Genomic DNA, 49,222 nt, shown 5'->3' with positions numbered 1-49,222 from the left:
TCAATACTCAATACTCAATACTCAATACTCAATACTCAATACTCAATACTCAATACTCAATACTCAATACTCAATACTCAATACTCAATACTCAATACTCAATACTCAATACTCAATACTCAATACTCAATACTCACCCATGATCAAAAACCTCTGCTTTTCAATTTTACTAATGACTGCGATGTACAGCAAGTTATCAGCTCAGGATAAGCCCTCTGTTTATTTAAGTAATCATACATTTTCAAGTATAGATAATACGATCGGGACAGTCAGTTTGAAGGGACCTGAGTCTAAATCCAAACTTAAAGGCGAGAATGCCAAACGATTTACGCTAAAGGGGAATAAACTTTCAATCCGTAAAAAATACATTGAGACTGGCACAAAATGGTATGACCTAACAATTGAGGCACAATCGGTTTCGGGCCCTGTTCAGGAAACATTCAGATTAGTGAAAGACGATTTTCATAGAAACAGGGTCATTGCTCACCGAGGAGCCTGGAAAAATACAGGGGCATCCGAAAATTCAATCTCCGCATTGCAGCATGCAGTTCGTTTGGGTTGTCAGGGATCAGAGTTTGATGTGCATATGACATTAGATTCGGGTCTGATTGTTAACCATGATCCCTCTTTTAAAGGGAAAATTATTCATAATACGAGCTTTGCTGAATTGAAGCAGTTAAAGCTTTCGAATGGAGAAAATATGCCCGGTTTGGAAGAGTACCTTGCAGAAGGTATGAAACAAAATTCAACCAAACTCATACTCGAATTAAAGCCAACAATTAATAAGGAACGTGCCATTCAAAGTGCAGGTAAGGTTTATGAAATGGTCAGATCAATGAAGGCTGAGGCATGGATTGATTATATCAGCTTTGATTATAACATTTGTCTGGAGCTGATGCGCCTCGATCCACATGCAAGAGTGGCGTACCTGAATGGAGATAAAGCACCGGATTTGCTTGCCGCCGATAAATTATGGGGTCTCGATTATAACCAAAGTATTTTTCAAAAAAATCCGGAATGGATTGAACAAGCTAATGCTAAAGGATTAACAATCAATACCTGGACAGTAAATGACCCAAAACTGCTGCAATGGTTTCTGGATCAGAAAATCGATTTTATTACGACCAATGAGCCTGAGTTGCTGTTGAAGATGGTTGGGAAGTAGTATTGAGACTTACGAATTTACATAGGCGTCAAGCAAGATAAATTCGTCAGTCTCCATAGTTTACATGCGACTGACGAAATCGACTTTCCGCTCGCCAAGGTGATTTCGCAAGTCGAGTGATTTCGTAAGTCTTTTCCGTACTTTTACAGCTTGGCAAAGAAAATTCAAAAAGATCAGAGTTTACCTGAAAAGGTATCGGCACTATTCTCCCAGATGAAAAGTTCAATCAGCCTTCTCAGATTGAATGATCCACTTCGTATGGCTGCGGCAACAGCCTTCTTTACCACTTTTGCTCTGCCACCCATACTCATCATTTTTACACAATTTTTCAGGTTCTGGGTTGATCCGGGTGAACTAAGTTCAGAACTGATCAGCAGACTGGGCCATATTCTGGGCAGAAGCAGTGCGCGCCAGGTAGAGGGAGTTTTGGAGGCTGTTAGCGGTTTGAATCAAAGCTGGTATGTCACGGTGTTTGGCTTTATATTTTTGATGTTTGTTGCTACCACACTTTTTGATGTGATTAAGAATTCTCTGGAACAGATCTGGGATATTCGTAAACGGCCTAAGTCGGGCATTCTTTTTAGTATCCGGTATCGTATGCGTTCACTTATTATCATTTTTCTTGCCGGCTTTTTGTTTTTGGCCGCATTGTTTATGGAAGGATCACAGGTGATTTTGGGAAATTATCTTGGAGGAATCCTGGGCGTCGGCAAAAGATTTTTTTACTATCTTATCAATGACCTGATTTTTGTGATAGTTGTAAGTATTTGGTTTACAGTATTGTTCAGATTTCTTACGATTGGAAGACCCAGGTGGAATATTGCCTTTGGCGGAGCACTTTTTACCGCAATCCTTTTTAATCTTGGTAAATGGATTTTGGGTTATCTGCTAGTCCAAAGTAATATCGGGATCATCTACGGTGCATCCGGTTCAATGGTTCTTATCCTGCTCTTTGTATTTTACTCCTCTATTATCTTATACTACGGAGCATGTTTTGTCAAGATATTGAGTGATGCTCAGGGAAAACCCATCCGCACGGTAAAGGAGGCCTTTTCAGTTGAATTACTCGAGATAAAAGATAATTAATTAGAAATTACGAATTATCAATTACGAATTACCATGATTACTTCTGCCCATAAACCCGAAACTATTGACGAATATATTTCCCTTCATCCCCCAAAGGTTCAGGAGCTTTTGCAAAAGGTCAGGATGGTAATAAAGAAGGCAGCACCTGAGGCGATGGAGGCGATAAAATATCAGCTCCCAACATTTGTTCTGAATGGCAACCTGGTTCATTTTGGGGCATTTAAAAATCATATTGGATTTTATCCGGCACCATCTGGAATATCAGTCTTTAAACAGGAACTCTCGGTTTATGAAAGCGGAAAGGGCTCAATTCAGTTTCCAATGGACAAAGAAATCCCCTTTGATCTGATCAGCAGGATTGTACAATTCAGGCTGCAGGAAAATCTTGAGAAAGTAAAGACGAAGACAAAGAAGATCTCTACAAGCATTGATGGATTTCCCGATTCCCTCGGAGCACCTGCTAAAAGAGCATTGGAGAGTAATGGGATAAAAACTCTGAAACAGCTTTCTGAATATCGCGAAGCAGAAATTTTAAAATTTCACGGAATGGGTCCGTCTTCCCTACCCAAATTAAGGGAGGCGCTGTTGGCCGTAAACTTATCTTTCAAACCCTGATTTTAGCCATTTCAATGGTTCAGCATCGTATTTAGCCGTTTAAATTGTTGATACTCTTAATGATTTTGCTTTTACTACATAGCGTCCTCTAAGAAAAAAATTAACCGCTATAATCCCATTTTAATATTTCATTATTATCTTTCGCGGTTAAATAGAATTATAAAATGATTTTCACATTCAAATATTCATCAGCATTGTTTAAAACTCTGGGAATAATCCTCTGTATTGGTTTTTCAAAAATGCTTCACGGACAGTCAGTAATTCAGCCAGGTCTGAATGATCTGACATTCTTTAAAAAATCTTCCAAAACCTGGCAGATTGTAGGTAGTGTTCAGGCAGATCTGAATAAAGTAAATACGCTTTACTTTACAAAAGGAACCGGGGTTCTAATTAATCTCCCGGATCATCAGCAAAAAGGGGAAGATTTATACAGCCTTGCAGATTACGGAGATATAGATCTGGAGCTGGAGTATCTGATGGCTTCAGAATCAAATTCAGGCATTTACCTTCAGGGCAGGTATGAGATTCAATTGATTGATACCTGGGGTGCAACTGCAATCAGATCAGGTAGTAATGGAGGGATCTATGAGCGCTGGGATGAATCAAAACCCAATGGACAAAAAGGTTATATGGGTTATGCACCGAGACAAAATGCAAGTCGTGCACCAGGCATTTGGCAGAAACTAAAGATTTCTTTTCAGGCACCGCGTTTTGATTCAAATGGAAAAAAGACAGCCAATGCAGTGATGCTGAAGGTTGAGCTGAATGGAGTGCTCATTCATGATCATGTGGAATTATCAGGCCCAACACGCGGAGCAATCGGGGATGGCGAGACGGCATCCGGCCCATTGCGTATTCAGGGCGATCATGGTGCAGTAGCATTTCGCAATATTAAGGTCAGCAGATTTGATAATGGAAGACCGGCTGAGGCAGTCCAGGCAAATGGAAATTCTGTAGACCCGATCCTTATCGATCCTTCAGAGAATTATATTTTAAGAAGTTTTATGGACCTGCCGGGATCTCCCAGAGTGGTTCATGCCGTTTCTGTTGGAAGTCCTGAGAAAGTTCATTATACCTACGATATGGATAATGCGGCAATCATTCAGGTCTGGAGAGGCGGATTTCTGAATGCCACACCAATGTGGCATGATCGTGGCGACGGATCTTCAAGACCATTGGGTATGGTGCAGCGCTTCGGTAAACCCGCACAAACACTATCAAAACTTTCAAACGGGCAGTCTGCATGGATTAGCGATACCATTGGAACAGGATATCGTCCCAAGGGCTATGTGCTTGATGCAGATGGCAGGCCAACATTCAAGTACATTACTTATGGTATTACAGTGAATGATGGGGTTAAATTGCTCGAAAAGGGACAGGGAATCACCAGGCAGATTAGTCTTTCAGACAATCCTGCTGGTCTGTATTTCCGCCTGGCTGAAGCAGCAAATATTACTGAAGTATCAGAAGGCCTTTATCTGGTAGATGATCAGTCCTACTTCCTGCGTCTGGATGAAACTGCTGGGGCAAAAGCCCTGATCCGTGACCAAAATGGCCGAAAGGAATTAATCATTTCAGCAGTTAAGAGTTTAAGCTATTCAATTTTATTCTGATCCCGACATGAGACATCTAAAATATATATATCATTCAATTCTCTTCATTTCTATGCTTGGCTGCAGTATTTCAGCTCATGCACAGGAAACTCCTAAGGAGGAAGATTTCTTTAAAATTATGAAGGTTGCTACCCCAGAAGGGATTATTTTGGAGGTTGGCGGACTCGTTAGCCTGCCAAATGGTGATCTGGGTATTTCAACCCGCCGTGGAGATATTTTCATTGTTGAGAATCCGACAAGCAGCAGACCATATTTTAGAAAATTTGCTTCCGGTATGCATGAGGTTCTGGGCCTGGCTTATAAAGATGGTGCATTATATTGTGCCCAAAGGGGCGAACTGACTAAATTGCTGGATACCAATCTGGATGGCAAAGCTGATGTGTATGAAACCGTTTATTCCTGGCCGCTATCCGGTCATTATCATGAATATAGTTTCGGTCCGAAGATTGCTCCCGATGGTTCATTTTTTGTCACAGGCAACGTAGCATTTGGGAGTGAGGAATGGTGGAGAGGCGAAAGCCGGGTGCCATGGAGAGGCTGGGCAATGCGCATAACTGAAGATGGTAAAATGCAGCCATGGGCTACCGGAATGCGCTCACCTGCAGGACTTGGGTTTTTGAACATGGAACTCTTTTATACAGATAATCAGGGTGATTGGATGGGATCTGGTGCTTTATGGAAAATGGGAAAGGGTGATTTTATGGGACATCCGGCAGGTTTAGCCTGGACCGGCAGACCTGAATCACCGGTTAAGTTGACAGAAGCACAGTTCAATTCAAAGATTGATCCCCGTAAAACGAAGAATGACAAGGGCCGCTATATAAAGCCTGAAAATGTTGTCAATGAGAGTTTTAAGACTCTTTTCGATATGAAAAAGGAGTTTTCTGAACTGCGTTTACCTGCTGTATGGCTGCCTTACGGGATTCTGGGAATTTCAACTTCCGAGCCAATAACTATTCCTAAAGGGCATTTCGGACCTTTTGAAGGTCAGATTTTGGTTGGCGATCAGGGAATGAGCATGCTCTCTAGAGTGTTTATGGAAAAGGTGAACGGCGAATATCAGGGCGCATCATTTGTATTTAAAACCGGTTTCAGATCCGGGGTAATGCGGATGTCATGGGCAAGGGATGGTTCTTTGTTTATTGGTGAAACAAACCGGGGCTGGGGTTCCGCCGGCGAAGCAAATGAAGGTTTGGAAAGACTGGTATGGAATAATAAAATGCCCTTTGAAATGAAAGCGGTAAGGGCTATGCCTGATGGATTTGAGATCGAATTTACCCAGCCGGTTGATCCTGTTTCAGCCAAAGATCTGGCCTCCTACTCAGTAGAAAGTTATATCTATAAATATCATCCGGTTTATGGAAGTCCGCCGGTAAACACTCAAACCCTGAATATTAAAGGAGTGAAACTTTCTGCAGACGGATTGAAAGCAAGAATTGTGGTGGACAATCTTCGCAGGTTTTATATTCATACAATTAAGCTCGATGGAGTACGTGAAAAGGATAATTATTATTCACTTGTACATCCGACAGCTTACTATACCCTGAATAACATTCCGGAAGGGCTAAAATTGTCAATTTCTGAATTAAGTACAAAAAATTCAGCTTTAATCCCCGAAAGGACTCAACAAAGCAGCGTTGTTCCTCAAAAATCGGCGGTTTCTAATGCAACATCAGCTGCAAAGCTTGCACAAGGCGAAAAGGTGCCCACGTTTAATGATGTTAAGGCAATGATGGCTTCCTATACCTGTTTATCATGCCATAATCCCGATAGAAAACTGGTTGGACCTTCCTTTAAGGATATTGCTAAGCGTAAATACAATGCTGAAAAGATTCTTCAGCTTATTCATAATCCACAGCCAGAGAACTGGCCGGAGTACCCAACACCGATGCCTCCGATGCCACAGGTAAAAAAGGAGGATGGTTTGAAAATAGCAGCCTATATTAACTCACTGAGATAGAATTTAAATTAATTCGAAAAATTCATCTAGTCTTCATCTAGTCTTCCAATCTTTAAGTATTATTTAAAATCATGCTTAAAATTGGAAGACATGAAAACTTATATTTTATTTTTTATCGTATTTCTATTATCCTTTACTGCGTATTCGCAAACAGGTGGAGGTATGCGCAGAGGCGGGGGAAGAGGAACCGGAACTCAAACAATGGGTACTGAGGGTCAAAGAACAGGGCAAAGGCCTGCAGAAGGAGTAAAGGGTAAAAAGCGCAGGCAGGGAGGTGATTGTAATCCCGGAGGCAGGGGCACCGGAATCGATGCCGGTGGTACATCAGGAACGGGGGTTAGAACAAGAACAGGAATTGGTACAAGAACTGGTGCAGGAACGAAAATCAGCCAGCCAAATATCCGAACTAATACAGGAGTTCGGAGTTTTTAAGGCTTCCATCATATATATTGCCTTTATTTTGAGTGATTGTTTGCCTCTTTTTGAGGCAAACTTTCGTTATTTTTACACGGAATGAAATTAATAGCTGTTTATCTTACAATTTTCCTGTTTGCCACTTTTGGCATTCTACCGGCTAATCTATATGCTGTGGAGAAGGAAATTGATGGTAAACCAGTCAGAATATTATCTATAGAAGCCGTTCCCGTTATTTTTCAGGATTCGATTCCAATAAGAAGAGGAGGCGAAAAAAAAGAACAGGATCGTCCGGCTGCAGATACCAGGCAAGGTGGAAATAGATCGGGTGATAACGGACCCGGAGAAAACAGACCGGAGGATATCAGGCGAATAGAGGAGATAAATGCTGAAAATCAAAGGATTCGTCAGAAATCAGGGATCAAGCAAGTACCCCGTTCCATACCAAAATTAAAGCCCAAGGCAGTTACCGACCGTATACCAATAAGAAGACCACCGATGAGGATACCGAAGAAAGGATTTGGAGGTATTCATTATTAAAGGTTCTATTTATTTGATATGAAGAGTTGGATCATTTTATTGGTAGCTGCATTACTTTTTGCCGAAAATACGTTTGCCCAGCGTGATTCTACGCAAGAAGATGCTAAGCGGACTACCCTTACCCTTGCCGGCATTTATGGTAATAATGCCAATTATTACGGACAAACCGCAGAACAAAAATTGCCCTACGTTCTTACCAATGCATCTTTACGCTTAAAGAGTGGTTTTTATTTTTCAGCTGGCTCGTATAAATTAATCAATGCAGGTGGTTCGGCCATATCTGAGCTGGATCTTTCTGCCGGATTTGAAGCCGATATCTCAAAAAATTTCAATGCTGCGGTTGGATACAGCCGTTCCATATTTGCTCAAAACTCTCCTCTTTTGGGCGCTGCAAATGAAAATACATTGAGTGCTTCTTTGGCTTACGACCTGAATATTTTTAAAACAGGTTTGAATACCTATTATGCCTTTGGTACCCAGCGTGATTTATTCATGTCGTTCAGTGCTTCTAAAGCATTAAATCTCGGAAGTTTATTCAGTAAAAATGATTTTATTTCCTTTGAGCCGGGTGTAGAAGTGGTAGGAGGCACGCTTCATTACCTTGAGGAATATATTGTGAGGCGCGACAGACCGCTTAATCCGATGCCAATTGATCCCTATCCAACAAGCCGGGAGTTAAGCTATAGAATTACCCGGGATGCGAGCAGCTTCGATATGATTTCATACAATATGAATTTTTTGCTGGGCTATAACCGGAGTAATTATCTGATTGAGACCGGCTGGCAGATTTCAGCTTTAGGCAAGAATGTTTCGGAGTCGAAACAAAAAGCACGTTCATTTTTTAATTTAAGTCTCTACTACCAATTCTGATTTGAAAGTACTCCTGATCGAAGACGAAAAGACGCTGGCTTATGAAGTTGAAGCGTTCCTTAAAAAGGCATTTTATATCTGTGACCTTGCCCATACTGCACGCAAGGGCCTGGAGATGCTTGGAGTGAATCCCTATGACTTTGTTTTGCTGGATCTTGGACTACCCGATCTTGACGGACTAAAGGTTTTACAGGAAGCAAAAAAATTAAATCCTGATGCGGCATACATCATTCTTACAGCCAGGGGAAATATCGAAGACCGCATTGTTGGTCTGGATCTGGGTGCCGATGATTACCTCCCGAAACCATTTTCCCTTCTCGAATTACAATCCAGAATGCAGGCAATATCCCGGAGAAAGTTTAATGTCAACACCCATGAACTTGATCTGGGCGAATTTAAAATCGATCTTCAGAAGAGGATAGTCAGCCATTCAGGAAAGGAGATCGATCTGACCAGAAAGGAATTTGACCTGCTCAGCTACCTGCTCCTGCATAAAAACAGGGTACTTACCAGGATGCAGCTAAGTGAACATATCTGGGGCACCTTTGCAGATGATGATTACGATTCTAATTACATTGATGTCCATATCAAGAATATCCGCAAAAAACTGAGTGCTTTTGGACCGGTTGAATGGCTCGAAACGGTTAGGGGTGTAGGTTATAAAATCAGGAAGTAGTGAAATTAATCAGCAAGCTTACCCTATTTATTACGCTGTCGAAGCTTGCCATCGTATTGCTTTTCGTACTTACCCTACCCTATCTGATTGGAGGAATTGCCAGAACCTATACCGATTATTACCTCAGGCAGCAGCAAGAAAAGGTTCTTGATGTGGTATCTAAAAATGGGGTTGAGTCCTATCTGCAGGGCGAAGAAAGCTATGGTAGTTATACCATGCTGAAAGAAGAATATATATCGCTCGAACCCGTCGCCAAAGGTTTTAAAATGGATACAATTTATACTGATGAGCGGATCATTGAGCAGGATACCCTGAATTACAGGGTCTTAACCCATTCTTTTCCGGCTGACAGCGGCACTTACCTGATGGAAGTCGGCAAGACCATTGATACGATTGATCAGTATAACCGGCCCTTGCAGCGGATTGCAACTTATGTGCTTCTCGCACTGATTCTGATCACTCTGGTTGTAGATCTGTTTTATACCCGCTACCTTCTTCGCCCATTGGGTGAAATCATCAATACTAAAATCAGGAACAGGAAATTCCCATTTAATGAGAATTCAATCCCGGTTAAAACCTCAACCACTGATTTTCAATACCTGGATACTTCCCTGATCAGTCTGATGCAGCAGATTCATGAAGCTTTTGAGAAGGAAAGGGAATTTACGGCAAATGCATCGCACGAGCTAATGACTCCGATAGGCATACTTCAGAACAAAATTGAAAACCTGATGGTGGAGCAGGAAGTAACAGAACTGGTGCAGTTACGCTTGATCGGAATGCAAAGAACCCTGAACCGGCTCAAACGCATTGTACATTCACTGCTCCTGATCTCGAGAATTGAAAATGAACAGTTCAGCAAAAAGGAATCGGTAACTGTGGCCGAATTGTTTGATGATGTCCTGGATGAGATCAATCACAGACTTAGTGAAAAGGAGATCAGTCTGGAGACAAAACTTTCAGACCATCTCCTGCTCGTTAATATTAACCGCGATCTGTTATTCCAGTTGGTTTACAATCTGGTGAACAATGCGATCAGGTACAATAAGAGCAATGGAAGTATCCGCATCTGGGATCAGTTAAATCCCGATGGTTCTTATGGGATTAATATCACTGATACCGGTATCGGTATTTCCGAAGATGAACTTGGGACCATTTTCAACCGTTTCAAGAAAGCAAATCAGTCGGAGGAATCTGCCGGTTATGGCCTCGGACTATCGATTGTAAAAAGTATTGCTGATTATCATCAGATAAAAATTGGAATCATTTCTGAGATTTCTAAGGGAACGACCTTTACGATTGCTTTTCCGGAGGAACTGGTGGGTAGTGGAGAGTTGAGAATGGAGAGTTGAGAATTGCGAAAAGTAAACAAAATCTATATCTTTTTATTTCATTTGGAGTAGGATGTTATCCCAGCCTGCAGTAGGAGAAGGAACTTAGTAATAAGAACTGAAAATAGATTATTGAGCTTAGAAAGGGGACAATCAATTTTATAATTGAGGTCCTTGCATCCGCCAGGATGACAAATCAGTATTTATTGAGTCAGATTCCGGCCTCCGCGCCGTATTCCTTATTAAACCACCAATGCGTTGTCATGGCGGGCTTGACCCGCCACCTCCCCATGCCACCTCACCGGGCAAATCACAGCCCCTCCTGTGGAGGACGGCGTGGCATCTAAAATAAACTATAAACAGATTATCCTCTAGCGCTGTGCATTAGCGGTAGTGTCCCCCGCCGGCGGGGGAATTAAAGGGGGTGGTGTGTAAGATTATCAGTAATTATAAGAATATATTCCCTTTGCCAACCCAATAAGCCAAAGCCCCCCGATATGCGAAAATCCCTTTTTCACATTTTTACTGTAACCTATTCTTTTCCCTGCCGTCTTATTAACAAATACATTTAAACCAATACCAGCAATCAGATTTCCTGTTTTGTAGCAAGAATCATCGAAAAGATTCTCAGGAGTCTTTTGTGCGAAATTTTAAAAATAGAAATGAATAAACTATACTTTGCTTCTTTACTTACTGTACTTTTTTTCCTTTGCGCTGCAGGATCCGGCTTTGCCCAAAGCAAAATTTCGGGATCAAAAATTAGCGGAACTGTATTGGATGAAGAAAAAAAGCCCCTTGACTTTGCGACTATCAGCCTTTTGAAAAGCCTTGATTCTTCACTCGTACGTACAGCTGTAAGCGATCTGGAAGGAAAGTTTTTACTTTCTGATTTACCCACAGGAGACTATTTTCTGACCGCCAGCATGATAGGATTTAAGAAAATAAGTACTAAATCATTCAGTATCAATCAGGCTAATCCTGTTATGAATTTCCCTGAGATTATCGTAGCAAAGGATAGTAAAATGCTTGGAGAAGTAACTGTGAGAGCCATTAAGCCATTTGTAGAGTGGAAAATGGACAGGCTGGTTGTAAATGTTGAAAACAGCAGTGTATCAGCAGGTTCAACAGCACTGGAGGTACTTCAGAGGGCCCCGGGGGTTACCGTCGACCAGAATGATAACATAGCCATGCAGGGCAAACAGGGTGTTTTGGTTATGATTGATGGCAAGCAGACCTATATGAGTAATGCAGATGTAGCGAACCTGCTGAAAAGTATGCCCAGTTCACAGATCGAAACCATCGAACTCATCACCAACCCTTCAGCCAAATATGATGCAGCCGGAAATTCAGGGATTATCAATATTAAAACCAAAAAGAGCAATAATGTCGGTACAAACGGTACCCTTACAGCGGGTACTGGCTATGGGGATAATTATCGTTCAAATGCCGGACTTTCATTGAATCACAGAAACAAGGATATTAATCTTTTTGGAAACTATAATTTCTCAAGTGTTGATCGGGGTCAGGATATGAGCATCAACAGGGAGGTTTCAAATTCAAATGTGATGACCTATTTCGGGCAGCAGGTAAATTCATTAAGGAAGAGCGATAGCAATAATTTTAAAGCAGGGCTTGACTTTTTTCTGAATAAGAATAATACACTGGGATTTCTATTGAATGGTTACAGCAATTCAGGTTCAGATTTGAACAATAATATAACTGCTATTGGGCGATCATTCAGCCAGGCCGATTCGTCGGTGATTGCTATCAACAATGAAAAAAATAAGTACAGTAATATGGCTTATAATTTGAATTATAAATCTGTCCTGGATACTTCGGGAATGGAGCTTTCGGTTGACCTTGACTATTCACGTTTTAATGGCGATAACAGAACTCTTTATGATAACCGTTTTGTGAATTATAATGGACCTAATAAAGCCCCTTCTTTAATCAGGAACAGTACCCCCTCGCTGATCAATATTAAGGCACTTAAAGCAGATTATACCCTGCCTTTGAATAAGACCATGAAATTTGAAGCCGGCATAAAGAGCAGTATTGTTAAAACCGACAATGATTTCAGGTTTGAGGAACTGAAAAGCAGCAATTGGGAAAATGATAGCCGAAGAAGCAATCAGTTTGTATATGATGAAAATGTAAATGCTGCCTATACAAATCTGAACAAGCAGTTTAAGAAAACAAGTGTTCAGTTTGGATTGAGGGCAGAGCAAACAAATTCGAAGGGAAATTCCATCACTACTTCCAAACTGGTTGAACGTAGCTATCTGGATGTTTTTCCAAGCCTTTTTATCAATCAGACCTTATCAAAAAATCTTGATATGTCCTTCTCATACAGTCGCCGTATCGACCGCCCGAGCTATGATGCCCTAAACCCATTCATTTATTTTCTGGATCAGTACACCTATAACCAGGGAAATCCATTCCTGAATCCGCAGTACACCAATAATTATGAAGTATCTTACAACTATAAAAAGACCTATAATCTATCATTAAATTATAGCCTAACCAGGGATGTTATTACCGAGGTTTTGCTTCCTGATACTGCAAAAAAGGCATTATTCCAGACCAATGAGAATCTGGATAAACAGATCAATTATGGGTTAAACCTGAATGCCCCGCTCACTTTAAGCAAATGGTGGAGCAGCAGTAATAATGTGCTTGCATATTATCTGGGATTTCGTTCTTCCGACCTCCGAGGGCAGGATCTGAACAGCGGAAAAGTAGCATTTCAAGTTAACTCCCAGCATAAATTCAGTATCAGCAAGACCTTAAGTGCTGAGCTTATGGCTGATTACAGATCCCCGATTGAGTATGGGACTTTGAAAATAAGTTCACAATATGGTATTGATCTGGGTATCAGTAAAACTTTACTTAACAAGCGGGTAAACATAAAATTTGCGCTAAGCGATGTATTTGATACCCGCCGCCAAACAATAACCAGTGCTTATACCGGACTTAACTACAACCTGGAGCAGAAAAATGAAACCCGGGTTGGCCGTTTAAGTCTGAGCTATCGTTTCGGGAAGACTGAAATTAAACCCGAACGCCGCCGCTCAACCGGACTGGAAGATGAGCAAAGACGAATTAAGAATTAGTTTAATGTTGATTGGTTGAAATGGCCCCGGGAGCGGGGCCTTTCGTTTCATTAGAGGAGCTCTTTCAATACTACCCATACATTTTCGGCTAATATTTTATGGCCTTCAGGAATAGGATGGATGCCGTCGCTCTGATTCAGTGCAGGAACACCACCAACCTTATCGAGCAGGAATGGAACCAATGCCATATTGTTTTTCTTAGCCAGCTCCGGAAAGATCACCCTGAATTCAGAAGCATATTTGCTACCCATATTGGGTGGTACTTCCATGCCGGTCATTATCAGTTTCGCTTCAGGATATTTAGCTTTTACCTGGTCAATGATACTCTGCAGGTTCTTCCGGGTTTCAGTAAGCGGAATCCCTCTTAAACCATCATTTGCACCCAGTTCGAGCACGAACACATCGACTTTTTGTTTTAATAACCAATTGATTCGTTCTTTTCCGGCGGCAGTAGTTTCACCACTTAATCCGGCATTGATCACTTCATAAGGAAGATTTAAGGAATCAATTTTATTTCCGATAAGTGCCGGAAAGGCTTCATCAGGCTCAACCCCGAGTCCGGCAGTAAGACTATTTCCAAAAACAAGAATATTTTTCTTTTCAGTTACTTTTTGGACACTTAAACTATCAGCAGTTTCACTTTCGGCTTTTTTATTTTCACCGTTTCCACATGCGCTGAGAATGGCAAAGAGGAAAAGTATGCCGTACAATTTTATTTTGAACATATCATTTGAATAAGGGAATCCGAAAATACAGATTTAGGGTTTTGTTTCCTAAAAGGATTATTGACTTACGAATTTACTTAGGCGTTATACATTTAAATTCGTCAGTCACCATATCTAAAAGTGACTGACGAAATCGACTTTCCGCTCTGTCAGGTGATTTCGCAAGTCGGGTAGTTCAGACTTACGAATTTACTTAGGCGCTATACATTTAAATCCGTCACCCGATAACTATCTGGTCGCCGCGCTAAATGGATAGAATAATTATTGCATGATAATTTGTAAATTTGAGTTAATATGAGCGTATAAGTAAAGAACTTAAAAAAAGCTGCCAGGTAATATTAAAAGATAGTCTGAGGCAATCTCTTCATTAGAAAGATATTAACGAATTTGTATTATGGAAACTTAAGTATAACATTAGAAGAGTTTAAGGATAAGATAGCTATTAGCAAATGAGTTTGCCGGTTATTATTTCCGAAACCGGCGTTAAAACTTTTGAGGCAATTTGAGATCAAATATCATCTGTTTTTTATGATTTAAACCAGATAAGATCGAGATGCTCTTTTTTTGGGATAACAGACAGGAACCAATGAAATTTGAAATTAGATAAAATTTCCGCCCGCTCAGGTGATTTTGTAAGTAGGATCGTTGACTTACGAATTTACCTGGGCGTCATATATTTAAATTCGTCAGTCGCCACGCTGGATGTGACTGACGAAATCGACTTTCCGCTCTGTCAGGTGATTTTGCAAGTCGGGTAGTTCAGACTTACGAATTTACTTAGGCGTTATGCATTTAAATTCGTCAGTCACCATATCTTAATGCGACTGACGAAATCTACTTTCCGCTCTGTCAGGTGATTTCGTAAGTCGAATCGTAGACGAGCTAATACACAGCTTTCACCGTGAGGCCACTCCCGAACATTCCGAAAAATCGCGTTTTAAGGTAAAACCATTTGCTTTTTTCTAAACATTCTCGAACGGTCAAAATAGGTATCAAGAAGTTCGATATCGAATTCCTTAACCATCTGTTTGGCAGTCACGGCTTGATCCTCACTGGTAATCATTATCGACCCAACTTTTCCGGGATCATGAATGCTAACTGCATCCCCATATTTCGCCTTTAGCTTTTTAAGTTTATCCCAGTTATAATCCAGATGTGCTAATTCATAATCCAGGTTAATGGTGGCCAGCGTATAATTGAAGTAATTGGTACTGCTTGCGACGATCTCTCCGAGCGGATTAAGAACTTCCGATGGCAATTGTACAACTCCAATGGCACTTACAAAATAAGAGCGGCAGGAATAAGCCCATACGCTTTGCATCAATCCCCCGTGGTAAACCGAGGAAAAGAGGATGATATCAGGCTGTTGTTGTGCATATTTTAAACGCAATTCATCATAATTCAAATCAAAACAAATGGCCATTCCAACCGTACCGAAATCACATTGAAAAATCTGGGCCTGATCACCCGGAATAACTCCCTGTTCCATTTCAGGAATAGTTGGAAAGTTCTTGTGATAAGTCCCGGCTATTTTACCGGCCCTGTCCAGTAAAATCAGGGAATTGCGAAGGCCTTTATCAGCATTATGTAATGATCCAAACGCGATATAACAATTATTTTCCTTTGCTACCGAAGCAAAAAAATCTGAAAGCCTGTCTTTTCTTACATCGACATACAGTTTTTGCTCTGCAGTACTCAAACCTACCGGCACATCACAAATTTCGGGCAAGACAATCAAATCCAGTTTAGATTTAAGAACCTGATTGAGCTGGCCCTGCCAAAAACTAATCATTTGTTCCACTAAAACCTCTGGCGACTGATTTTTATTGATGGTAGGGGAAGCCCCAATTGTTGCTATTCTGACCTTATTTGTTGCCTGAGCCATTGGTATCAAAAATAAAAACAGCAGCAGGCTGGCGATGGTAAACTTTGAATGGTTTTTCATGAGATTGGTTTCATTGTAAAGTTAATTACTCCTTATATCCACATCCTTTTCTTCAGCTTTCATGAAGTTTCATCAGGATTTGTAAAAACAATATACAGCTTTAGGGGGAGAATTGGAATTGAAAAATGGGTAGCTTATAGCTCTGATATGTAGAATGATACGCATCAACTTAAGATCAGAAGAATTCGTAAAGCTTTGCACTAATTCTATAGCTAATTTATGCAACAAAATGGCAGAGGAATTTTCCCCAACCATTTTATTGCATCAGCTTACTCTTTCAATTTTTAGCAGGAGTAACAATGGGTGGTGGCGGAATCAATACTAAACCTTCATTTTCCATGCTAAATATTCCTCCATATTTTTTGTAGTCTTCCAGCCAATCAGGTTTGATCAGAATAACATAAGTTTTCGAATCTATAGGGGATTTTATGGAGTAATAAGTTACAAAGTCACCAGACTTTAATTCGCTGATACTTTCTTTGATTTTTTGGTATCCTATCAAGATAGTGAACTTATCAGAATTCTGCCAGCTTTTAAATAACTCTGTTGTTGGGACTAAAGGAGCTGGGAATAATTTTTTCTCCTCAGTCGTCAGCACTTCGTATTTTTTGTTAGCAATTCGCCGGAAGCATTCTTGAACCTTACAAACCCTCCACCATAGAATTTATCTTTTGAAATTTGATTACTGGTTGTTAGATTGGTTTTTATCCCCGAGCTTACAGAATCATCATCAGCGAAGATCTGATTACTGAATGTTAATATCAGGATTGCTGCGACTGGAAGCAATGATAAACCTTTTATCATTTTCCATGTTCTTGAAGTTTGCTTTTTCATCATTTTAAATCTTTTTTTAGTAACTGAATAATTTAGATTACTTGCCAGATTAACCGTTTTTAAGCTGACCTTTTGTAAAAGTATTTGTTGATAAGCTGATACATTGTTAGATGATTTAACCACTGCCTCATCTGCTAAAAACTCATGATTTAGCTGGATAGCTTTTTTATACAATAGAAAAGCAGGGTTAAACCAGAAGATAATTTTCAAAAACTCTATGAAGAGCAGGTCTGCTGAATGTTTCTGCAGGATATGAGCAAACTCATGCCTGATAATTTCATCTTCAATACGATTATTCAAATAGTCCTCCTCATTCAGAAATGTATAGGACAGAAAACTGTGCGGGATCATTTTTTCTTTTATTAAAACGATTGTCCCCTCAGCAGTTCTTTTCTGTTGATTTCTGCTAACTTTTAATTTTAAATTTAGGAGATTAACAACGAACTTAATAAGAAGTAGAAGGGCAACGATTCCGTAGATAATTACTGGCCAATAACTGTAATCTTCAACTATAACCTGATTAGTTACCTCAGGAAAAGTGATAATCAGAGGGGCTGAAGCCAGGTTCATTACTGGTGATAGTTCAACTTCCATCTTTGAGAATACCTCAAAGCTTATCAGTGGAACTGTCAGACCAAAAACAACACTGAGAATGAGAAAGAACCTGTTAAACTGATGCATTTTCTCTTTTTCGAGCCAGATATGGTAAATCGCTAACAAGATTATCAGGATTAGTCCTGATTTGATAAGATATTCTATCATAGTCTTTTCTTTTTGCTAATTTCCTGATCAATTATTTTCTTTAGTTCTTCCAGCTCAGCCTGACTCAGGTCTGATTCTTTTGTAAAGAATGATGCAAACTGTGAAGCCGAATCATTGAAGAAAGTTTTGATAAGTCCGCTCATGTGTTTTGAAAAGTAATCTGATTTTTTAACCAGGGGATGATACTCCCTTGAGTTGCCATAAAGTTTGTAGCCGATGAATTTTTTATCCGCCATTCTTTTCAATAAAGTCGCAATTGTGGTGGCTGCCGGCCTCGGCTCCGGGTAAGCTTCAATGAGGTCTTTCATGAAAGCCTTTTCCTTTTCCCACAAGTATTGCATGAGTTGTTCTTCTGTTTTTGTTAATTGCATTGTTCTACAAATAAATATTTTGTTCTACAATTGTAGAACAAAATATTTTATAATACAAAATAGTATCACATTATATTTTATAATCAATTGAATATCAATTAAATAAATTTTTGAAATCAGAGAGAAAATTATCCTGTTGCCACCGTAATACCTTTACAAGTGGAAATTGTGCGGGACGGTTTGACTTACGCAGGCGCAAATGGCTGACATTAGGGAGGAATTAATTATCAAAAAGTTTAAGGTATTGATTAAAAGCATATAGTTTGTTTCTTTCCCTTCCGGATATCTCTTTCAATATGCCCAGCTGTTCTAAATCTGAAAGCAGGCGATAGTTTGCCGTTTTTCCTTTCTTTGTAATGGGTTCAATTCTTGAAGCATCCACTATAGGCTGCTGATAAAGGTATTCGATTAATAATTGAGCGTCTTTAGCCCGGCTACCTAATGTACGGATTTGAATGTCGATGTGTTTTTGAAGCTGTAAGATCCCATCAAATATCTCGACCCCTTTTTTCGAAATTTCTATGACCCCGGTTAAGAAAAATTTAAGCCACTGTTCGAGATCATTATGCGTACGGACGCGCATCAAATTATCATAATACAAGGCCCGGTTGCGCTCAAAGAAATCAGAAAGGTAAAGTATCGGTCGTTTCAGGATGCCTTTGCTCACCAGATAAAGGGTAATTAAGGGTCGGCCAACACGACCATTTCCATCTAAAAATGGGTGAATGGTTTCAAACTGATAATGAATAATCGCAATTTTTAGCAAATCTGGTAATTCATTGCCCTCATCATTTACGAATTTTTCAATGTCTGACATGAGTTCGTCAATTGAACTATGTACGGGCGGAATAAATGTGGCGTCATTTATACTTGCACCACCGATCCAATTCTGACTTCTCCGGTATTCGCCAGGTAATTTATGTTTCCCCCCCCTCACATTACTTAGAAGTGTTTTGTGAGTTTGTTTAATGAGACGGGAAGAAAATGGCAGTTTGTGCAATAATTGCATCGCCTCGTTCATTGCGGCTATATAATGCTGCACTTCTTCCCAATCATCCCGTTTATCAGCAGCGACTTCAGATTTTTCCAGGAAAGCCTCTTCCATATTAGTTTGAGTTCCTTCTATTTTGGTAGACTGAGTGGCCTCCTTTGCAATATGCATCCGGATAAACAAATCGATGTTTACATATTCTGAATACATATCCAACCGGCCTAGCGAACGATCTGCTTTGCTCAGCAAGTTGATGATCTGGATATTCTATATGATCCAGTTGCGGTTCACTTTGTTTAGCTCGAAGCTTTTATAGCCGGTTTGGCTGATATACATGCCTGCTTTGAACTTTTCCATTATTCTTAATTTTAATTAAAAATAAGAATAAAAATTTTCTTATTCCGCGTTTATAATCGAAAAGCGGAATAAGGGGAAAGTTATTCCGTGTATAAGGGAAATAAAAAAGACATTTCCTCCTTTTGTTAAAATCCGATTTTGTAATGTTATATCTATAACTGCTAAAGCCTAACACCTAATACCTAAAAAAACCACCGCATATTCACTCCATTATGGAAGCAAAATTTTATGCCGGATTCATTTCTTCTATTTCTGCTCATGCTGTTGCTGCTTCTTATCATTTCGAGGATATCCTCGAAATGGTCGGCTTTTGCTGTCCACTTGTCAAACCTTCCTGTTTAGTGCCACTTTGTTGATACCTTCTTGATACCTTGTTCGGCTCTTATTGGGCTGGGATAGCCAAAAACGCATTTTAGCCGAAGAAAAGCTGAACAAGGTATCAACAAAAGTTCTTTTTTAGACTGTTTTTTGATTTGGTATAAAAACCGTGCTGGCGTGCAAAAAGGTTTTTATCTGAAGAGTGTATGGCAATAAGCTTGTACCGGAGGGGACAAGGAGACTATAAGGTTCTGATAGGATTCAAGAATTTGTAACATCCCCCGCCTCCAATCATCTCATAATATGAGAAGATTTTTACAAAGCAGGTCTGTCTAAGACCTTCATTTTGTTTATTTTGCAAAGATTGCTAATCCATTATTTAATTTAATCAGACACCTTGGACATTATACTGAATATTCAGAATCTGAGCAAAACCTATCAAAGCGGGGGCCGGACTCTTACCGTTTTGGATGATATAAGTTTTGCGATAGAAGCAGGCTCGACCATGTCGATCGTCGGTCCTTCGGGAAGTGGTAAAACAACGCTCCTTGGTTTATGTGCAGGCCTTGATCGCTCGACTTCGGGCATCGTGGAGCTGAATCATATCCGACTGGATAATCTGAACGAGGATCAGCGGGCTCAGGTCAGGAATCAGCATGTAGGTTTTATTTTTCAGAACTTCCAGCTATTGCCAACCTTGACTGCCTTAGAAAACGTAATGGTTCCGCTTGAGCTCAGAGGAGAAAAGAATATCCGTCCGCGGGCATTGGAATTGCTTGATAAGGTTGGTCTGGCTGATCGGGGGCATCATTACCCAACCCAATTGTCTGGTGGTGAACAGCAACGGGTTTCACTCGCAAGGGCTTTTTCAAATTCCCCAAAGATCTTATTTGCCGATGAACCTACAGGAAATCTGGATGCGGAAACGAGTGAAAAAGTCGTAAAGCTGATCTTTGATCTGAATAAAGAAGCCGGAACAACCCTGATTCTGGTTACTCATGATCTGGATTTGGCTTCCAAAACCCAGCGCATCATCCGCATCAAAGGCGGTTCCCTGGTTTCGGATGTGAAGACGAAGATTGAAAACCCTGAAAGACCGGACCATGTCGGAGCTTAATGACCCTGTGACAGAGGAGCATAAAGCTTCCCTCAATTTCAAATGGCTGCTGCTCATGGCATGGCGGGATAGCAGGCGTAACCGCTCACGCTTATTTCTGTTCATTTCCTCGATCATTCTTGGAATTGCTGCTTTGGTGGCTATTTATTCTTTTGAATATAATCTCAGGAATGATATTGATTCACAAGCAAAAAGTCTGCTGGGTGCTGATCTGATTATTGAGACGAATAAAACTGTCAAACAAGAATCTCTCCCAATGCTTAAATCATTGGGGACTGAGCGTTCAGAAGAGCGGACTTTCGCTTCCATGATCTATTTTCAAAAGAATGGAGGCACCCGCCTGGTCAATGTCCGGGCCTTATCCGGAGATTTTCCTTATTACGGAGATATAGAAACTACACCGAAAACTGCCAGCCGCAGTTTCAGGCTCGGGAAGCAGGCGCTGGTTGATAAAACCCTGATGCTTCAGTATGATGCTAAGCCGGGTGATTCAATAAAAGTGGGTGAGGTCATTTTTCAGATTGCGGGGGTTCTGAATAAAGCTCCGGGTCAGACGGGTTTTAATGCTGCTGTTGCTCCGATTGTTTATATTCCGCTTTCCTACCTCGAAGAAACGGGTCTTTCACAAAAGGGAAGCCGCATCACCTATAATTTTTACTATAAGTTTCCTCCCGAAACTAATGTTAATAAACTGGCAAAACGCCTCGAGCCACAACTCGAAAAAGCAGAGCTGGATTATGAAACAGTTGAATCCCGGAAGGAAAATACGGGCCGTTCTTTTGAAGATATGACCGAATTTCTGGCTCTTGTTGGATTCATTGCGCTGCTACTGGGCTGTATAGGTGTTGCCAGCGCCATTCATATTTATATTCGTGAAAAGATTAATACCATCGCTGTTCTGCGTTGCCTCGGTACCAGTTCAAGACAGGCATTTCTGATCTATCTGATCCAGATTGCCGGTATTGGCTTGATCGGTTCCCTGATTGGTGCTATTTTGGGAACACTCATCCAGCAGTTTTTGCCGATAGTTCTGAAAGACTTTTTACCAGTTGAAATCACCGTTGCCATTTCATGGATGGCTGTCGGACAGGGTCTTTTACTCGGTTTGATCATTTCGATATTGTTTGCCCTCCTGCCACTGGTGTCGGTCAGAAATATATCGCCTTTAAACACACTCAGGCTTTCACTGGAAGAAACTTCCCTGTTCAAGGATCCTATAAAATGGCTGGTGTATTTTATAATTGTGCTCTTCATTTTTGGATTTACCTACCTGCAGATGGGTTCGATAAAGAAGACGGTATTATTTACTGCGGGTGTTCTTGCCGGATTTATTATCCTTGCCGCTTTGGCTTATGCGATGATGTGGCTTGCACGACGTTATTTTCCATCTTCATGGTCTTATTTATGGCGGCAGGGTTTTGCGAATCTTTTCAGACCGAATAATCAGACCTTGATTCTGGTGGTTTCAATCGGTCTGGGGACTGCCTTTATTTGCACACTTTTCTTTGTTCAGGATATTCTGATCAACCGGGTTACGCGTTCTTCCAGTAAGAATCAGCCAAATATGGTGCTCTTTGATATTCAGAGCAATCAGAAACAGGCAGTGGCTGATTTGACGAAGAGTTTGAATCTGCCTGTTTTACAGGAAGTTCCAATCGTGAATATGCGGATGACTGAAATTAAAGGTCGCAATGCAGCCAGCTATAAAAAGGATAGTGTGGCCTGGGGTGCAATGCGCGGATTGGAACGGGAATACCGTGTTACCTACCGCGATAGCCTGAGTGATTCGGAGGAGCTTATTGATGGGAAATGGATCGGAAGGGCTGAACCCGGCAAGCCGGTGTATGTTTCTCTGGAGGAAGGCTATGCAAAACGAATCGGGGTTAAGATAGGGGATGAACTGACCTTTAATGTGCAGGGCGCTCCATTAAAGGTTTTGGTTGGCAGTACCCGTAAGGTCGATTGGAATCGGATTCAGACAAACTTTATCCTGATCTTTCCGACTGGTGTTCTGGAGGATGCCCCACAGTTTCATGTGCTGCTTACCCAGGTACCTTCCAATGAATTGTCGGCGAAATACCAGCAGGCTGTGGTAAGGACTTTCCCTAATATTTCGATGATTGATCTCGGATTGGTATTAAGTGTTCTGGATGAAATTCTCAATAAAATGGGCTTTGTAATCCGTTTCATGGCCGCATTTAGTATCATTACTGGCCTGATTGTTCTGATCGCTTCGGTGCTGATCAGTAAATATCAGCGGATCAGGGAGAGTGTGTTGTTAAGGACGATGGGCGCCAGTCGCAAGCAGATCCTGGCAATTACGGCCCTGGAGTATTTCTTCCTGGGTGCTTTGGCTGCCGGTGCGGGTATTGTTTTAGCGCTGATAGCAAGCTGGGGATTGGCAAGATTTGTTTTTGAGACTACTTTTTCTCCGGAACTAGTTCCGGTTTTGATCCTGTTCCTGCTGATTACTTCATTAACTGTATTGATTGGGTTATTTAACAGCAGAGGAGTGCTGAACAGGCCACCGCTGGAGGTGTTGAGGAGCGAGGTTTAGTTGACAGTTGACAATGGGGAATAGGGATCCGATAGCTATCGGGTTGTGGTTTTGGAAGAATATTATGCAATGAATCAGGATTATTGTCCCCCTTTGGTCCATAGAACTCCTTGGGAGAGGGGGGCGGGTAAGGCCTGAGCAATGGAGGGGGAGGATTTTTCTAATACCTCCCCCTGCCCCCTCTAGAGGGGGATAAGCAAGGTGCCCAGGGATTGTGCAGGAAGGGAGTTGAGACCCAATAGCTATCGGGGTTACAGTTGAGAATTAAAAGCAGGATGTCATCCCGCAGGAGGGAACTTAGTGATTTTAGATTAGAGTTTGTTTCTTGAGCCCGAAGTTCCTTCACTTCGTTCAGGATGACAGGTTGCAATGCGCTTCAGAATTAATTTCAATTGGATTCCTGATCCGCCCTTCGCGGAGAGAGAACTTCGTCGACGATGAATTACTACAAATCCCTCGCATTAAACGTATCACCCTGTTTCATATCCCCGCTTTCATAGCCTTTTTTGAACCATTTCATTCGCTGCTCTGAGGTTCCGTGGGTAAAGGAATCAGGAACTACCCTGCCTTGGGATTGCTTCTGCAGGCGGTCGTCTCCAATCGCACTGGCCGCAGTAAGGGCTTCTTCGATATCTCCTGCTTCCAGTACACTTTCGCCATTTTGCTGCAGTTTTTCAATATAATTAGCATAAATACCGGCATAAAAATCTGCCTGCAATTCCAGTTTTACTGATAATTGGTTATACTCGGCTTCACTCAGGCTACTACGCAAGCGTTGAACATTTTCTGATACACCCAGAAGGTTCTGAACATGATGCCCTACTTCATGGGCAATGACATAGGCCATCGGAAAATCACCTCCTGCTCCAAACTTGTTCTTAAGCTCCGCCTGGAAGCTGAGGTCAAGGTAGATTTGACGATCTGAAGGGCAGTAAAATGGTCCGGTTGCAGAGCTTGCAGATCCGCAGGCAGAGGCTACCAGATCGTCGAAAAGCACCATGGTTGGCCTTTCATATTGTTTTCCGTTTTCCCTGAATAATTCAGTCCATAATTCGTCTGTATCGGCCAGCACCACATCGGCAAATTTACCGGCATCATCCTGTGGTGAACCGACCTTGCCTTCCTGAACAGGCTGATTCTGAGACACCTGATTTAAAATGGATTGTGGATCTCCGCCAAATAATAAGCCGAGGATAACGAGAATAATTGTCCCGCCGCCAATGGCCATACCACCACCACTCATTCCACGTCTGTCATCAATGTTTCCGCTTCCGCGTCTGCCTAACCACTTCATATTCTTATACTTTTAATAAAACTATTAAAATTCATTCTTCAAATGTTTAAGAACAAATCTATTTTTTATCACGTTCAAAAACTAGCTTTCCACCTGTAAAGGTCTTCATAACTTTGACATCCCTTATTGCTTCAGCTTTGATATCAAACAAATTCTGATCCAGAATTACGAAATCTGCGAGATAGCCCTTTTTTAAAATGCCTTTATTACTTTCATCGAAAGAGGCGTATGCCGAAGTATAGGTATATGCTTTTAAGGCCTGCTCAAGGCTGACTTTTTGTTCAGGGACCCATCCTCCGGGGTTTTTATCATCGAGTGTGCGACGAGTCACCGCAGCATAAATACCCTCAATTGGTGTTGGAGGGGCAACAAACCAGTCGCTGCCAAAGGCCAGAACCGCTTCATTATCCAACAGACTTTTAAAAGCATAGGTCGTTTTTATACGTTCGGGGCCGATTACCTTTTCAGCCCATCTACCATCGTCAATCGCATGATAGGGCTGCATACTGGCAATGACATTGAGTGTTTTGAAGCGGCTCAAATCTTCCGGTGCAATATGCTGGGCATGTTCAATGCGGAAACGCCGGTCGCGTTTGCCATTTTCCTTTTCAACCCTTTCAAATATATTCAGTTGTTCTTCAATCGCTTTATCACCTATGGCATGTACCATGACCTGCAATCCGGCCTTGTCGGCGCCGGATATTTGCTCATAGAGTTCTTTTACTGGGGTAACGAGAAAGCCGCTATCAGTCGGGGTATCACTGAAAGGCTTTTTAAAGGCCGCGGTGTGCGATCCCAAAGATCCGTCAACAAATCCCTTTAGCCCCCCAATCTTTAGCCAGGAATCCCCTTTTCCTGTTTTTTTAATTTCTTCATTAAGTTTTTTCCAGGAACTCAAAGGCACTACAGCATAGATTCGTGTGTTTAAGAGTCCTTTTTTCGCAACTCTGCGGTAGACTTCCAGATCCTGCCAGCCACCCATACTTTGAACGGAGGTAACTCCATTGGCGGCTACATATTTCATCGCTGCCTCGATTGCTCTGTCTTTTAACTCATCCGAAGGATCGGAAATATGCTGACCAATCAGTCCCATCGCATTGTCCTTGAAAATACCTTCGGGCATTCCATTTTTAGCACGGACTATCGAGCCGCCTTCAACATCCGGATTAGCGGGATTTATTTTTGCGATTCTCATTGCCGCAGAATTCGCCAGACCCATGTGCCCATCAAGGCGCTGAATGAAAACCGGGTGTTCGGCACTTACCGAGTCAATCCAGCTGGCTTGTGGAAGTTCGCCACCCCAATTGGTATGGTCCCAGTCGCCATTCAAAATCCAGGTACCGGGAGGCACCGTTTTGACAAAGGTAGCGATACGATCAATAAATTCCTGTTTTGTTTTCGCATCCCGTAAAGAGACAGAGGACAGTCCGAACCCCCCATCAATAAAATGAACATGAGAATCATTGAATCCGGGCACCAGCATCTGGCCTTTGGCATCGATAAGTTCTGTACCATCAGCCAGCATTTTCCTGACTTCTTTACTGCTTCCTACATGGATTATCGTTTCGCCTTTTACTGCAATTGCTTCTGCCCAGGGCTGAGCCTCATCACCGGTCCAGATGCGGGCATTGATGATAGCCAGAGTGGGGCTTTCAGTTGTTTTACAGGCAGAAAAATTTACACACAGGAACAAGGATAGAATGAAGAAATAACGGGTATTCGACCTTAGAGGTATGAATGAAGATTTGAAATTCATTATTGAGGCTTTGGTTAATTAAATATATGAATTAACCGTTTAGGAAAAATGGGATAGTATTTTGTCTGAACTGTGATTTTTATGATTAGTGTGATTGTAGTGATTTATGCTGAAAATCCAGTAAGACTTACGAATTTGCTTAGGCGTTAAACTGGTTAAATTCGTCAGTCACATCTATAAACGCGACTGACGAAATCGACTTTCTTTTCGCCCAGGTGATTTCGCAAGTCGGGAAATTCAGACTTACGAATTTACTTAGGCGTCATGCATTTAAATTCGTCAGTCGCTATCCCGGAATGTGACTGACGAAATCGACTTTCTTTTCGCCCAGGTGATTTCGTAAGTCGGGAAATTCAGACTTACGAATTTACTTAGGCGTCATGCATTTAAATTCGTCAGTCGCTATCCCGGAATGTGACTGACGAAATCGACTTTCTTTTCGCCCAGGTAATTTCGTAAGTCTTTATCCCTTTTACTCCTCCGTAAAAGCAATAATCGCTTTTTGAATCCTCTGAATTGTATTCTCTTTACCAAGAAGCACTGCAATATCAAAAACTCCCGGACCAAATTTGCCCCCAACCAGCATAACCCTGAATGGTAACATCAACTCACCCGGTTTAATGCCTTTTTCTTCTGCCAAAGTTTTAAAAATAGTTTCCAGATTTACAGCATCCCATGCTTTTGTCCCTTCCCAGGTTTTAATCAGCTCATTGAAATATTCTGTTTTGGCCTCGCTCCATTTAGGTTTTACAGCATTCAGGTCATAAAATGCAGGCTGCTCAAAGAAGAATGAAGCCTGATCCCAGAAATCCTGAAGAAAGGTCATGCGCTCTTTGACAGTCTCAAGAACTTTATCGAAATACTCATTATCCTGAATTTGGACGCCTTTAGCTTTCAGTATTTCAAGTACCTGATACCTGATACGTGATACCTGATACTTCTTTATATACTCATGATTAAACCACTTCGCTTTCTCAAAATCAAATTTTGCGCCTGCTTTGCTCACCCGTTCGATACTGAACTTCTCAATTAATTCTTCCATACTGAAGATCTCCTGTTCGGTCCCATCATTCCAGCCTAAAAGGGCCAGCATATTGACAAAAGCTTCGGGCAGGTATCCCATCTCACGGAATCCCCGGATAATTTCTTCGCTTTTCGGGTCCTTCCAGTTCATTGCATAGACAGGGAAACCAAGCCGGTCGCCATCACGCTTGCTTAATTTACCATTGCCATCAGGTTTGAGGATCAGTGGAAGATGTACCCAATGAGGCATGTCGGCTTTCCATCCAAGATATTCCCAGAGCAGGATATGAACCGGCGCTGAAGGGAGCCATTCTTCTCCGCGGAAGGCATGGCTTATTTTCATCAGATAATCATCCACAACCACAGCGAGGTGATAGGTTGGCATGCCATCAGCTTTTAACAGTACTTTATCATCAACAAGATTGGTGTCAAAGCTGACATCCCCGCGAATCATATCGTAGAAATGAACCGTATCATCTGCAGGAACTTTAATGCGGATAACATGCGGTACTCCCTGATCCAAAAGTGTCTGCGTTTCTTCCTGCGACAGGTTCAGGGAATTTTTTAAAACATCACGGTTTTCATGGCCGTAACGAAAGTTTGGAAATATTTGTCGCTGCTCATCCAGTTCTGCCGGGGTGTCGAACGCATAATAAGCATGATTATCCCTGACAAGCTGCTCGGCGTATTTCCGGTAATTGTCTTTGCGCTCGCTCTGACGGTATGGAGCATAGGGGCCACCATTTTGAGGTCCTTCATCAGGATTTAATCCGCACCAGGCGAGACAATCAAGTATGTATTGTTCTGCCCCCTCAACATAACGGCTTTGATCGGTATCTTCTATTCTGAGTATAAAATCCCCGCCATGTTTGCGGGCAAAAAGATAATTAAATAATACAGTTCTTACTCCCCCAAGATGTAAACCTCCTGTAGGGCTGGGTGCAAATCGTACTCTTACTTTCTTAGTCATATTAGGCATAGGGCAAAGATAGGGAATAGTTGAGAATTGAGAGTTGAGAATTGAGAATGGGTCAAAGCAAGGATGTCATCTAACGCAGGAGGGAACTTAGATATTGAATTGATAGTTGACAATTGACAGTTGAGAATTGGGAATTGCGCTGATCATGACTAATTGATTTTCATGAACCAAAACAGTCCTAACAACTAACAACTAAATTCCTGCTCTTTCAGTTTCCTTTTGTAATTTGCTTATCGATATGAACCAATACGAATGGAAACGCCGCTGGAAGTTTATTTTGCTTGCTTTTGCAGTGGTTATTGCCGGTGCCTCCTTGTGGTATACCGATTATCTGGTCAGGAATATATCAGTAGCTGAGCGTACCAGGGCCGAATTATGGGCGAAAAGTACCCGTAACATTATCGCCATGCCTGATGTGAATGATGAGTATATCACCTTCATTTACAGCATGCGTGACAGCCTTGCTGTTCCTGCAATTGTGGTTGATTCGGCAGAGAATATCGTCACCTGGCGCGGACTCGACAGTACTAAAACTAATTTTGAGCTGGATTCTGATACGACCAAAAAATATGATCCGAAATATTTCAGGAGGGAGTTAAAGGAGATGAAATCCCAGCATCCTCAACCGATAGTTCTGGATTTAAATACCATGGGTAATCAGCGATGGTATGTTTATTATAAAGATTCGATGCTTTTAACTCAACTAAGGGCATTCCCCTACATACAGTTATCGGTGATCGCTATCTTTTTGCTGGTTGCTTACGCTGTTTTTAGTTCCGCAAAGAGATTGGAACAGGATCAGGTTTGGGTCGGACTAGCGAAAGAAACCGCCCATCAGCTGGGTACACCGATCTCTTCGTTAATGGCCTGGACAGAATTGCTGAAATCAAGGTTCAATGTACCAGATGATCCGCTGATTCTTGAAATGGAGAATGATGTGAAGCGCCTTGAAATGGTGGCCGACAGGTTTTCAAAGATTGGATCCAAGCCCATTCTCCATAATCACGTTGTTTATGATGTGGTTGAGGAGTTTGTAAACTATTTCAGGGTGAGGGTGAGTGATAAGATTGAATTTATCCTTATGGGTGATAAGCAGGTTGAGGCACTGATCAATGTTCCCTTATTCGACTGGGTAATTGAGAATATCCTGAAAAATGCAGTGAATGCAATTGAAGGTGCCGGAAGTATTAAAGTTGAGATCAGGGAAAATCTTGTTAAGGAGCAGGTATTTATTGATATTTCTGATACCGGGGGAGGTATACCGCGACTTAAATTTGAAGCGGTATTTCAACCCGGATACACCACTCGTAAGCGTGGCTGGGGACTTGGTCTTTCGCTCACCAAAAGGATCGTAGAAAATTATCACCAGGGGAGTGTCTTTGTTAAAGAATCTGAAATCGGGAAAGGAACAACCTTCCGGATTGTTTTAAAAAGTAATATGACTTATGAACCGACCACAAGCTGATGAATATCCTCTTTTTTACAAGGGATATATTGATACTGTAAAGGATGATGTACTTGCTGAGCTTGAACATCAGATCGAATCCTTTCAGGTCTTATTGAAGGAAATCCCTCAAGAAAAGGCCGGTTTTGCCTATGCTGAAGGAAAATGGACTATCATTGAACTTCTTGGCCATATATTGGATACCGAAAGGATCATGGCTTACAGAGCCTTGCGGATTGCCCGAAACGATGCAACACCTTTAGCCGGTTTTGAAGAAAATGATTATGTGGCGAATGCTCATTTTGCCGACAGAAGCCTCGACAGCATGGCAAAAGAGTTTGAACATCTGCGTAAAGCTAATCTCTTTCTGATCAAAAGTTTGAATGAGACTGAACTTGCACGTTTTGGAATTTCGAATGAGAAACCTATTTCAGTTAAAGCCCTTGTTTTTATTATTGCCGGTCATTTGAATCATCACATGCGGATTCTTAAGGAAAGATATTTATGATCTGGTCAAGGGATTATACTGTCGAAGAGCTTAATGGCAGGCCCAAGGGACATATTGGTGAACTGATTGGAATTGAATTTACCGAAATTACGGAGGATTCTATTTCCGCCCGAATGCCTGTCAATGAAAAAACACATCAACCTCATGGGATACTCCATGGAGGAGCATCGGTGGTTCTGGCCGAGTCCCTGGGTAGCGTGGCTTCAAACATGATCGTCGATTCGAATAAGTATATCGGGGTAGGACTAGAGGTTAATGCCAATCATCTCAGGCCGGTTAAATCTGGCTTCGTAACCGGAATTTGTAAACCGATTCATATCGGCGGTAAAACCCATGTCTGGGATATCAGGCTGTATGACGACAGGGGGAAAATGAATTGTGTCAGCAGGCTGACTGTGGCGATAATACCTAAAACCTAAAAAAAGAGGCTTGTTTAAAGCCTCCTTTTTCTGTTTATTAAGCCTTATTCTCTTCTTTAGATTCCTTTTTTTCAATGACATGTGAAATCAAAAGACCTAATCCGCCGAATATGGCTACCAGAGAGAAATAGATCGCCACATTAGCGTCTTCATTCATGTTTGAAGGATCGAAGTCCAGGACTGTATTAGCCAATAGGTGAGCTAAAAATAATCCGATACCGGCACCCATTAATAACAAGCCCCAGGTAAGGTTAATATAAGACTTACCTTTTGGCCGGCGTATTCCCGGGTCCATACCATTTTGAATCATTAACATATTCTCTTTGTTCTGCAGATAACGGATGCCGAATAGTGCAGCAAAAAGGCCAAGGCCTAGTAAAATTGGTACTAAAATTCCCATGATGTTTATTTTTATGGTTAATAATAAATAATTTCTTTCCTGATCACCTGATCTGAAAACTATGACAACAGCTTTTTGAATCAGGTTACACCCGGGTTGATTTTTTCCTATTTTAACCTTATTCCGATATAAAATTTTGCTTGGGTAATGTTTAAATTGAATTATTTCTTTTGTTTTAGAAAGCAGGGTCTGTGCCTCTTCGGTCCTGGTAGTCCCGTGTTCTGCCGTTTTTTTGCCCATAAATTCCTTTGTAACATAAAAATCTGCCTGGCAAAAAGCTACAGCTGCCACGGGTTTATTTCAAATGGCAAATGGTTCTTTTGCCGGGCTATCCGTCCCCATGAAATACAAGTCCGGGTAAAATAAACCTTGCCGGAGGAGGTAGCTTCCGGCTATTGGTAATTTGATGTAGAACGCGATTTCTTGCCGGAACTAACCCGGAGGAAAGGGCTGAACCAGCCTATAACACACAGGTATTGCTTTTCAAAATCAAATTATTGTGCCTTCAATACCTTAGGTGACCAATTATAATCATAAAATTGGCTCTTAGTTCTCGGTTTTACCTTACGTTTACTTAAACGATTATTATTGTTTATAAGCTGTAACCTTTCCAAATATTCAGGCGTCACATGGATGATTGATGCAGAACAAGTATTCAGATACAGAACTGATAAATAAGGTACTCGGCGGCGACAAGGCGGCCTATGCCGACCTTATGAAGCGCCACCAACGCTTTGTGTTTACGCTGGCCTTAAGATTTGCAAAGAATCGCGAGGATGCTGAAGAAATTGCTCAGGACTGTTTTATAAAGGCCTACCGTTCTTTAAATACATTTAGAAATACTTCTAAGTTCAGCACCTGGCTTTATAGTATTGTGTATACAACAGCGATGACCTTTTTAAGAAAAAAGCGGCTGGATATTCAATCAATTGATACCGAAATCGGTTTGCTGAATGTCGAAAACCATGTTTCAGATCTGAACTCAGATGAAGTGGAACATAAATCGAAAATGGTCTTTGTGAACCAGGCTATTGATCAGCTGTTACCTGATGATGCTGCAGTAATCTCACTTTTCTATCAGGGAGAGCAATCGCTGGAAGAGATCGGGCAGGCACTTGGGATGGAAACAAATACAGTTAAGGTAAAGCTGCACCGGGCAAGGCATCGCCTGAAAGAGAAAATTGAGAATATTTTACACCATGAAGTGAGGGAATTACTATGAACCTTATAGAACAAAGAATCTGGGATTATCTGGATGGAACAGGTACTCTTCAGGAAAGAGAGTTAACAGAGCGTCTGATAAAAACTGATCCTGTTTATCAACAGGTATATCAAGAATGTAAATCATTTAATAGCCTGGTTTCTGCAGCAGATCAGGATGAACCCTCAATGGGTTTTACCAGAAATGTGATGGAGAGGATTAACCTGGAACCAGTTCACTCTTCACTTAAATCATTGATCGATAAAAGGATTGTTTTCGGAATAGCAGCATTTTTCCTGTTTACGATTACTGCTTTGCTTGGGGTTTTGTTTTATCAGATCGACTGGTCTCAGCATATTTCTTCCGGTATGCAGAATTACCAAATACCTGAAATTGACATTTCTAAATATTTAAACACCACTTTAATTAATATTTTTTTCTTTGCGGATATTATTGCCGGTTTGTACCTGTTTGATGGATTTCTGAGAAAGCGTATCCGTTCAAAAAATATATAAATTATTTTTCAGAACTTTTTAAGTTCAGGATGGTTGTCTTTAAGAACCGTTTTTTCGGTTCAATTGTGATAAGGTTTAGGTTGGAGCCCCCGTAAATAGCGGGGGTTTCATTTAAATAAATCAGGGAGGTCTATTCAGAAACTTACCTGTGAGACCGGAATCACTTCTTTATGGTAGTTTATACCTAAGAAATCAGATGCTGCTTATGTTTACCAGTTTGGTACACGTACTTCTCAATTAAGAGCCTGATCGGCTCATAAATTACAAATCAAAAGTATACTTTTAAAAAATCAAAAATTTATTATTCAATATCTATATCTTGGATATGAGTTATTATTAGCGCGGCAGCAATTTTCATATTAATGTGATGTTTCCCGGATTTTAAATTTATATTTCTGTAAGTAAATTATGCGAAAATTTTCTTTTCAAACGGTGGTAATAACAGGATTTATCGTAACCCTTGCCTGTGTCTTTATTGTTGCGTTAAGCTCTTATTTAAGCATTAAAAAGCTTCAGAGCTCGCTTGCATGGGTGGTTCATTCGGAAGAAGTGATTGTAAAAACCAGGGAAATTGAGTACCAGCTTACCAGCGCTGAAACGGGCCAGCGTGGATATTTAGTAACCGGCGAAACTTCTTATTTAGAGCGATACAGGATCAATGCCGACAATATCCCCATTTTAATCAGTGATCTGCAGGTATTGGTCAGTGATAATCCGGAACAGTTAAGCCGCGCCGATTCGTTGGGTTTTCACTCTATGGCAAGGCTTCAGGAGTTGCAAAACGTTTTAAATGTACTTCAACAATCTACATTTGAAGCCGCCCGGGAGGAGGTACTCACTAACCGCGGCAAAATGCACATGGATAATGCCCACCGGGTTATTTCTGATATGCGGCGGGAAGAAATGAGGTTGTTAGCAGTACGGAAAGCAAATTCGGATCGCGATGTTGACAATGCAATAGCTGTTATTGTTTTAGGATGCTTACTGATTCTGCTAATGGTACTTGTGTTATTAGGATTTATACGGAGGACATTCAGCAAACAGAAGCGTATAGAAGCAAGTATTTTGGAAACTAACAAGGAACTGAATAAGGTTTCTGCAGAAAATAAGCGTCAAAACTGGCTTCTTGAAGGGGCTGTTGTTGTGGATGAGGCCATGCGGGGGACGCAAACTTTAGCTGAATGTGCCCAAAGTATAATTAGTGAATTAGCAAAATATGTAAAGGCCGATCTGGGAGCAATTTATATCGCTGAAAAAGAGGGGAATATGGTGACACTGGCCGGAATGTTTGCCTTTCAGCCCCAACATGCTGTGACCACCTTCAGGCTGGGAGAAGGTATGGTAGGACAGGCTGCTTTAGAAAAAAAAGGTATTATTTTAACTAATATCCCTTCAGATTACATCAAAGTTACCTCAGCATTGGGAAATGCTTCACTTGCAGGAGTGTTAATTTATCCCTTAATATTACAGGGTCAGTTAAAAGGTGTCATTGAGCTTGGCTTTTTGAGCGGTATTGCTCCGAACGCAATGGAATTTCTTGATAAAGTTAGTAATAGTATTGCTATGGGTATTAACGCAGTTCAGTCCAGCGTTGAAATGCAAAATCTCTATGAACGCTCGCAGGCGCAGGCTGAAGAACTTGAGTCGCAACAGGAAGAATTACGTACCGCCAATGAAGAACTGCTTAATAAAACTGAAGCGCTTCAGGCTTCAGAAGAGGAACTCAGAGTTCAGCAGGAAGAGCTCCGGCAGATAAATGTGGAGCTTGAAGAGCAGGCAGAGCAGCTTGAAGAACGCAATAAGTTAATTAATGAAGCCCGTGAAGCTATTAGTGTTAAAGCTCAGGAGCTGGAACAAACGGGTAAGTATAAATCTGAATTTCTGGCTAATATGAGCCATGAGCTGCGCACACCCTTAAACAGTATTTTAATACTGGCAAGAATACTTGGAGATAATAAGCATGCTAACCTGAATGAAGAACAGTTAAAGTATGCAAGGGTAATTCACAATGCCGGCAGCGATCTGTTAACACTTATAAATGATATCCTGGATCTTTCAAAGGTTGAGTCGGGCAAAATGGATCTGACTATTGAAGATGTTTATATCGACGATATAAAACGAGACCTTGAGCTACTCTTCGATGAAGTAGCAGGCAATAAAAAAGTCAATTTCAGTGTGCAGGTAGAAAAAGGTGTTCCGGCTTCCATTGTTTCAGACCGGGTAAGGGTTGAGCAGATCCTCAGAAATTTATTATCAAATGCTTTTAAATTCACTCCTGAGAATGGTTCAGTGACAGTAAAGGTTAAATCAGGAGATGAGGGTCATGCTTTTACAAGCAGTGTTTTAAAAACCCTGGATTCAAAAGATATTATTTCAATGGCTGTAACTGATACCGGCATAGGTATTCCTGAAGAAAAGCAGCAACTGATATTTGAAGCTTTTCAGCAGGCGGACGGCTCCACCAGCAGAAAGTACGGCGGGACTGGGCTTGGTCTTTCTATCAGCCGCGAACTGGCGGTGGTACTAGGGGGGGAAATTAGTGTTTCAAGTGCTAAAGGGGGTGGAAGTATATTTACTTTATTTCTTCCACGGGTTCTTCAGGCAAAGGACGAAGAAGCGGTTGAAGAGTTTAAAATTCCAGATGAAAGAGCCCCTATTGAACCTTTTCCAGTATTAGAAAAGGCTTCTGCACCAGGAGAAAGTGTCGTACTTATTATTGAAGATGATACAAACTTTGCTGAGATACTGAAGGATTATGCGATACAACGCGGATTTAAACCAATTTTAGCGTATAGCGGCGATACAGGCCTGGAACTTGCAAAAAAGCTCAGGCCTCAAGCCATTATCCTTGATATTATGCTGCCTGTGATGGATGGATGGACGGTTTTAAAACATTTAAAATCTGATCCCGGCACTAAGGATATACCGGTACACATGATGTCAGCAGGAGATGAAAAAAAGAATAAAGCGGAACGTGGCGGGGCTCTTGGATTTCTTAAAAAACCTGTAACTAAGGAAAAGCTGGACGAAGTATTTGATAATCTTGTCAAAAACAGGGATTTAAAGTTAGCTAAAGTACTTATTGTAGAGGATCATGAGATTCAGAGCGAAGATATTAAGCGAAAATTCGTGGAACATAACATTCAGGTAGTCCAGGCATTTACTGGAAATGAAGCCCGGAAAATATTAAATGACGAACATGATTTCGATTGCCTGATATTAGATGTAAACCTGCCCGATATTTCAGGCTTGGATCTTTTGGACGAGATAAGATCCAATAAAGATCTTAAAGATATCCCTGTGGTTATTAATACGGCAATGGAATTAGATAAGAACAGTTTGGCCAGAGTAATGGAGCATACTGATGCCATGGTTTTAAAAAATAGTAAATCCAACGAAAGGCTGCTTGATGAAGTTAACCTGTTTATGAACAAGGTTAAATCAACAGTTCCGGCTTATTCTTCACCTTTGCCATCTACCGGAAACTCCAGTACACTTGAAAAAGTATTAAAAGACAAGACCATATTAATTGTTGACGATGATATGAGAAACATATTCGCGCTGTCCAGCGCACTGCAAGCTTATGACTTGAGCATTGAAGTTGCCCACAATGGTAGGGAAGCATTAAATAAGCTGGATTCGAAACCTGATATCAACCTGGTATTAATGGATATAATGATGCCGGAAATGGATGGTTATGAAGCGATGACGGAGATCAGAAAGCAAAGCAGGTTTAAAAATTTGCCTATCATTGCTCTAACCGCAAAAGCCATGAAAAACGATCGTGATAAATGTATTTCATCCGGGGCGAATGATTATGCCTCAAAACCCGTGGATGTCGATAAGTTATTGTCTCTCATTCGCGTGTGGTTAAGTTAAGATTTTAAATATGGCATCCTCGGCAGAGTTTATAACATTTGAAGAACTTGAAGAGGTAATTCACCTGGTTAATAAGGTTCATGGATATAATTTTTTTGAATATTCCCGAGCCTCTTTAAAGAGAAGAGTCAGCCGTGTAATGGGCCTGAACAAAATAAACTTATTCGAGCTGAATAACCGGTTAATAAATGATGAGGAATTTTTTGAGTACTTTTTGAAAGAAATTACAGTGAATGTAACGGAAATGTTCCGTGACCCTGAATTTTTCAAAGGTTTAAGGGAAAAGGTTTTGCCTTATCTCGCATCTTTTCAACATATTAAGATCTGGAATGCCGGTTGTTCAACAGGGGAAGAGGTATATTCGTATGCTGTTTTATTAAAGGAACAGGAACTATATAACCGTTCTTTGTTATACGGCACGGATATTAATGCAGATGTTCTGGAGCATGCACGAAAAGGAATTTATGATCTTAAGAAAATGAAATTATATTCCGAGAATTATCGGGACACCGGTACCGCACACTCTTTATCGGATTCCTATACAGCGCTGTACGATGCCGCAGCTATTAACCATAATTTGAAGACTAAAACTTTATTTTCCATTCATAACCTCGTTTCAGATGGGGTATTTAATGAATTTCAGTTGATCTCCTGCAGAAATGTGCTGATATATTTTACCGTAAGCCTTCAGGAAAAAGTAATACGGCTATTTTATGATAGCCTTCAGCCCCTGGGTTTTTTGTGCCTGGGTTCAAAAGAATGTTTAAGAGACGAAGCTATTTCAAAGCATTTCAAAGTAATAGATAAGAAGTTTAATATATATCAGAAAATTGGCTAAAATTAGTTCATATATAAATGATAAAATAAAACAAACAGAAGTTTTAATGATCGGCTGCTCAGCAGGCGGTTTTTCATTGCTTCACGATCTTATTTTACAACTGCCTGAAAATTATCCGGTTGCAGTGATCGTTATTATTCACCGCAGTAGAAAATATGAGTCCAGAATAGAAAAGATCCTTACTGCCAAAGGGCTGATCCCCGTAAAGCTGGCAGCAGATAAACAATGGATGAAACCGGGAAATGTATATTTCGCCCCTGCTGATTATCACCTGTTATTAGAGCCTGACCGTAGCTTTACACTCGATTTTTCAGAGCCTGTTCATTTTTGCCGCCCTTCTATAGATGTCACTTTTCAGAGTGTTTCTGATGTGCTGGGAAGTAAAGTAATAGGCGTGTTATTATCAGGAGCTAATCGGGATGGGGCAAATGGCATCAAATATATAGGAGATAAGGGCGGGCTGACAGTTGTACAGGATCCTCAGGAAGCTGAAGTTAATACGATGCCGCAATCGGCAATTGCACTCACCCAGGTAGACCTGATTTTGAAAAATGAGGAACTATTTAATCTGTTTGATGAAATTTACCGTATAAAGGTTACATCCGCTAATGTTAATAATTTATAATTTATAATGGCCGGAACACAATTACAACCTGTTAATATCCTTATCGTTGATGATAGGGAAGAAAACATTATTGCTTTGGAAGCTCTTATTCGACGGGATGATATTAACCTGATTACTACCACATCTCCAAACGAAGCATTACGGATTTGTTGGGATCAGGATATTGCTATTGCCCTGGTAGATGTTCAAATGCCTGAAATGGATGGATTTGAGTTGGTACAGATCCTGAAAAGTAATCCACGAACCCGTGAAATGGTGGTCATATTTGTTACAGCTATCTCTAAAGAAACAAAATACGTAGTAAAAGGGCTCGAATCAGGTGCGGTGGATTATTTATACAAACCTCTTGACCCCTATATTACGATAGCAAAGGTGGACGCTTTTATCAGCGTTGTAAGAAGTCAGCAGGAGCTTAAACAAAAAAATATAGAATTAGAGGAATTTCAAAAGGAGCTTGTAAAAGCAAAAGAGCAGGCCGAGGCGGCAAAAAGAGTCAAGGAAAGCTTTTTGGCCAATATGAGCCATGAAATCCGTACACCCATTAATGGAATAATTGGCCTGGCGCACTTATTAAAGAATACAGAGCTTAGTGATGATCAGAAAGAATTTGTTAAACTCCTTGAGGTATCATCTCAATCATTATTAGGGGTAATCAATGATATTTTAGATATTTCGAAGATCGAAGCCGGTAAATTTAAGATAGTTAAAGCCGAAACCAATATCAGGGATCTTGTACAGGCTGTTGTAGATCTTATGAAATTTAGAGCAGATGAAAAGAATGTTAAGCTGGTATTGGAAATTGATAATAAGGTACCTGATTATATCATAGCAGATGCGTTAAGGTTAAACCAGATTTTAATGAATCTGATGGGAAATGCTATAAAATTTACTGATAAAGGGTCTGTAACGCTAAGGGTTATAAATCTGGATAAAAAGGATCATTCAGCACAACTGCAGTTTTCCATTATTGATACCGGAATTGGTATTTCTGAAGAAGGTCTGGGCAAAGTTTTCAATTCATTTGAACAGGCAGAAGATTCAACGGCGCAAAAGTATGGGGGCACAGGTTTAGGCCTGTCCATCGTTAAAAAGCTTGCAGATTTAAAAGGCGGGGATCTTTCTGTGAGCAGTATACCGGGTAAGGGGAGCACATTTACTTTTACAAATAAGTATGAAGTGATCACAGGTAAGCAAAATATGGAAAAGAAAATTTCGGTCGCGGATCTTCCCAAATTTAAGAATGTAACTATTCTGCTGGCTGAAGATAATTCTATAAACCAATTCATGATAAGTAAAATTCTTACAAACTGGAATATTTGCGTTGATATAGTTGATGATGGCGGCAAAGTGCTTGATAAGATAAAGGACACGCATTATGATCTGATCCTTATGGATACGCACATGCCGACCATGAATGGCTTTGAGGCAACAAGACGAATACGTACCGATTTTGATGAACCGCAAAAAAATATACCGATCATTTCATTGTCTGCTGCGGTGTTAGAGGAAGAGCAGCAAGCCGGCTGGGATGCGGGTGTTAATGATATACTCAGTAAACCTTTTGATCCGGTTGTATTGCATCAAAAAATTAGTTTTCTTCTGGGTATAAATTGAGTGCCGTATTTCAAAGCTCAGACAGAATCCGCTGTTAAGCAATATCAAGAGTTCCATCATAGTCTGCCGTTTTTAGAAAGCAGAATTAATCTTCGGAGTATTGTTATAACGAAGGCTAATCAGATAATTATATCTAAAATCGCCCTATAAGTAAATTAACTATCAGATAATCAAATAGTTATTTGGTACATCCGAAACCAACTATTTTTATGCGTTTGCCCTGGTAATGCCGATCTTCTAATTTGGCCAGCAATTAATATTCCGTAACTTGATAAGTAGTTTTTGGCTAATGAAACTCATGTTTATTAAAAATATACCTATATCACACCTGCTGCTGCTCGTTTACACAGCATTACTGACAGGCTTACTTACTGTTGGGGTCAATGAATATAAGCACCAGCAGAAAACCCATCATATCATAAGCGAGTTACTCAATAAATCTCTCCATAAGCAGGCTATCCTCATCCGTATGCGCAAGGGGAGTGATTATGTTCATGTTAATCTGTTGCGCTTTTTATATTACACCGAAAAAAAGGCAAAAAATGAGGCATTAAAGACAGTATTGGCTGAAGGAGGAAAGAATGACTCCAACCTGAAAGAATATGAAAAACTGGTAACAGATCCGCATGAACAGCGCCTTTTCAATAAGCTTAGATCATTCAGGGTACACTATGCAAAAGTAAGGGCAACGCTAATTCAATTAATTGAAGAAGGCAGACATGATGAAGCTGTGAACTTTAATTTAAGGTTTGTATACAGCGCATTTCAGAATTTCCAACAGGCGCAGACCACCTTATCTGATTATGCAGGCAAAAAAGACAATACAAATATCAAGAATATAGAAGACCAGCTTCATACAATTGAGGCAACAAAGCTATGGCTGAATGGCTCAATTCTTATCCTTTTAACCCTTTTAGGGATATTGCTTTCCAGAATAATTGGAAAACTCAGAACAAATAATTTACAGTTGGCAGAACGCGAACATAAATACCATCTGCTGGCCGAGAACACCCACGAAATAATCAGTCAGTGCGATGCGGAGGGCAGGCTGGTGTTTGCCAATGATTCGTTTAAACAAAAACTGGAATACAGTGACGAAGAAATTTTCAGCCTCACTGTGCCTGATATCTTGTCAGAGGAATCTAAATACCTTTATAAAGCCTATACCGCCAAAGCAGAATTTGGAGAAATCATAAGCAATATACGGCTAACGCTTAAAAGTAAAAGTGAAAAAATAATAATGGTAGAAGGGAATATTGTTTTAGACTATCAAAGCGGCCTTTTTTCAGGAGTTACGGCCTTTTTCAACGATATTACCGAGCGTGAACGGGTATTGATGAAACTTAAAGAAAGTAATCAGCGATATCAGTACGCCACCCGGGCTACATCAGATGCCATTTGGGACTGGGATCTGGCTAATAATACCTTATATTGGGGTGAGGGATTTCAAACCATATTCGGCTACACCTCACAAGGGTTTAAAACCGATGTTAGCTCCTGGACAGCCCATATCCATCCGGAAGATATTGAGCGGGTTGTAAGCGGAATTTATCAAGTGATTAATGGAGTACAAACAAATTGGTCGGATGAGTACCGCTATTGCAAATCCGATCAAACGTATGCTCATGTTGCAGACAATGGCTTTGTAATAAGAGATGAACAGGGTAAAGCAATCCGGATGGTGGGCGCCATGCAGGACATTACCTGGCGGAAGAAAGCTGAGACGGATTTCATTAATACCCTGAAAGAGAAAAACACCATCCTTGAAAGTATAAGGGATGCTTTTTTTGCTGTGGATAAGAATTGGAAAGTTACGTACTGGAATAAGGAAGCAGAGAAAGTACTGGGAAGACACAAAGAAGATATACTTAATCATAATTTGTGGGATGTATATTCGAGTTCTGTAGGATCAGAATCGTACGGTAAATATCACCTGGCCCTTGAAACCAACCAGGTAGTGCATTTTGAAGACTACTATCCCCCTTTAGAAAAATGGTATGAAATCAGCGCCTACCCTTCTGATAACGGGCTGTCTGTGTACTTTAAGGATGTAACCGAACGTAAACTTTCTGAAATCCGTTTAAGAGAGTTAAACGAAAGCATCCGGAAACATGTAAAAGAGCTTGCTGTATCCAACGCAGAACTGGAGCAATTTGCCTATGTGGCATCCCATGATTTACAGGAGCCCCTGCGGATGGTAACCAGTTTTCTGACTCAAATAGAAAAAAAATATGGAAATGTTATTGATGATAACGGTAAAAAATATATCGGATTCGCTGTTGACGGAGCTAGGAGAATGCGGCAGATCATCCTTGACTTACTCGAGTTTTCAAAAGTAGGTAAAACGGAAGATACCCAGGAGGATCTTAATTTGAATGATCTGCTCAGCGAAATTCTAGTTTTGTGCAGAAAACAAATTGCAGAAAAGAACGCAATGATCCATGCAGGAAAGCTTCCGGTGATCCGGGCATATAAAACCCCGCTTCGCCAGGTTTTTCAAAATCTGATCAGCAATGCTTTAAAATATTCTCAGCAAGGCATACCTGCTCAAATTCACATCAGCGCTATAGAGTTTAAAAATTACTGGCAATTTATTGTCAGCGACAATGGAATAGGCATCAGGAAGGAGTATTTTGATAAAATTTTTGTTATTTTTCAAAGGCTTCATAATAAAGACGATTATCCCGGTACCGGAATGGGACTAGCAGTGACCAAAAAAATCATTGAGAACCAGGGTGGAAAGATCTGGGTAGAATCAGAAGAAGGCAAAGGAAGCAAATTTTATTTTACAATTATAAAAACCTAACAGAGCAAACAAATGAGCCCAATCCATATTTTATTAATTGAAGACAATGATGGCGATATACTTCTTACGACCGAAGCCCTGCAGAATGGCAAGATCACAAATAAGATCAGCGTAGTAAAGGATGGCGAAAAAGCAATCGATTTTGTAAACAAAACAGGCGGGTATGCCGATACAGAATCTCCGGATTTGATCTTATTAGATATTAACCTGCCCAGAAGAAGCGGGCAGGAAGTGCTTCAATATATTAAAACCAACGGCAACCTGAAACATATACCTGTAATCATGCTTACCACTTCATCTTCCGAAAAAGACATCAACCAGTCCTATAATAACTATGCCAATTGTTATATTACCAAACCTGTAGAGGTAGATGATTTCATAGATGCTATTTCAAAAATAGAGGACTTCTGGATCTCGATAGTTAAATTACCCTCAAAAAAATAATTGCGGATGGTAAAATTCAAAATGTCATGCCGGGTTTTAGTTGTAGAAGATAACCCGGGTGATCTTGCTATAATTGAAGATTTTTTAACAGAACAGATCTTAAATCCTTTTATTGCACATGCCAGTAATTTTAAACAGGCATCCGAAGTTTTGTCAGCTGGAGATGCTTTATTCGATATAATTTTATTAGATCTTACTTTACCGCATAAAGGCGGCCAGGATTTGGTTACCGATATACTTGAAGCAGCTTCACTGATACCCATTATCATTTTAACAGGATATGCCGATATTGATTTTAGTACAAAGTCGATTTCTAAGGGTATTTCAGATTATCTGATCAAAGACGATCTGAATTCTACCACTCTTTTCAAGAGCATTATCTATGCTATAGAGCGATCGAAAGCAAGTTTACAACTTAAAGAATCTGAAAAACGCTATAGCGACCTGTTTCATTTGAGTCCCCAGCCTATGTGGATTTTTGATCTTGAATCATACCGGTTTTTAAAAGTGAATGATGCTGCGGTCAGAAATTACGGATATACTAAAAACGAGTTTCTCAGCATGACTATCAAAGATATCAGGCCTGAAGAAGATATTCCGATAGTGGAAGAAGCTGTGAATTTCTACAAAGAATTTGATAAACGGTTTGCAAAAGCAGTTTACAGGCATAAAAGAAAAAATGGCGATATCATTTATGTGGAGATTCAAAGCGATATTTTTTATTTTAAGAATAGGAAAGCCCGTTTGATCCTTGCAAATGATATTACTGAACGCGTTCAATATATTAAAACTGTAGAAGATCAGAATAAAAAGCTTCAGGATATTGCCTGGATACAATCGCACGTAGTAAGGGCTCCCTTAGCAAGAATGATGGGTATTATAAACATTCTTACCGAAATAAAATCAGAATACACGGAATACGAAGAATGGTTTAATAATTTAGTCAACTGCTGTAATGAACTGGATCATATCATACGGGATATTGTTAAAAAAGCAGAGGATATTAATACTAATATACAGGATTAAGTCAGGTATTTCAGAGAAGGAACACATTAAGATCCAGTGCAGCAATATTCATTTTCCTTCTGATACTAATTTTTTTGATTCATCCCTTTTAAGGATATTTATGGCCTCCCTCATTATTCCAAAATCTTCAATATCGTCATAACTTTTCATACCCCTTAAGAACCGCTGCTATAGTTATGATTATAATATCGGTTAGTAAATACCGCTTTTTTCTGTTCAAGCGAAAGTCTTCCATTTCGTTAAAATAGTGCTGGTGTTATTTTTTGCATCCATCTGATTGTCAGGAAAATATACAAAAAACCATCACATAAGTAAGTTAAATATTTGATAATCAGTCATTTAAATTTAAAACAAATAGACTGCTATTTTAATGCGTTTGACCTGCCTCCGGATCATTCTTCAATATCGTTTGCAGAATAAGCGCCATCATTACAACCAGGAAACATCCCACCACATTCAGCCATAAAAAAGCCATAAGATCCAGCATCCAGCAGCTAAATACTATAACTTCTGTAATGATGGCCGCTGTGAAGGTTGCTGATCCTCCGATCTTTTTTAGGTAAAAGGCAACGATGAATATGCCGAGTATCGTTCCATAGAATAATGATCCTAATACATTAACCGCCTCAATCAAATTGCCCATTTTACTTGCATAGAGTGCCATCAGGATACAAAATATGCCCCAGATTATGGTTGTCCATCTGGATACCGAAAGGTATTTTTCATCCGAAGCATCCGGATTAACCAGTCGCTTATAAATATCAATAACGGTAGTTGAAGCCAGGGAGTTTAATGCACTTGAAGTGGATCCCATTGAAGCCAGGAAAATGATCGCAATCAGTAAGCCGATAAGTCCCTGAGGAAGATATTTAGTGACAAAACTGAGGAACACATAATTATTATCATTCGTTTCAGCGTCCGGATCATTCTTTTTCATCAGGTCAACTGCCTGCTGCCGGATTGCTTTGGTTTTTTTATCGGCATTCTCCAGAATTGTACGTTGTGTATTTATTGCTGCCTCATCCTCTGCATTCATTGCCTGTTCGAGACGATTGATCTCTGCCTGTTTCTCGGTAAATGCATTCGAATAATCTGTTTTTATCTGTTCAAGTTCCTTGTTATACGGACTCTTTTCCAGTTTGCCGAGCTCATAACTATTAAAAAATATTGGTGGCTGATGATACTGATAGAATGTAAAAACAAGTACTCCGATCAAAAGGATCAGAAACTGCATCGGGATCTTTAAAAGACCGTTCATTAACAAACCAAGCCGGCTTTGACCAACTGATGAACCGGTAAGATACCGCCCTACCTGACTTTGATCAGTTCCGAAATAGGATAATTGCAGAAAAAATCCGCCGATTAAGCCACTCCATACAGTATATTGATTATTCCAGTCGAAAGAAAAATCTATTGCATTTGTCCGGCCCATTTTACCGGCTATTTGTAAGGCTTTTCCGAACCCCACACTTTCAGGAAGCATTTTTACGACCAGAATTCCTGCTATCAGAATCCCTGAAAATATGACAGCCATTTGCAGCATTTGTGTATAGGATACTGCTTTTGTGCCACCATAAACCGTATAGCTGATTACAAGTCCGCCGATAAATAGCGTAGTAATGGTCGTGTCAATATTAAGAATCGTAGAGAGTATAATGGATGGGGCATAAATGGTGATTCCGGTTGATAGTCCGCGCTGAATCAGGAATAAAAAGGCAGTTAATGCCCTGGTTTTAAGATCAAATCGATTTTCAAGAAATTCGTACGCAGTATAAACTTTGAGTTTATGAAAAATAGGGACAAAGGTAATACAGAGTACAATCATGGCCAGCGGAAGGCCGAAGTAAAACTGAACAAATGCCATTCCTGATGAGAATGCAAGTCCGGGAGCCGAAAGAAAAGTGATTGCACTGGCCTGAGTGGCCATGACCGACAAGGTTACACTATACCAGGGAAAAGAGTGATTTCCAAGCAGGTAACCTTCAATATTTTCTGTCCCCCGACTCTTGTAAATGCCATATACGACAATTATGAGGAGGGTAGTAAACAGTACTATCCAGTCAATCCCGCTCATTCAAAAGTTTTAGTGAACAGATAAAACAAGACAATAAGAAGTACCAGCCATACAATCAGAAGATAGTAGAACTGGTTCCATGTCTTTACAAACGGTGGAAGATCCTGATCAGGCTTCTTCTCCATGCTGAACAACATTGGCCCAGAGGCCTGCGGTAAGAAGACCCAATATTGCTCCCAACACCATGTAGCCAAATGATCCTGTTACCACACAGGCAGTAAGAATACCACATAATACGGCCGGAACGATGTAATAAGCACTATTGGTTTTTGCAGAGTTTTCAGTTTTCATCTTTATTATTCTTTTTGTTTTGTGATCAAATTTACAAATAATCTATATGCACCGGGTATTCCGGCAGGTAATTCCCTGAAAAAAACAAGGGAGGTATATACAAATCTTCCCTTGCCATAATCGGCAACCAGTAGTGATCCGTCTTTTGCAGTTTCTCCCGGATCATTCATGCTTAATATACGGCTGTATTTTGGATCTGCATCCGAAAGGAAATACAGGCCTCTTTCCTGAATCCATCCTTCAAAATCCTTAGCTGTAATCTTATTCGGATAGTTCAAAACAGGATGATCTTTTTCAAGAAACCGTACACCCGCATTCTCATCAGTTACCCTGTCGCGCGTTATTTTAAACGGATATGGGCCAATATTCTGTACCAGCAATGGGTTATTGACATTATATTGAATCAATAAAGTTCCCCCTTTATTGACATATTCCATCAGTTTAGGCTGCATAAGGGCTAATCTTTCATTAACATTATAAGCCCTCACCCCGGTGATGATTGCATCGTATTGTGCAAGATCAGTATTCATTATCTCGGTTTCTGACAGGGTACTGACCTGGTAACCAATTTGTTGTAAGGATTCAGGGATCAGATCACCGGCTCCTGCAATATATCCGATCTTTTTACCTGCTGTTTTAAGCTCAACCCGCTCGATTTTCGCTTCGGCGAGCGGAAAAAGATTTTGAATTGGAATATGATCATAATCTATGATTCGATGAGCCCGATTATAATTCTGTCCACCCGACTGAATACTAAGAGTGAATTTTCCGGATTCAGCCTGCTCGCTGGGGCTTATAGTAAACTGAACTGTTTTTTCATCTCCTTTTTTCGGAAGATTAAACGCTATACTTTGGGGTTCAATTTTCCATCCGGAGGGTACCTTAGGTCTCAGGCTGCCTTCTGTTTTATCACGAAAGCTTTTCAGGAGTATTTGTATCGTTTTGGAGGTATTTCCGGAAAAGACATAGGCTTTGTCGGCGATACTGGCTGTGACTGCCGGAGCAATGATTAATGGCTGGTATACCTCACCCCGAACCTGGTCGGTAAATTTAAAAACCGCCGGACGCTGATATGAAATTACCTCATCTGAAATCCTGAAACTGAAGCCAATTGCGGCTGAACTAGGCTTCTCAGGATACCCGATTAATTGCTGATCATCGATTTTGAACATGCCCATCGGATGATTTTCGAATAGCCAGTAAGGTTCTGTGATCTCTTTTGCCAATACACTGCTTTGAATACTTTTTGATACTCCTTCTTTCAGATCAAAATCCTGTTTTTGTCCGTTTATGCTCAGCAATTTAACAGGGATTTTGGATTGAAGTACAATATCAGAACGCAGTCTGATACTGTCACCTAATGCCTGCATGGCCTGTAAAGTATAGGACTCAAACCAAAGCCCGGCGGCTGCTGCAATCAGATCTTTTAATTCCCTGGTCTTTCGGTCCTTCCAGTAACCTTCAGGCAGTCTGTTAATTGTTTTGAGGATATTGATTAATGTTGGAACGGAGGCGGAAGGTTCATCAGTGTTAAAATTCTGATCTGCTTCATTGATCATCCTCCCGATTTCTTCTCCTCCCGGGATGCGGTTCCATTTTGAATTTATCCCTTCAAAGAGGTCGTTTTTTGATATAGTACCTGCAGTTTGTATAAAATATTCGACTGCCTGTCCGCGCTGTCTGGCGCTTCCAAAACCCTGACTTTTATGATGGGTACGGCTCTCAGCGGCGATTTCGCCATAACCTTTACCCAGCAATGGATTATAAATACCAACATCCAGTTTTAACTGATCTTCGGCTGTTGTATTCATTGAGCCGAAATTATAGGTATTCCAAACTATTCGTTTGGCTTGCCAGGCATTTACATATTTTAGTTGTTCAGGGAAACGTTTTGGATCTGATGCGGCGATAAATGCTTCGCGGGCAATGATCGCAGATGCGGCATGCTGACCATGTCCGGCACGTTCATCTTCAGGAAAGCGTGTGATGATGACATCCGGTTTGAACTTCCTGATTACCCAAACTGCATCGGCCAGGATTTGTTCTTTATCCCAGATTCTAAAAGTTTCATCCGAATTTTTTGAGAACCCAAAATCGATTGCCCTCGAAAAGAATTGTTCAGCACCATCGGTGCGTCTTGCTGCAAGTAATTCCTGGGTACGTATGAGTCCGAGTAATTCAGATTGCTCATTTCCAATTAAGTTTTGGCCTCCATCGCCTCTGGTCAGCGATAAATAACCTGTTCTGAATTTCTTTTCCTTAGCAAGAAATGCCAGTAAACGGGTGTTTTCATCATCAGGATGCGCAGCAATATATAATGCAGAACCCAGGGTATTTAATTTTTTGAGTCCAAGCTTAATTTCTGATGAATTGAGTTGGATGGAGCTTTGTCCGGAAACGAAAAGTGGAAAAAACAGAAAAAGGCTAAACCCTAATTGACGAATGTTCATAGTGTAAAATCCATAATACCCGAAAATATGGAAAAAACTATGCCTGAAGGTGATGACACAAAAAATTTACCATAAAAAGGATAAGATTCTAAAGGGAAGCTGGAACCTCCCTCACGACTTTTCATCCGATAAAACCCTATCGTGTGGACACATTTCTGTGTCGTTATGCTTAGGCATCCAGTATCCCCCGCCGGCGGGGGAATTAAAGGGGGTGGAACCTCCCCGTAGCCCCTCCAAAGGGGCACAGCATAGCGCCTAAATCCCTACTTAATAATA

At 40.7% G+C, this 49,222-nt stretch carries 39 protein-coding genes and 1 pseudogene; 26 read left to right on the top strand and 14 right to left on the bottom strand.

The genetic code is table 11. The features are described 5' to 3' along the window. The 11 genes from Q8M41_RS15520 to Q8M41_RS15470 form a co-directional block, all read left to right on the top strand. On the top strand, window positions 1–1,165 hold a 1,165-nt coding region (locus tag Q8M41_RS15520), incomplete at its 5' end, for a glycerophosphodiester phosphodiesterase (RefSeq protein WP_370870523.1). Window positions 1,166–1,315: 150 nt separating this feature from the next. Continuing rightward, the gene (locus Q8M41_RS15515; protein ID WP_305366204.1) at window positions 1,316–2,251 is read left to right on the top strand and encodes a YihY/virulence factor BrkB family protein; all 936 of its coding nucleotides are present in this window, start codon (window positions 1,316–1,318) and stop codon (window positions 2,249–2,251) included. A gap of 33 nt (window positions 2,252–2,284) precedes the next feature. Then, window positions 2,285–2,866, top strand: coding sequence for a DUF1801 domain-containing protein (locus Q8M41_RS15510; protein ID WP_305366203.1), 582 nt, complete (start codon window positions 2,285–2,287; stop codon window positions 2,864–2,866). Window positions 2,867–3,030: 164 nt separating this feature from the next. Continuing rightward, window positions 3,031–4,479: a DUF1080 domain-containing protein gene (locus Q8M41_RS15505; RefSeq protein ID WP_305366202.1), complete on the top strand. Its 1,449-nt coding sequence runs from the start codon at window positions 3,031–3,033 to the stop codon at window positions 4,477–4,479. 7 nt (window positions 4,480–4,486) lie between these two features. Next, window positions 4,487–6,439 (top strand): c-type cytochrome, encoded by a 1,953-nt coding sequence (locus tag Q8M41_RS15500; RefSeq protein WP_305366201.1) that lies wholly within the window; start codon window positions 4,487–4,489, stop codon window positions 6,437–6,439. Window positions 6,440–6,529: 90 nt separating this feature from the next. Next, on the top strand, window positions 6,530–6,871 hold the full coding sequence (locus Q8M41_RS15495; protein WP_305366200.1) for a hypothetical protein: 342 nt from the start codon (window positions 6,530–6,532) through the stop codon (window positions 6,869–6,871). 81 nt (window positions 6,872–6,952) lie between these two features. Beyond that, complete coding sequence (locus tag Q8M41_RS15490; RefSeq protein WP_305366199.1) at window positions 6,953–7,393, top strand: hypothetical protein; 441 nt, start codon at window positions 6,953–6,955, stop codon at window positions 7,391–7,393. 18 nt (window positions 7,394–7,411) lie between these two features. Then, window positions 7,412–8,263, top strand: a complete 852-nt coding sequence (locus Q8M41_RS15485) for a hypothetical protein (RefSeq protein WP_305366198.1) — start codon at window positions 7,412–7,414, stop codon at window positions 8,261–8,263. 1 nt (window position 8,264) lies between these two features. Further along, window positions 8,265–8,939: a response regulator transcription factor gene (locus Q8M41_RS15480; protein WP_305366197.1), complete on the top strand. Its 675-nt coding sequence runs from the start codon at window positions 8,265–8,267 to the stop codon at window positions 8,937–8,939. After that, window positions 8,939–10,291: a HAMP domain-containing sensor histidine kinase gene (locus Q8M41_RS15475; RefSeq protein ID WP_305366196.1), complete on the top strand. Its 1,353-nt coding sequence runs from the start codon at window positions 8,939–8,941 to the stop codon at window positions 10,289–10,291. Before Q8M41_RS15480 ends, Q8M41_RS15475 begins: the two co-directional genes overlap by 1 nt. A gap of 641 nt (window positions 10,292–10,932) precedes the next feature. Continuing rightward, window positions 10,933–13,383, top strand: coding sequence for a TonB-dependent receptor domain-containing protein (locus Q8M41_RS15470; RefSeq protein WP_305366195.1), 2,451 nt, complete (start codon window positions 10,933–10,935; stop codon window positions 13,381–13,383). A gap of 50 nt (window positions 13,384–13,433) precedes the next feature. On the opposite strand, the gene Q8M41_RS15465 is transcribed toward Q8M41_RS15470, so the two are convergent. The 6 genes from Q8M41_RS15465 to Q8M41_RS15440 all read right to left on the bottom strand — a co-directional run bounded on the left by Q8M41_RS15465 (window position 13,434) and on the right by Q8M41_RS15440 (window position 19,260). Further along, on the bottom strand, window positions 13,434–14,108 hold the full coding sequence (locus Q8M41_RS15465) for an arylesterase (RefSeq protein WP_305366194.1): 675 nt from the start codon (window positions 14,106–14,108) through the stop codon (window positions 13,434–13,436). A gap of 937 nt (window positions 14,109–15,045) precedes the next feature. After that, window positions 15,046–16,053: a carbon-nitrogen hydrolase family protein gene (locus Q8M41_RS15460; RefSeq protein ID WP_305366193.1), complete on the bottom strand. Its 1,008-nt coding sequence runs from the start codon at window positions 16,051–16,053 to the stop codon at window positions 15,046–15,048. Between the two features lie 277 nt (window positions 16,054–16,330). Continuing rightward, on the bottom strand, window positions 16,331–16,651 hold the full coding sequence (locus Q8M41_RS15455; protein ID WP_305366192.1) for a hypothetical protein: 321 nt from the start codon (window positions 16,649–16,651) through the stop codon (window positions 16,331–16,333). Further along, window positions 16,645–17,649, bottom strand: coding sequence for a M56 family metallopeptidase (locus Q8M41_RS15450; RefSeq protein WP_305366191.1), 1,005 nt, complete (start codon window positions 17,647–17,649; stop codon window positions 16,645–16,647). Before Q8M41_RS15450 ends, Q8M41_RS15455 begins: the two co-directional genes overlap by 7 nt. Further along, window positions 17,646–18,020, bottom strand: coding sequence for a BlaI/MecI/CopY family transcriptional regulator (locus Q8M41_RS15445; protein WP_305366190.1), 375 nt, complete (start codon window positions 18,018–18,020; stop codon window positions 17,646–17,648). The genes Q8M41_RS15450 and Q8M41_RS15445 overlap by 4 nt, the downstream gene beginning before the upstream one ends. A gap of 220 nt (window positions 18,021–18,240) precedes the next feature. Next, on the bottom strand, window positions 18,241–19,260 hold the full coding sequence (locus tag Q8M41_RS15440; protein WP_305366189.1) for a Fic family protein: 1,020 nt from the start codon (window positions 19,258–19,260) through the stop codon (window positions 18,241–18,243). Window positions 19,261–19,580: 320 nt separating this feature from the next. Here Q8M41_RS15440 and Q8M41_RS15435 point away from each other — a divergent pair, with 320 nt between their 5' ends. From Q8M41_RS15435 to Q8M41_RS15425, 3 genes are all read left to right on the top strand, one after another. Further along, window positions 19,581–19,724, top strand: a complete 144-nt coding sequence (locus tag Q8M41_RS15435) for a hypothetical protein (protein WP_305366188.1) — start codon at window positions 19,581–19,583, stop codon at window positions 19,722–19,724. Window positions 19,725–20,083: 359 nt separating this feature from the next. Continuing rightward, the gene (locus Q8M41_RS15430; RefSeq protein ID WP_305366187.1) at window positions 20,084–20,803 is read left to right on the top strand and encodes an ABC transporter ATP-binding protein; all 720 of its coding nucleotides are present in this window, start codon (window positions 20,084–20,086) and stop codon (window positions 20,801–20,803) included. Next, window positions 20,766–23,360, top strand: coding sequence for an ABC transporter permease (locus tag Q8M41_RS15425; protein ID WP_305366186.1), 2,595 nt, complete (start codon window positions 20,766–20,768; stop codon window positions 23,358–23,360). The genes Q8M41_RS15430 and Q8M41_RS15425 overlap by 38 nt, the downstream gene beginning before the upstream one ends. A 445-nt stretch (window positions 23,361–23,805) precedes the next feature. Here Q8M41_RS15425 and Q8M41_RS15420 read toward each other — a convergent pair whose 3' ends face one another. The 3 genes from Q8M41_RS15420 to gltX all read right to left on the bottom strand — a co-directional run bounded on the left by Q8M41_RS15420 (window position 23,806) and on the right by gltX (window position 28,403). Beyond that, window positions 23,806–24,654, bottom strand: a complete 849-nt coding sequence (locus Q8M41_RS15420) for a neutral zinc metallopeptidase (RefSeq protein ID WP_305366185.1) — start codon at window positions 24,652–24,654, stop codon at window positions 23,806–23,808. A gap of 58 nt (window positions 24,655–24,712) precedes the next feature. Further along, window positions 24,713–26,410, bottom strand: a complete 1,698-nt coding sequence (locus Q8M41_RS15415; protein ID WP_305366184.1) for an amidohydrolase — start codon at window positions 26,408–26,410, stop codon at window positions 24,713–24,715. Window positions 26,411–26,882: 472 nt separating this feature from the next. Further along, window positions 26,883–28,403 (bottom strand): glutamate--tRNA ligase, encoded by a 1,521-nt coding sequence (gene gltX, locus Q8M41_RS15410; RefSeq protein ID WP_305366183.1) that lies wholly within the window; start codon window positions 28,401–28,403, stop codon window positions 26,883–26,885. Between the two features lie 247 nt (window positions 28,404–28,650). On the opposite strand from gltX, the gene Q8M41_RS15405 reads away from it, so the two are divergent. From Q8M41_RS15405 to Q8M41_RS15395, 3 genes are read left to right on the top strand one after another with little or no spacing between them, the layout of a single operon-like run. Next, complete coding sequence (locus Q8M41_RS15405; RefSeq protein WP_305366182.1) at window positions 28,651–29,877, top strand: HAMP domain-containing sensor histidine kinase; 1,227 nt, start codon at window positions 28,651–28,653, stop codon at window positions 29,875–29,877. Continuing rightward, on the top strand, window positions 29,858–30,364 hold the full coding sequence (locus Q8M41_RS15400) for a DinB family protein (RefSeq protein ID WP_305366181.1): 507 nt from the start codon (window positions 29,858–29,860) through the stop codon (window positions 30,362–30,364). Before Q8M41_RS15405 ends, Q8M41_RS15400 begins: the two co-directional genes overlap by 20 nt. Beyond that, complete coding sequence (locus Q8M41_RS15395; protein ID WP_305366180.1) at window positions 30,361–30,783, top strand: hotdog fold thioesterase; 423 nt, start codon at window positions 30,361–30,363, stop codon at window positions 30,781–30,783. Before Q8M41_RS15400 ends, Q8M41_RS15395 begins: the two co-directional genes overlap by 4 nt. A gap of 37 nt (window positions 30,784–30,820) precedes the next feature. Here the strand turns inward: Q8M41_RS15395 and Q8M41_RS15390 are convergent, their stop codons facing one another. Further along, a complete protein-coding gene (locus Q8M41_RS15390) occupies window positions 30,821–31,474 on the bottom strand; it encodes a DUF6249 domain-containing protein (RefSeq protein WP_305366179.1) in 654 nt (217 codons plus the stop codon). 349 nt (window positions 31,475–31,823) lie between these two features. Between Q8M41_RS15390 and Q8M41_RS15385 the strand changes: the two genes are divergently transcribed. The 9 genes from Q8M41_RS15385 (at window position 31,824) to Q8M41_RS15345 (ending at window position 44,131) form a co-directional block, all read left to right on the top strand. Next, window positions 31,824–32,405 (top strand): RNA polymerase sigma factor, encoded by a 582-nt coding sequence (locus Q8M41_RS15385; protein ID WP_305366178.1) that lies wholly within the window; start codon window positions 31,824–31,826, stop codon window positions 32,403–32,405. Continuing rightward, entirely contained in the window at window positions 32,402–32,899 is a 498-nt protein-coding gene (locus tag Q8M41_RS15380; protein ID WP_305366177.1) for a hypothetical protein, read from the top strand. The genes Q8M41_RS15385 and Q8M41_RS15380 overlap by 4 nt, the downstream gene beginning before the upstream one ends. Window positions 32,900–33,307: 408 nt before the next feature. Then, window positions 33,308–36,778: a response regulator gene (locus Q8M41_RS15375; RefSeq protein ID WP_305366176.1), complete on the top strand. Its 3,471-nt coding sequence runs from the start codon at window positions 33,308–33,310 to the stop codon at window positions 36,776–36,778. 10 nt (window positions 36,779–36,788) lie between these two features. Further along, window positions 36,789–37,616 (top strand): protein-glutamate O-methyltransferase CheR, encoded by an 828-nt coding sequence (locus Q8M41_RS15370; RefSeq protein ID WP_305366175.1) that lies wholly within the window; start codon window positions 36,789–36,791, stop codon window positions 37,614–37,616. A 46-nt stretch (window positions 37,617–37,662) separates the two neighbouring features. After that, window positions 37,663–38,241, top strand: coding sequence for a chemotaxis protein CheB (locus Q8M41_RS15365; protein ID WP_305366174.1), 579 nt, complete (start codon window positions 37,663–37,665; stop codon window positions 38,239–38,241). A gap of 6 nt (window positions 38,242–38,247) precedes the next feature. Further along, complete coding sequence (locus Q8M41_RS15360; protein WP_305366173.1) at window positions 38,248–39,855, top strand: response regulator; 1,608 nt, start codon at window positions 38,248–38,250, stop codon at window positions 39,853–39,855. Window positions 39,856–40,153: 298 nt separating this feature from the next. Further along, window positions 40,154–42,661: a PAS domain S-box protein gene (locus tag Q8M41_RS15355; protein ID WP_305366172.1), complete on the top strand. Its 2,508-nt coding sequence runs from the start codon at window positions 40,154–40,156 to the stop codon at window positions 42,659–42,661. A 12-nt stretch (window positions 42,662–42,673) separates the two neighbouring features. Beyond that, window positions 42,674–43,105, top strand: a complete 432-nt coding sequence (locus tag Q8M41_RS15350) for a response regulator (protein WP_305366171.1) — start codon at window positions 42,674–42,676, stop codon at window positions 43,103–43,105. 6 nt (window positions 43,106–43,111) lie between these two features. Further along, entirely contained in the window at window positions 43,112–44,131 is a 1,020-nt protein-coding gene (locus tag Q8M41_RS15345) for a PAS domain S-box protein (RefSeq protein WP_305366170.1), read from the top strand. A gap of 136 nt (window positions 44,132–44,267) precedes the next feature. On the opposite strand, the pseudogene Q8M41_RS18245 reads toward Q8M41_RS15345, so the two are convergent. From Q8M41_RS18245 to Q8M41_RS15330, 4 genes and pseudogenes are all read right to left on the bottom strand, one after another. Next, window positions 44,268–44,369: pseudogene (locus tag Q8M41_RS18245) on the bottom strand (hypothetical protein); the annotation flags it as partial. Between the two features lie 129 nt (window positions 44,370–44,498). Then, on the bottom strand, window positions 44,499–46,205 hold the full coding sequence (locus Q8M41_RS15340; protein WP_305366169.1) for a sodium:solute symporter: 1,707 nt from the start codon (window positions 46,203–46,205) through the stop codon (window positions 44,499–44,501). Between the two features lie 108 nt (window positions 46,206–46,313). Beyond that, window positions 46,314–46,496 (bottom strand): hypothetical protein, encoded by a 183-nt coding sequence (locus tag Q8M41_RS15335; protein WP_305366168.1) that lies wholly within the window; start codon window positions 46,494–46,496, stop codon window positions 46,314–46,316. A 5-nt stretch (window positions 46,497–46,501) separates the two neighbouring features. Continuing rightward, on the bottom strand, window positions 46,502–48,946 hold the full coding sequence (locus Q8M41_RS15330; protein ID WP_305366167.1) for a PIG-L family deacetylase: 2,445 nt from the start codon (window positions 48,944–48,946) through the stop codon (window positions 46,502–46,504). Window positions 48,947–49,222 lie beyond the last annotated feature (276 nt).

Source organism: Daejeonella sp. (assembly GCF_030684675.1).
In the GTDB taxonomy this organism is placed as follows: Bacteria; Bacteroidota; Bacteroidia; order Sphingobacteriales; family Sphingobacteriaceae; genus Daejeonella.
The sequence above is the reverse complement of the archived record's forward strand: the minus strand, read 5'-3'. Positions and strand labels throughout refer to the sequence as shown.

What these genes read in the sequence shown, in the direction of transcription:
- Q8M41_RS15510 (WP_305366203.1), top strand. Translation starts at nt 2,285, where the DNA reads ATGATTACTTCTGCCCATAAACCCGAAACTATTGACGAATATATTTCC.
- Q8M41_RS15505 (WP_305366202.1), top strand. Translation starts at nt 3,031, where the DNA reads ATGATTTTCACATTCAAATATTCATCAGCATTGTTTAAAACTCTGGGA.
- Q8M41_RS15500 (WP_305366201.1), top strand. Translation starts at nt 4,487, where the DNA reads ATGAGACATCTAAAATATATATATCATTCAATTCTCTTCATTTCTATG.
- Q8M41_RS15495 (WP_305366200.1), top strand. Translation starts at nt 6,530, where the DNA reads ATGAAAACTTATATTTTATTTTTTATCGTATTTCTATTATCCTTTACT.
- Q8M41_RS15490 (WP_305366199.1), top strand. Translation starts at nt 6,953, where the DNA reads ATGAAATTAATAGCTGTTTATCTTACAATTTTCCTGTTTGCCACTTTT.
- Q8M41_RS15485 (WP_305366198.1), top strand. Translation starts at nt 7,412, where the DNA reads ATGAAGAGTTGGATCATTTTATTGGTAGCTGCATTACTTTTTGCCGAA.
- Q8M41_RS15470 (WP_305366195.1), top strand. Translation starts at nt 10,933, where the DNA reads ATGAATAAACTATACTTTGCTTCTTTACTTACTGTACTTTTTTTCCTT.
- Q8M41_RS15465 (WP_305366194.1), bottom strand. Translation starts at nt 14,108, where the DNA reads ATGTTCAAAATAAAATTGTACGGCATACTTTTCCTCTTTGCCATTCTC.
- Q8M41_RS15460 (WP_305366193.1), bottom strand. Translation starts at nt 16,053, where the DNA reads ATGAAAAACCATTCAAAGTTTACCATCGCCAGCCTGCTGCTGTTTTTA.
- Q8M41_RS15450 (WP_305366191.1), bottom strand. Translation starts at nt 17,649, where the DNA reads ATGATAGAATATCTTATCAAATCAGGACTAATCCTGATAATCTTGTTA.
- Q8M41_RS15445 (WP_305366190.1), bottom strand. Translation starts at nt 18,020, where the DNA reads ATGCAATTAACAAAAACAGAAGAACAACTCATGCAATACTTGTGGGAA.
- Q8M41_RS15435 (WP_305366188.1), top strand. Translation starts at nt 19,581, where the DNA reads ATGGAAGCAAAATTTTATGCCGGATTCATTTCTTCTATTTCTGCTCAT.
- Q8M41_RS15420 (WP_305366185.1), bottom strand. Translation starts at nt 24,654, where the DNA reads ATGAAGTGGTTAGGCAGACGCGGAAGCGGAAACATTGATGACAGACGT.
- Q8M41_RS15415 (WP_305366184.1), bottom strand. Translation starts at nt 26,410, where the DNA reads ATGAATTTCAAATCTTCATTCATACCTCTAAGGTCGAATACCCGTTAT.
- gltX (WP_305366183.1), bottom strand. Translation starts at nt 28,403, where the DNA reads ATGACTAAGAAAGTAAGAGTACGATTTGCACCCAGCCCTACAGGAGGT.
- Q8M41_RS15405 (WP_305366182.1), top strand. Translation starts at nt 28,651, where the DNA reads ATGAACCAATACGAATGGAAACGCCGCTGGAAGTTTATTTTGCTTGCT.
- Q8M41_RS15400 (WP_305366181.1), top strand. Translation starts at nt 29,858, where the DNA reads ATGAACCGACCACAAGCTGATGAATATCCTCTTTTTTACAAGGGATAT.
- Q8M41_RS15395 (WP_305366180.1), top strand. Translation starts at nt 30,361, where the DNA reads ATGATCTGGTCAAGGGATTATACTGTCGAAGAGCTTAATGGCAGGCCC.
- Q8M41_RS15385 (WP_305366178.1), top strand. Translation starts at nt 31,824, where the DNA reads ATGCAGAACAAGTATTCAGATACAGAACTGATAAATAAGGTACTCGGC.
- Q8M41_RS15380 (WP_305366177.1), top strand. Translation starts at nt 32,402, where the DNA reads ATGAACCTTATAGAACAAAGAATCTGGGATTATCTGGATGGAACAGGT.
- Q8M41_RS15375 (WP_305366176.1), top strand. Translation starts at nt 33,308, where the DNA reads ATGCGAAAATTTTCTTTTCAAACGGTGGTAATAACAGGATTTATCGTA.
- Q8M41_RS15370 (WP_305366175.1), top strand. Translation starts at nt 36,789, where the DNA reads ATGGCATCCTCGGCAGAGTTTATAACATTTGAAGAACTTGAAGAGGTA.
- Q8M41_RS15365 (WP_305366174.1), top strand. Translation starts at nt 37,663, where the DNA reads ATGATCGGCTGCTCAGCAGGCGGTTTTTCATTGCTTCACGATCTTATT.
- Q8M41_RS15360 (WP_305366173.1), top strand. Translation starts at nt 38,248, where the DNA reads ATGGCCGGAACACAATTACAACCTGTTAATATCCTTATCGTTGATGAT.
- Q8M41_RS15355 (WP_305366172.1), top strand. Translation starts at nt 40,154, where the DNA reads ATGTTTATTAAAAATATACCTATATCACACCTGCTGCTGCTCGTTTAC.
- Q8M41_RS15350 (WP_305366171.1), top strand. Translation starts at nt 42,674, where the DNA reads ATGAGCCCAATCCATATTTTATTAATTGAAGACAATGATGGCGATATA.
- Q8M41_RS15345 (WP_305366170.1), top strand. Translation starts at nt 43,112, where the DNA reads ATGGTAAAATTCAAAATGTCATGCCGGGTTTTAGTTGTAGAAGATAAC.
- Q8M41_RS15340 (WP_305366169.1), bottom strand. Translation starts at nt 46,205, where the DNA reads ATGAGCGGGATTGACTGGATAGTACTGTTTACTACCCTCCTCATAATT.
- Q8M41_RS15335 (WP_305366168.1), bottom strand. Translation starts at nt 46,496, where the DNA reads ATGAAAACTGAAAACTCTGCAAAAACCAATAGTGCTTATTACATCGTT.
- Q8M41_RS15330 (WP_305366167.1), bottom strand. Translation starts at nt 48,946, where the DNA reads ATGAACATTCGTCAATTAGGGTTTAGCCTTTTTCTGTTTTTTCCACTT.